This is a genomic window from Novosphingobium sp. IK01 (assembly GCF_033242265.1).
In the GTDB taxonomy this organism is placed as follows: Bacteria; Pseudomonadota; Alphaproteobacteria; order Sphingomonadales; family Sphingomonadaceae; genus Novosphingobium; species Novosphingobium pituita.
The window spans coordinates 1,240,202-1,297,872 of sequence record NZ_BTFW01000001.1 but is presented as its reverse complement, the minus strand read 5'-3'; the positions used below and the strand labels follow the sequence as shown (position 1 = coordinate 1,297,872).

Here is a 57,671-nt window from a genome sequence, read left to right as displayed (position 1 = left end):
TGCTGTGGAACAAGGCCGTCGCCAGCTTTGTCGGTGATCCGATGGCCGGTGGCCTCAAGGCGGTCGAACTGGTCGACACCGTGACGGGCGAGGGCAGCCATATCGAAACCGACGGCGCCTTCGTGGCGATCGGCCATGCCCCGGCCACCAGCCTGTTTGCGGGCAAGCTCGACCTCGACGAGAGCGGCTATCTCGTGGTCCAGCCCGGCACGCCCAAGACGGCGATCCCCGGCGTGTTCGCCTGTGGTGACGTGATGGATCACACCTACCGTCAGGCCGTGACGGCAGCGGGCACCGGCTGCATGGCCGCGCTCGACGCCGAGCGGTTTCTGGCCGAACTGGACTTTGCCGCGCAGCAACTGGCTGACGCCTGAGGATCACGGAGTGGCGGAGGGCTCCGGACTTGATCCGGGGCTCATCCGCAAGTTTTCAGGCGCAGGCCAGCAGCAGCCGCGCGAACAGCCATTCGCGTGCGGCTTCGTCGGCAAAGCTGTGGCTGGCGCTGGCGTGGCCGAGAATGCGCGTGTCGCCCTTGGGCCAATGCGCGCGGAAAAGCTGGGCCGTGCGGTCGCCCTCGGCCAGCAGGACCAGCGCATCGCCCCCGCAAGTCGCCTCGAAGGCGGCAAGGCCTGCCGCGAGGCGGGCGGCCAGCGCCGAAGGCGGCTGGGGCCGGGCGGCCATGCGCAAGCCCAGCGCCAGACCCTTGAGATCGACCGCCCCGCGCGCGAGCCGCAGCCACTGGCGCGGATCGGTCAGGCGCCGCAAGTAATGGCGGCGCAGGGAGGCGGCGGAATGGGCGGGCGTTCCGGCCTGCGGGCCATCTTCTTCGCCAGCATCTTCCCCGGCCTCTTCAAGCGTCCAGGGATTGCCCAGCACGAGCGCGTCGATCCCGCCGATGGCGGCGGCGTGGAGCATCAGTGCGCTCGCCCCGTCGCAATTGCCGAAGGCGACGATGCGTTTTACATGGGGGGCGGCGGCGCGAAACGCGGTGAGCGCGGCGGCGATGTCGGGCCCGAGCGCGCGGAAGCCGGGATTGGTCCCGCAGCTTTCGCCCACCCCGCGCCGGTCGAAGCGGAACACCGGGATGCCCTCGTTGGCCAGACGCGTGGCCAGCCGGGCCTGTCCGCCCCAGCTTCCCGCGCGGATTTCGCCCCCGCCCGAGACGATCAGCAGGCCGGTTGCCCCGCTCGCCGCGCCAAGGTCGAGCGTGCCGAACAGCACGCTGTCCTCGCACACGAAGGGCACGACCATCCGGTTCATGCCGCATCCTCGCGCGCGAGATCGGCGCGGATCGTGGCGACGAGAGCTTGCGCCAGCGCCGGGGCCGGCGCCGGTTCGGCGCGCAGCCAGGGCGCGCTCTGGCCCAGATCGGACAGGCTGAGCACGCGGCGCCCTTCGCCCGCCGGTTCCGCCCCGCAAAGCCCGGCGATCAGCGCCGCGCCACAGCGATAGCCGGCAAGCTCTAGGCCGGTTTCGCGCCCCTGTTCGAGCAGGGCCGCGCTGTCCACGCGGCGTCCGGTGGCGCGCTGGGCAAAAGTGTGGGCGCGCAGCATCGTGCGCAGCAGGGCATGGCCGCTGCACGGTTCGAGTTCCCAGCCCGGCAGCGCGGGCGGGGCGACCAGCGCGCCCCCGCGCAAGGTCAGGACATGGCTGGCGGCAAAGTGCCGGGCAGCGGCTTCCATCGCCGCGCGCCAGGCGTTGAGGCTCTGCGCGGAAAAGTCCTGCACGCTTTCGCCGCAGCCGGGCAGATCGGGCAGCACGCTGTCGATCCCCGCCTGTGCCAGCAGGCGCATGACGCCTGCCAGCATGTGCCGCGTGCGGTTCATCTCGTCGAACAGCGGGGGCACGATCAGCACACAGGGCGTGCTTTTGTGGCGCCGGTGGGCCGGATCGGCGCTGCTCAGGGCCCATTCCCCCTCCGTCGCGGCCCCCGGACAGGGCCAGCGGACGGAGGCGGGGCCTTCAGGCATGGTCCTGCGTGACGCCCAGCTTGCGGGTGACGAAGGCGGTCAGGCTGCCGAAGCTTTCCACCAGATCGCCGTCGATCTCGTCGTCCTCCAGAATGAAGGCGAAGCGATCTTCGAGCGCGGTGAAGAGCCCGGCGACGGCCATCGAATCGAGTTCGGGCAGGGCGCCGAACAGCGCGGTGTCGGGGGTGAAGGCACCCACGCGCTCTGCCGAAAGCCCCAGAACCTGGGCCAGAAGGTCGCGCAGCGCGGATTCGATTGCCGGAATGGAGGCAGGGGGGACTGTATCAGGCATTTGAACGGCCCCTTAATCATCACCGGGGGGCGGGGCAAGCCGGGTGCGGCCAGTGGCGAGCCGTGCAAGGCCGCGTGCCAGATCGGGCCAGTCGCGCCAATGGCGCAGGGGCGCGCGGATCAGGGCGCGGGGATTGTGCGCGCGCAGGCGCCAGCGCGGGCGCACATCGTCCATCCAGTCGGCCTTGTAGGGATCATCGCCCGTGCCGAAATCGACGTGGGCCACGCGGTCGATGTCGATCACATGGCGCATCAGCGCGGCGGTGAGCAGGGTTCCGGGCGATGCGCGGCTGGCCTGCGGGCGGTGGGCCAGCTTGTGGATGAAGGCGGTTTGCGCCTCCACGCTCCAGACTTGCGCGGCGACGGGTTCGCCCTCGATCGTGGCAAGGCCCAGCCGCAGCGCGCCCGCCGCGCTTTCGCCTTGCGCAAAGGCGCGCAGGAAAGCGGGGGAGGCTTCCTGTGGTTTCCAGCTGGCCGCGTAGATTGCCTCGAACGCGGCCCAGTCGGCCTCGTCGAACGTGGTCGTGATGCGGCAGGCGACCTGGCCTTGCCTGCTCTTGCGGCGGACAGTGGCGCGCAGGGCGCCGGGCCTTGTCGCCCACCATGTGGCAAAGTCGCGGCCTTCGAGCGCGAGATGGCGGTTCATGTGGGCCGGTTCGACCATGGCCAGCCAGCCCGCCGCGCGCAGGCCCTGCGCCATCCAGCCCGCCTCGCGCGTGGGGAGCGGGGCGAAATCGAGGGGGGCATCAAGGGTTCTGGCCAGCGCGGCGATCAGCGCGGGCGCGCGGTCGGGCGCATTGGTGAGCGGGCGGGCCCAGAAACTGTACCAGTTGGCACAGGCCGAAAGGCCGTGGGGGCCTTGCAGCAGGGGCAGGGCGAGGATCGCCCCGTCCTCTTCGGCGACCGCGAGAAACGGGCGGGCGGGCGTAAGGCATTCGCGGGCGAGCAGGGTGAGCCAGTCGAGCCGGTCGAACGGCCCTGCCGCCTGGCCGCGCCGCATCAGGGCGCCAAGGCGCGGATGGGCTTGCGCTTCTTCAGGTTCGGCATGATAGACCCGCAACGTCACCGATCCGGTGCCCCATCCTCTTGCTTTGGCCGATGGCCCGGGAATCCCTGTGACCGCTTGCCTTTCTCCGACCGTCAGACCGCTGGACCATCTTGCCTTGTGCGGCAAGCGCGAAGCGGTGGCGCTGGTGCTCAGGGACGGGGTGCTAACCCATGAAGGGTTAAATCGGCGTGTCGGGCAACTGGCCGCTTGGCTGGCTGCCGAAATGCGCGGGCAACCGGGATTGGGCGCGGGTGGCCGGGTGGCAAGCTGGCTGGGCAAGGGGCTGATCGCCTGCCTGATGCCGCTGGCTGCCGTGCGCGCCGGGCTGGTCCATGTGCCGATCAATCCCGTGCTGCGGCGCGGGCAGGTGGCCCATATCCTGTCCGACAGCGGGGCGGGGCTGCTGATCGCCAATGCCGGGCGGCTCGACAGCCTCGAACCGGGCGACCGGGGCGCGGCGGCGTGCCATGACGAGGCGGTGGTGGCGGGCCTGCTCGACGGGTTTGATCCCCTGCCTCCCTCTCCAATGCCTCCCTCGCAGGTGGGCGGGGATGATCTGGCCGCGATCCTCTACACCAGCGGTTCGACCGGCAAGCCCAAGGGGGTCATGCTCAGTCAGGCGAACCTGTGGCTGGGCGCGGTGAGCGTGGCGCACTATCTGGGGCTGGCGCCAGATGATCGCGTGCTCGCGGTCCTGCCGCTGGCCTTCGATTATGGGCAGAACCAGTTGCTCGGCGCGTGGTACGCCGGGGCCAGCGTGGTGCCACTCGATTACCTTTTGCCGCGCGATGTCGTGCGCGCGGTGGCCCGGCACGGGATCACCACGCTGGCGGGCGTGCCGCCGCTCTGGGTGCAATTGCTCGAACAGGACTGGCCCGAGGCGGCGCGCGCGCCCTTGCGGCGGTTGACCAATTCGGGCGGGGCGCTGACCCCGGCGATGGTCCGGGGCCTGCGCGCGCTGGCTCCGCAAGCGCAGGTTTTCGCCATGTATGGGCTGACCGAGGCGTTTCGTTCGACGTTCCTCGACCCGGCCCTGATCGACGCGCACCCCACCTCCATCGGCAAGGCCATTCCCTTTGCCGAAGTCATGGTCGTCAACGACCGGGGCGAGGAAGCGGCCGTCGACGAGGAGGGCGAGCTGGTCCACGCCGGCCCGCTCGTCGCGCAGGGCTATTGGCAGGACGAGGCGCGCACGGCCGAGCGGTTCCGTCCGGCCCCTGCCTTTTCGATGCTGGGCGGGCGGGCCGTGTGGTCGGGCGACCGGGTGCGGCGCGATGGCGCGGGGCTGCTCCATTTCGTCGGGAGGCGCGACGCGATGATCAAGACTTCGGGCCTGCGGGTCAGCCCGCAGGAGATCGAGGACGCGGCGCTGGCGACCGGGCTGGTGGCCGAGGCGGTCGCGCTCGGGCTGCCCGATCCGGCTTTGGGGCAGGCGATCCATCTGGTCTGCCGGGCGGCGGGGGAGCCGGACGAGGCGGCCCTGCGCGCGGCGCTGGCGCGCGAGCTTCCCGGCCCGATGCAGCCGCGCGTGATCCACTGGCGCGCGACGATGCCGCTTTCGCCCAATGGCAAGCTGGACCGTGCGGGGCTCGCGCAGGCCCTCGCGGCTCATGAAGAAAGGGACGTATCGTGAAGCCTTTGGGGCCCATCCCTGCGCCTTATGCTGCGCAGCAAGGCGAACTGATCATCGCCGGACAGCGGGCCGCCGATCTGGCCGAGGCCCATGGCACGCCGCTGTTCGTCTATGACAGCCAGGCCGTGCGGGCGCGGGTGGCGGCCTTGCGCGCGGCGCTGCCCGCGCGGGTGGCGCTTCACTATGCGGTCAAGGCCAATCCGTTCGGGCCGCTCGTGGCGCTGATGGGAGGGCTCGTCGACGGGTTCGACATTGCCTCGGGCGGGGAACTGGCGCTGTTGCAGGCGCAGGGGATCGACCCGGTGCGCGCCGGGTTTGCCGGGCCGGGCAAGCGCGACGCGGAGCTGTCGGCCGCGATTGCCGCCGGGGTCACGCTCCATTGCGAATCCGCGCGCGAGGTTGAACGCGCGCTCGCCCTCGCGCAAGGCCTCGACCGGCGGCCCCGGCTGGCCATTCGCGTCAATCCCGATTTCGACTTGCGCGGATCGGGGATGAAGATGGGCGGGGGCGCGCGGCCCTTTGGCGTGGACGCGGAACGTGCTGCGCCGCTGGCGCGCCAGATTGCCCAATCCGGCGCGGAATGGCGGGGTTTTCATATCTTTGCCGGGAGCCAGGCGCTCGATGCGGCGGCGGTCCATGCCACGCAGGCCGCCACGCTCGATCTGGCCGTGCGTCTGGCGGGCGAGGCCGGGGTGAGCCTGCCCGCGCTCAATCTGGGCGGGGGCTTTGGCATTCCCTATTTTCCCGGTGATGCGCCGCTCGATCTGGCCATGGTGGGGGCGGGGCTGGCCGACCTGCTCGCCGATTGCCCGCCTGTCTTGCGCGAGACGCGCCTTGCGGTCGAACTCGGGCGCTATCTGGTGGGCGAGGCCGGGGTTTACCTGACGCGGATCGTCGAGCGCAAGGAAAGCCGGGGCGAGGTCTTCCTCGTCGTCGATGGTGGCATGCACCACCAACTGGCCGCCAGCGGCAATTTCGGGACGGTCGTGCGCCGCAACTATCCGCTGGCGCTGGCGGGGCAGATGGGCGCGCCGGTGGCTGGAGCGGCGAGCGTGGTGGGGTGCCTGTGTACCCCGCTCGACCGTCTGGCCGACCGGGCCGGGTTGCCCGACGGGCAGGAGGGCGATCTGGTCGCGGTGTTCTGTGCCGGGGCCTATGGCGCGAGCGCCAGTCCCTCGGCCTTCCTTGGCCATGGCCCGGCGGCTGAAATCCTGATTTGAGCATTCGATCTGAAATTCGCCGACGAGGCGAATTTCGGGCCGGTGCCGAACGCTTGGAAACGGGCGTTTGGGACCAGACGTCCCAAACGCCGTTTAACCTTTGCGAAATGGGCCGTCCCGAATTGGGACCTGGGCCCCCAAGCGGCTTGCCGACAAGGGCTGCGGGCAACAAGACTAACCCTATCTTCACCCTTTCTCCCCATAGATTGGGCGCAAGACAGCGGCCCGGCCTGCCCTCGATACGGGGTAATGCTTAGCCAAGATGCCCGGTGATCCCCTTGGGGATGCAGTGCCAAGCAAAGGACTATTGTTGATGTCGTCCCATTCCGGCCTCACGCCTGCCGGTTCCGTTTCCGGCCTTTCCGCGCGGTCTGGCCGCAAGCGGGGCATGGTGGCGCGGGGCATGCTGCTGGCCGGGGTTCTGGCGACAGGCTTGAGCGGCTGCGCGGGCACCGGCCATGCGCCGCAATTGCCGCCTGCCTCGTTCGTGGCGCTTCAGGAAGGGCCGGGCGAGGAATATGTGATCGGCCCGCTCGACGAGCTGACCATCTTCGTGTGGCGCAACCCGGAGCTGGGCGCTTCGGTGCAGGTGCGCCCCGACGGGCGCATCACGACGCCGCTGATCACCGACATGCCCGCCGTGGGCAAGACTCCCTCGATGCTGGCCGAAGACATCAAGCTTCAGCTTTCGCAGTATATTCAGGAACCGATCGTCTCGGTCATCGTCAACAAGTTTGCCGGTACGTTCAGCCAGCAGGTCCGCGTGGTGGGCGCCACCGAAAAGCCCGCCTCGATCCCCTATCGCGCCAACATGACCCTGCTCGACGCGATGATCGCGGTGGGCGGGCTTTCCGAATATGCGGCGGGCAACCGCGCACGGCTGGTGCGTTTCGACAAGACCACCGGCAAGCAGACCGAATATGCCGTCCACATCTCCGATCTCCTGCGCAAGGGCGATACCCGCGCCAACGTCATGCTGATGCCCGGCGACGTGATCATCATTCCCGAGAGCGCGTTCTGAGCGGGCGGGCGAACAGGATGCACGGGCGATGAGCAACATCCTCGATGAACTGCGGATCGCCCTCTATGGCATCTGGCACCGGCGCTGGCTGGCGCTGGGCGTTGCCTGGGTGGTGTGCCTGCTGGGATGGCTGGTCGTGGCCATGGTGCCCAACACCTACGAATCGAAGGCGCGCATCTTCATCCAGATCGACGACGTGCTTTCCGACCAGATCGGCATCGGGGGCGATGCCAAGCGCGACATCGACCGCGTGCGCCAGACGCTGACGAGTTCGGTCAACCTCGAAAAGGTCGTCCGCGCGACCCGTCTGGGCGACAAGGTGACCACCGACAAGCAGATGGAATCGGCGGTTGCGGGCCTGTCGACGCAGATCAAGGTGGTCAGCCAGCAGGACAACCTGTTCGAGATCAGCGCGACCTCGGGGCGCGGTTCCTATACCGATGCGCAGAACGCCAAGCTCGCGCAGGACATCGTGCAAAAGATGATCGACATCTTCCGCGAGGAAAACCTCGCGGGCGGGCGCGGCGAGATGACCGACACGCTGGCCTTCATGGACCAGCAACTGGCCGACCGTCAGAAGGATCTGGAAGCCGCCGAGCAGAAGCGACAGGAGTTCGAGGCCAAGAACGCCGACCTCATGCCCGGCACCGGCTCGCTCGCGGGCAAGCTGGAGGGGGCGCGTTCGGAGCTGCGCGGGGTGGAATCCGATCTTCTGGCCGCGCAGAGCGCGCTGGCCTCGATCAATGGCCAGCTTTCGGGCACGCCGCCCACGATCACCATTCCCGGTGCGCAAGGTGGCGCGCGTGGCGCGCTGGCGCAGGCCCAGGCCGATCTGGCCTCGATGCGCGCGCGCGGGCTGACCGACAACCATCCCGATGTCCAGGCTGCCAAGGCCCAGATCGCCAGCCTCCAGCGTCAGGCTTCGGCCGAAGGCACCCATGCCGGAACGCCCAACCCGGCCTATGCCTCGCTCCAGTCGATCAAGGCCGATCGCGAGGCGAGCCTGGTCGCGCTGCAATCGCGCAAGACCTCGCTTCAGCAGGAAATCGCCCAGTTCACCGGCCAGCAGTACAGCGAACCGGCAGTTGCCGCCGAAGCCTCGCGCATCAACCGCGATTACGACGTGCTCAAGGACCAGTACGACAAGCTCCTGCGCGACCGCGAGCAACTGCGCCTGCGCGGTCAGGTCGAGAGCGAGCACAACTCGGTCAAGTTCGAGGTGATCGATCCGCCGACCACCCCGCGCGGACCTTCCGCGCCCGACCGGCCCCTGATGCTGGTGCTGGTGCTGGTGGTGGGTGTGGCGGCGGGCTGCGGGGTGGCCTTTGCCATGGCCCAGCTGCGGTCGAGCTATGCGACGACCGCCCAGCTGGAACGCGCGACCGGCATGGTCGTTCTGGGTTCGGTCTCGCTCACCCAGACGGCCGCGGCGCGTGCCGGGCAGTGGAAGCAGTTGCGCCTGTTTGGCGGCGGTGTCGCCGGACTGGTGCTGGTGCTGATGGTGCTGATGGCTGTAGAGTTCATCAAACGGCGGATGGTGGCATGAAGGGGGCGGACATGAACGATCACGACGACACGCCGACGCCTTCGGGCCAACCGGGGAAGGAACCGCGCGCCGGCGCAACGGAAAGCGGGCAGGACGGCACCGGACAGGATGGCATCGGGCAGGACGGAAAGGCGCCTGATCGGGTCAGGCGTCCGGCGCGGGCCTCGCTGATCGAGCGGGCCGACGGTTCGTTCGATTTCCGCAGCTATATGCGGGTGGGGTCGGTTCACCCGGTGGCAGCAAAGCCCCCGGTTGCCGTGCCGCCTGCCAGTGCGCCCCCTGTCAGTGCTGCGCCTGCCGATCTTCCGCCTGCCGCCCCTCTGTCGGCCAGCCCGGCGTCTGAACCTGTCCCTGCCAGCGAACCGGTTGCCCCGGCGCCTGATGCCCCGGCCTCACCGGCGCCTGCCTTTGCCGCGCCGGGGGCGCAGGTCTTCGTGCCCGTGCCCGATCAGGCGGCGGCCAATGCGGCGGCGCTCGAAGGCATTCCCTCGCGCCAGCGGTTCCGCACGCCGCCCCGTCCGGTCGACCGGCGCCTGCTGCGCGAACAGTGCCTGATCGATCCCGAAGGGCCGGTGAGCGCGCTGCTTGAGGAATTTCGCATCATCAAGCGCCATCTGCTGCTGACCGCCGCGGATTCGCGGGCCGGGCGCACGGCGCCCCATGGCGAGCGCATCCTGATCTGCTCGGCCCTGCCGGGCGAGGGCAAGACGTTCTGCGCGGTCAACCTCGCGCTGTCGATCGCGGCGGAAAAGGACAACGAGGTTCTGCTTGTCGATGCCGATTTCGCCAAGCCTTCGGTGCTCTCCACGCTCGGCCTGCCGGGCGGGCCGGGGCTGATGGATGCGCTGGCCGATCCCGAAGTGCGGGTGGAAGACTGCATCATCCCGACCGACATTTCGGGTCTGGCCGTGCTGCCTGCGGGCAACCAGACCGGCTCGGACACCGAATACCTCGCTTCGGCCCGCACCCGCGCGATCCTCGACCGGCTGACCGCCCAGGCGCCCAGCCGGATCGTCATCTTCGACAGCCCGCCCGCGCTCGCGGCTTCGCCCGCGTCCGAACTGGCGATGCATGTGGGGCAGGCGGTCATGGTGGTGCGCGCCGATGTGACGGGCGAGGCCGCCTTGCGCGATGCGGTGGGGATGCTCTCGGGCTGCGCGGATATCAAGCTTCTGCTCAATGGCACCCGCTTCTCGCCCACCGGGCGGCGGTTTGGCACGTATTACGGGTATAAAGAGTGATGCGGGCGCCTTCTCTTGTCCTTGGCGGGCTTCTGGCCGGCGTGCTGGCCGGGGCGAGCGCCCATGCCCAGAGCATGCCCTATCAGGCGACCGGCGATGATGCCGTGTCGGGTGATCAGGACGCAGATGCACGGGATAAAGGCGGCCTTCATGGGGGGCACAGCGCCCGTGTCGGTGGCTCGTCTGCGCGCACGACGATCCGCCCCTATATCGAGGCCTCGCAGAACCTGCTGGCCCAGATCACGCCGGGCAACGACGTGCTGACCTATACCACGCTCGCCGCCGGGGTGGACGCGACGCTGGCCGGGCGGCGCACGCAAGGGCAGGTCTCGGTCCGCTACGAACACCGCTTCGTGGAAAAGGGCCGGGTGGGCGATACCAATACCATTTCGGGCATGGCGCGCGTTTCGCACCAGATCGTGCCGCGCACGCTCAGCATCGATGTGGGCGCCCTGGCCGCGCGCACCCGGCTCGAAGCCAATGGCTCGACCTCGCTCAACCCCTATTCGCCCAACGATTCGGTCAGCCAGATCTATTCGGTCTATGCCGCGCCCCAGCTCACCACCCATGTCGGCGACGTAGGGGTCAATGCCTCGTACATGGCCGGTTATTCCAAGCTTGACCAGAAGAACGGCTATCGCCCTGCCGCCGACGGCACGCGGGTCGATGTGTTCGACCATTCGATCATGCAGTCGGCGCAAGTGTCCGCCGGGGTCAAGCCGGGGGTGATCCTGCCCGTAGGCCTGACCGCCAGCGCGGGCTGGGACCGCGAGGACATTTCCAACCTCGACCAGCGCATCGACGACAAGCGCGTGGGCTTGCGCGCGACCCTTCCGGTCAGCCGCACGGTCCAGCTCGTGGGCGACGTGGGCTGGGAGCATATCCGGGTGTCCTCGCGCGATGCCTTGCGCGGGCCCGATGGGGTGACGCCGGTGATCGGCCGCGACGGGCGCTATGTCACGAACAAGAGCGCGCCGCGCCAGATCGCCTACGACAGCGACGGCCTCACCTGGGACGTGGGCGTGATGTGGCGGCCCAGCCGCCGCACCTCGCTTTCGGCCTTTGTCGGGCGGCGCTATGACAGCACGACCTATTTCGGCAGCTTCTCCTATGCGCCCAACACGCGCAGCGCGTTCAGCCTGTCGGTCTACGACGGGATCTCGGGCTTCGGCTCGGGCCTCGACAATGCGTTGCGCGGGGTGCCGACCGACTTCACCGCGATGCCCAATCTGGGCGGCGGGGGCTTTTCGGGCTGTGGCCTGGGCGCGGCGGGCGGGGGGTGCGTCAACGGGGCGCTCTCGTCGGTCAATTCCTCGGTGTTCCGCGCACGCGGCGTCAATGCGACCTATGGCTTTGCCATGGGCCGCCTGCGGCTGGCCGTGGGGGCAGGCTATGCCCATCGCCGGTTCATTGCCGCGCCGGGCACGGTGCTGGGGGTGGCCAATGGCACGGTCGACCAGAACTGGTATGTCGACGCCGGGGTTTCCGCGCCGATTGATCGGGAATCGAGCTTCAGCGTGGCGGTCTTCGACACCTGGTATGATAGCGGGACAAGCACGCTGGGCCGGACCAATGCCTATGGCGGTTATGCCTCGTATTTCCGCCGTTTGGCCGACAGGCTGACGGCAACCGCCTCGGTCGGGATCGACGGGGTCAGCCGCCAGCTGACGGCGGATCAACTTGAAGTGACGGGCCTGCTCGGCTTGCGCTATACGCTGTGACGGTAAAGGAGCGGAACGCCCATGTACGATGATTTCTACCGGCTTTCGGCGCGTCCTTTCCAGCTGACGCCCGACCCCGACTTCTACTTCGAGAGCGCCACCCACAAGAAGGCGCTGTCCTATCTCGGCTATGGCCTGGCCCAGGCCGAAGGCTTCATCGTCATCACCGGCGAGGTGGGGGCGGGCAAGTCGACTTTGGCCGCCCACCTGCTCGCCAGTGTCGATCCCGCGCAACTCACCGCCGCCCAGATCGTGACCAGCCGCCTCGATGGCGAGGAACTGGTCCACATGGCCGCGCGCGCCTTCGGGCTCGATGTCGCGGGTCACGACAAGGCCAGCGCGCTCGCCCGGATCGAGGCCTTTTTGCACGAGGAAGCGCGCGCCGGGCGCCGCTGCCTGCTCGTGGTCGACGAGGCGCAGAACCTTTCGGTCGGCGCTCTGGAAGAACTGCGGATGCTCTCCAACTTCCAGTTGGGCGCGCAGCCGCTGCTCCAGATCCTGCTGCTCGGCCAGCCCGAGTTTCGCACCCTCCTGCAAACCTCGCCCGATCTGGAGCAGTTGCGCCAGCGGGTGATCGCCATGCACCATCTTGCGCCGATGGGGGCCGCCGAAGTGGGCCCTTATGTCGAGCATCGGCTGACCCGCGCCGGGTGGCATGGCACGCCTTCGTTCGAGCCGCGCGTCTATGCCGAACTCGCCCGCGCGAGCGGCGGGGTACCGCGCCGGATCAACCAGATCGTCAGCCGCCTGCTGCTCGCCGGCGCGCTCGAACAGGTCAACCGGATCGATGCGGGGCTCTTGCAGGCCGTGCTCGACGACATGGCGCAGGATGCCCAGCCTCAGGAAGGTGCCCCCGCGGCCAAGGCGCCCGCCCCCCGTGCGGAGGCCCTTGGCCTGACGGTCGACCGCTTCCACGCCGAAGAAGGCCGCGCGCAAGGTCAGCCCGCGCTCGACATGGAGGCTATCGAGGCGTCCTTGCGCAGCCGCGACGAGCAGATCGCCGAATTGCAGCAGGCCGTGATCGAACTGGCCGACATGCGCGCGGCGCAGGCACAGCAAGCCGCCGCCCCGGCACACGATGCGGAAGCACAGGAACAAGCAGCTCAGGCGGCAGAGGCCCGTCGTCAGGCCCTCGAAAGCGCGCTCGACACCGCGACCACGCGGATCGGCCATCTTGAGGGCCGTCTGGCCGAACAGGAACAGGCGATCCGCCACGTCCTGACCATGCTGATCGAATGGTTCGAGAGCGACCGCCCCAAGCGCGCTGCCTGACCGTTCTTTCCGCTCGCCTGCCTGTTGTCCCGCCTGCCGATTGTCTGGCCTGCCTGAGGGGCTTTTGTTGTCATGCCTGTTGTATCGGCCCAACCCGTGCTGAACGGCCTGTCCGTCGATGTCGAGGAGTGGTTTCAGGTCGGCGCTTTCGAGCGCGTGATCGACCGCGCCGACTGGGACGGGCTGGAATCGCGCGTCGAACGCAATGTCGAGGCGATTTTGGCGCTGTTTGACGGGGCAGGGGTCAAGGCCACGTTTTTCACGCTCGGCTGGGTGGCGCAGCGCCACCCGCGCCTGATCGCGCGCATCGCGCAGGCCGGGCACGAGATCGCCAGCCACGGCTGGGACCATGCCCGCGTCTTCACGCTCGATGCCGCGCGCTTTGCCGCCGATCTGGCCCGTGCGCGCGATGCGCTCGAACAGGCCAGCGGCCAGCGCGTGACCGGCTATCGCGCGCCCAGCTTCTCGATCGACGCGCGCACGCCCTGGGCGCACCGCGTGCTGGCGCAGGCAGGCTATGCCTATTCCTCCAGCGTCGCCCCGGTGGTCCACGATCACTATGGCTGGCCTGAGGCGCCGCGCTTTGCCTTTCGCCCCTTGGCCGATGCGCCGCTGGTCGAAATTCCGGTGACGACCGCGCTGCTCGCAGGGCGGCGGCTGGCGGCAGGGGGCGGGGGTTTCTTCCGCCTGCTGCCTTATGCCTTTTCGCGCTGGGCAATTGCGCAAGTCAACGCGCAAGGCCGCCCGGCGGCGTTCTATTTCCACCCGTGGGAGATCGACCCCGACCAGCCGCGCCGCAGCGATGCTCCGTTGCGCTCGCGCCTGCGCCACTATTCGCGGCTGGCGGCGATGGCCCCCAAGCTGGCGCGCGTGGTCCGCGATTTTGCATGGGAGCCGATGGCGGCGGTCGCCGCGCGCGAGGCCGCCCGCCTCGACGCGCAAGCGCAGGTCGCGGCATGAACGCGCCGTTCCGCCTCGAACCGCCGCAAGTGCGCGAGGCCGGGCCTGCCGACAGCGCCGCCTATGCCCGCTTTCTGGCCGGGGAAAGCGGGGCCAGCGTGTTTCACGAGCCCGCCTGGCTCGACGCGATCAGCGCGGCCAGCGGCCATGCCACGCGCCTGCTGCTGGCCGAGCAGGCTGGGGTGATCGTCGCCGCGCTGCCGCTCCATGCGGTGTCCTCGCTGCTGTTCGGGCGCGCGCTCGTCTCGACCGGCTTTGCTGTGGGAGGGGGGATCATCGGCGATCCGGCGGCAGCGCCCGCACTGGCTCAGGCCGCACAGGCCCTCGCATCAGGCTTGCGCAGCCCGACCATCGAACTGCGCGGCGGCATTCTGCCCGAGACCGCTGGCTGGCACATAAAGCGCGACAGCCACGCCGGTTTCGTTCGCCCCTTGGCCGCCGACGACGAGGCCCAGCTTCTGGCCGTCCCGCGCAAGCAGCGCGCCGAACTGCGCAAGGGGCTGGGGCAGGCCCTGACCGTGCGCACCGGCACCAGCGCGCAGGATCAGGACTGGCACTATCGCGTCTACAGCGAATCGGTGCGCAATCTGGGCACCCCGGTCTTTCCCCGCCGCCTGTTCCGCGAAGTGCTCGCCCGCATGGGCGAGAGTGCCGACATCCTGACCGTCCTGCACGAGGGGGAACCCGTCGCCAGCGTGCTCAGTCTCTACCATCGCGGCGCGGTCATGCCCTATTGGGGCGGGGGCGTGCAGGCGGCGCGGGCCTTGCGCGCCAACGACGTGATGTATCACGCGCTGATGAACCATGCACGGCGGCGCGGGGCCGACCGTTTCGATTTCGGGCGCTCCAAGCTCGATTCAGGCGCCTATCACTTCAAGCGCAACTGGGGCTTCACGCCCGAGCCGCTGGCTTATGCCCACTGGACGGCCGATGGCGCGCAGCCGCGCGATGTCGATCCGCGCAGCCCGCGTTATCAGGCCCGCATCCGCGCCTGGCAAAAACTGCCCCTGCCGCTCGCCAACCTGCTCGGGCCGTTCATCGCGCGGGGTCTGGCCTGAGCGTCATGAGCGAAATCCTGTTCCTCGCCCACCGCATCCCGTTCCCGCCCGACCGGGGCGACAAGATCCGCTCGCACCATGTCCTGCGCGCGCTGGCCGCCATGGCGCCGGTCCATGTCGCCTGTCTGGCCGACAATGCCGACGATATGGCCCACGAGGGCGAACTGGCAGCACTGGCCGCCAGCCATTGCCTCGTCCGCCGCCGCGCCTCGCTGGTGGGCGCGGGCCTTGTCGCGCTGGTCACGGGACAACCGCTCAGCCTCACCGCCTTTGCGAGCGGACGTCTGGCGCGCTATGTCCGCAAGGTTCTGGCCGAGCGCCCGATCAGCGCGATCTACGTCTTTTCAGGGCAAATGGCGCGCTATGTGCCTGCGCGCTTTGCCGGGCGGGTGGTGATGGATTTCGTCGATGTCGATTCGGCCAAGTTCGCCCAATATGCGCGCCGCCCGACACCCGCCGCGCCTGCCTACATGCGCGAGGCTTGGCTCCTGCGCCGGTTCGAGGCGCGCGTTGCCCGCCGCGCGACGACGAGCCTGTTCGTGAGCGAGGAGGAAGCCGCGCTGTTCCGCGCCCGGCTGGGCCCGCGCCGCGCCGCGCAGTGCGACGTGCGCGCGATGGGCAACGGCATCGACACCGCCCTGTTCGATCCTGCCGGCGTTGCCCCTGCGCCTGAGATGACAAGCGCCGGGCCGCAGATCGTGTTCACCGGGCAGATGGACTATCCCCCCAATGTCGAGGCGGCGATCCATTTTGCCCGCCATGTCATGCCGCTGGTTCGCGGGCGCTTTCCGGCGGCGCAGTTCAACGTGGTGGGCCGCGCGCCTGCCCGCAGCGTCTGCGCGCTCGATGGCGAAAACGGCGTGCGGGTGACCGGCGCCGTCCCCGATGTGCGCCCGTGGCTGGCCGGGGCCGATCTGGTCGTGGCCCCGCTGGCGCTGGCGCGCGGGGTGCAGAACAAGGTTCTCGAAGCCATGGCGATGGGCCGCCCGGTCCTGCTCAGCCCGCAGGCGGCAACCGGCCTTGCCGGGAGCGACGGCACCCATTTCGCGCTCTCGCCGATTGCCTCGGAAGAACTGGCCGCGCGGGTCGTGCGCCTGCTGTCCGATCCGCGCCGGGGTCAGGCCATGGGCCGCGCGGCCCGCGCGCTGGTGTGCGAACGCTATGGCTGGGACCGGATGCTCGCCCCGCTGCCCCAATTGCTGGGTTTCGGTCTTGCCTGAGGGGGGCTCGCTCTTTCTTCCATCCTCATGGCGCGGCCCGCTTGTACGCCTTGGGCTATGCTGGCTGGCGCTGATCGCCCTGTTCTTTGGCGACTGGCGGGCGATGGCCGGGCAGTGGTGGGACAGTTCGACCTACAACCACATCCTGCTCGTCCCCGCGATCCTCGTCTGGCTGGTGAGCTTGCGGGCAAGGGCGGTGCTGGCGCTGCCGCCGCAAGGCTGGTGGCCGGGCCTCGTGCTGTTTGCCGGGGCCGGGTTCCTGTGGGTTCTGGGCGATTTTGCCGGGGTGGCGCTCGTCACGCAGACGGCGGTGGTGCTGATGTTTCAGGCCAGCCTGCTCGCGCTGCTGGGGCCAAGGGTCGGGGCCGGGCTGCTGTTTCCGCTCGCCTACATGCTGTTCCTCGTGCCCTTCGGCGATGAACTGATCCCCGCGCTCCAGACGGTGACGGCGCGGATCGTCATGGTCCTGCTGCACCTTGCGGGCATTCCCGCCACGCTCGACGGCGTGTTCATCACGGTCCCGGCGGGCTATTTCAAGGTGGCCGAGGCCTGCTCGGGGGTGAAATTCCTGATCGCGATGATCGCCTATGGCGTGCTCGTCTGTCAGGTCTGCTTCCGTTCGTGGCCGCGCCGCGTGGCCTTCATGGCGCTCAGCCTCGTCGTCCCGATCCTCGCCAACGGGGTGCGCGCCTGGGGGACCATCGTGATCGCGGGCTGGCGGGGGATCGCCTTTGCCGCCGGGTTCGATCACATCTTCTATGGCTGGATTTTCTTCGCGGTGGTCATGGTGCTGACCATGCTGGCGGGCTGGCGTTTCTTCGACCGCCCGCGCGAGGAATGCCCGATCGACGCCGGGGCGATTCTGGCCGATGCGCGCCTTGCAGGGCTGGCAAGGCTCAGGATCGATGCGCGCGTGGCGCTCGGCCTCGTCGCGGCTGTGGCGCTGGCCTGTATCGGCTGGGGCGCGGCGGCCAATCGCCTGGCGGCTCCGCTGCCTGCGCGGATCGACCTTCCCACAGTGCCCGGCTGGCACCGCGTGGCCGAGCCGCCACGCTGGCCATGGCAACCGCGCCACAGCGGGGCCGATCATCGCCTGCTGGGCCGTTATGCCGATGGACAGGGCCATGTCGTCGACGTTTCTTTTGCGCTCTATGCCGGGCAGGGCGAAGGGCGCGAGGCGGGTGGTTTTGGCGAAGGCGCCTTGCCGCCTGACAGTGGCTGGGCCTGGGAAATGTCCGCCGCGCCGATTGCCGGGGGCGAGGCCCAGATGATTCAGGCGCCGGGCCCGGTCCATCGCCTGACGGTCACCTGGTATCGTCAGGGGCAGGGCACTGCGGCCTGGCTGGGCAGCAGCAATGCCCGCCTCAAACTGTGGACCATGGCCGACCGCCTCTTGCTGCGCGCACGGCCCACGGCCACCCTGATCGTGTCGTCCGACGCCGACGATCCTGCGCAGGGCGTTGCGGCCTTCGTGGCCGCGCTCGGGCCGCTGGGCCCGTGGATTGATGCTGTTTCTTCGGGCGTAAAGGAGTAAGATCAAGGCCATGTGTGGCATTGCGGGCATTTTCCATACCCAGGGGATGAAACCGGTCGATCCAGCCCGGCTTCAGGCCATGGGCGACGTGATCGCCCATCGCGGACCCGACGGGGAGGGAATCTGGACCGCGCCGGGCGTGGGCCTTGGCCATCGCCGCCTCTCGATCATCGACCTTGCCGGATCGCCCCAGCCGATGGCCAGCACCGATGGCTCGGCCATGCTGGTCTTCAATGGCGAGATCTACAATTACCGCGAGCTTCGCCGTGAATTGCAGGCTCTGGGCGCGCAGTTCCACACCGATGGCGACAGCGAGGTGATCCTTGCCGCGTGGCAGCACTGGGGCCTCGATTGCCTCGCGCGGTTCAACGGCATGTTCGCCTTCGCGCTCTACGACTTGCGCGCGCGCACCCTGCTGCTGGCGCGCGACAGGTTCGGGGTCAAGCCGCTCCACATGGCCACGCTGGCCGATGGCAGCGTGATTTTCGGGTCCGAACTCAAGCAGTTGATGGCCCATCCGATGCTGCGGCGGACGCTCGATCCGCTGGCGGTGGAAGACTATCTGGCCTGGGGCTTCGTCCCCGATCACCGCTCGATTTTTGCAGGCGTGGAGAAGCTGGGCGCGGGTCATTATCGCCTGCTGCGCCACGATGCGCCCCCGCCGTCGCCCGTCCGCTGGTGGCAGGTCTCGTTCGCCGAGCGCGACACGGCGAGCGAGCGCGACCTCGAAGCCCATCTACTCCACCGCCTGCGCAAGGCGGTCACCTCGCGCATGGCTGCCGACGTGCCGCTGGGGGCCTTCCTGTCGGGCGGGGTCGACAGTTCGACCGTCGTGGCCCTGATGGCCGAGGCCAGCGCCGATCCGGTCAAGACTTGTGCGATCGGCTTCGACGTGGCCGGGCTGGACGAAACCGGCTGGGCCGCACAAGTCGCGCGCCGCTATGGCACCGACCACCACGAGCGCATGGTCTCGTCCGACGATTTCCAGCTGATCGATCGCCTCGTTGGCCTGTTCGACGAGCCTTTCGCCGATGCCTCGGCCCTGCCGACCTTGCGGGTGTGCGAACTGGCCCGCGAACATGTGACGGTGGCCCTCTCGGGCGACGGCGCGGACGAGGCCTTTGCCGGCTATCGCCGTCAGGTCTTCCACCACCGCGAGGAACAGGTGCGTGCGCTTGTCCCCCAATCCTTGCGCGGGCCCCTGTTCGGCACGCTCGGGCGCCTCTATCCCAAGGCCGACTGGGCGCCGCGCCCCCTGCGGGCCAAGGCGACGTTCCTCGCGCTCGCGCAGGATGGCGACCTCGGCTATGCGCGCGCCCTCGCAGTCACCGCGCCCGAGGGGCGCGAGCGCCTCTATTCGCCCGATTTTCTGGCACTGCGCGGCGCCTATCGCGCCGAACAGCCCCTGCTCGCCCTGATGCGCGAGGCCCCGGCTCGCAGCGGCCTCGACCGCGCCCAATATGCCGACCTCACGTTCACCTTGCCCGGCGACATCCTGACTAAGGTCGACCGCACGAGCATGGCCGTCAGCCTCGAAGCGCGCGAGCCCCTGCTCGACCATCGCCTGGTCGAATTCGCCACGCGCCTGCCCGAAAGCATGCGCGTCCACGGCGCCACCGGCAAATGGCTGATGAAGCAGACCATGCGCCGCTACTTGCCTGACGACGTGCTGTTCCGCCCCAAGATGGGCTTCGTCACCCCCATCGCCGCCTGGCTGCGCGGCCCACTGGCCCAGCAGGCCCGCGCCGTGGCCAGCGGCGGCACGCTCGCCCGCACGGGCTGGTTCGAGGCAGGCCACATGGTTGCCCTGGCCGAATCCCATATCGCAGGCCGCGCCGACAACAGCCGTATCCTGTGGCAATTGCTGATGCTGGACCGCAGTTTGGCCCGTCTGGACCCATCGCTGGCGGCCTGAAATGGCGGATATCCGGGCTCCCGTTGCACCCAATGGGTAACGGTAAGGTGATCTAAACCATTTTGGACTAAGCCTATGGTGTAATCCACTGTGCGACGGTCCATGCGAACTTTCTTGCGATCCCCGATCGGAATATCGCTGCTGCTAAGCCTCGCGCTTTGGCCTGCCTGGCCATTGGGTTTCGCCGAGGCTATCGCCCACATTTACTGGAATACCGCCTATACCCTGATCAGTCGATCAGCGCCCTCGTCGATTGTGGTGGTGTCGGTTGATGCCGCAGGTGATCTCGATTCAGCGGGCGAAGCCAAAATCCTTGAAAGCATTCGTCGCCAGATGCCCCGGCGTGTATTTGTGGATATGCGGGTTCCATATGGAATCGATCCGCAAGGTGACACCCGCTTGAAGCGGGCTGTCGACAGCTATGGTGATGATATCGGCTTTGTCGTGCGTTCAAGTGAAATGAATACGCACGATTCATCTTCTATAAAAATCCCGACATCGGAAATTTTTGGTTCTCATAAGGTGTATGTTTCGTCGTGGAATGATAATTTCATTCACGCTGTTGTTTCTGCGCCCTATTCTGTAAATTTGGACGGGAAGAAATATAGCACTCTTTCCGTTGCATTGGCCAATATCAAGCCAAAGTCTGATGGAAACTACTATCCAGACTTTTCCGTAGACCCAGAGTCTATACCGACGATTTCCGCAAAATCGTTCCTTGAAGGGAATCTCGGTTCTTCCATCCTGTCTGGCAGGACGGTCATCGTTACCTCGTCCAATGGCGTCACGCCGATGCGTTATTTCGGGCACAGGATCAGTCCGCCTGTCGCGCATGATATCGCTGGTGCTGAGGCGCTGTCTCGCGGGTTGAACATCAATCTGACATTTATACCGCTTCTGCTTTTGGCGGTTCTTGTGACCGCTTTTGCACAAGGCATGAATTCCAGGTTGCGAAGGGTTTTTTTATACCTGTTAATTTTTGCAGTTGTTGTTTTTACGCCTGTAGAAGTAAGGTTTCTGGGCATTGTACTTCCGCCTGAAGAAGCTATCATTTATCTTATGAGTTATGGCTCTATCAGGCTGTGGCGTCGCAGAACGCGGCGCATTCAGCAGACGAGTCTGTCCGGGCTTCCCAACTTCGTTGCCTTTTCTTCCGGGAAGATGTCAGGTGGGTACGATGTGATTGTCGCGGTGGTGGCTCGCTATGAAGAAATTCTGGCGACGCTGCCCAGGGAGCTTCACGAGGAGTGTGCCAAGCAGATTGCACGCCGTTTGTCTGTCGGGTCGGGCGCGACTCAGATATATCATGGTGACGGTGGGCATTTTGGCTGGTGTGAAGAGGCCCGGCCAATCGATGTCCAATTGAGCCACCTGGAAGGGCTGCGGGCGTTGTTCTCTGCGCCTTTGCAAGTTGGTGGGCATACTTTCGACACCAACATCCACTTCGGCCTCGACCGTAACGAAGGCATTGATCCGCTTACGCGTGTCAACTCGGCGCTGGCCAGCGCCAATGATGCCCTGAGCAGTGGGCGTGCTGTGGAGGTCTTCGAGGCGCATCGTCTGGCTGAGGCGCCCTGGGAGCTCTCGCTTCATGCGCGTATCGATGAAGGGCTGCGCAATGGCGATATCTGGCTGGCCTATCAACCGCAGTGGGATTTCCATGGAGAGCGGATTTCAGGGGCCGAAGCGCTCATTCGCTGGAATCATCCGACACGTGGCTTCATCCCGCCAGATCAGTTCATCCTTCAGGCCGAGCGGGCCGGACGCATCGATGCGCTGACGTACTGGGTGCTGGAAGAGGCAATTACGGCAGCGCAGGCCGTGAATGCCTTGGGGCCTCGTTTCCAGATGAGCATCAACCTGTCAGCCCAGATGGTTGGAAAATCCGATCTGGTTGGCAACTTCCGTGAAATTGTCACGCGCCGCGGGATCGATCCATGCTTGTTGACCATTGAAATCACGGAAACATCCAGTCTGGTTGATCGTGCTGAGGCGGTGCATAATCTGAGCTTGTTGCGAGAGTTGGGTTTCCGGCTCTCGATCGATGATTTTGGAACGGGAGAGGCAAGCTTGGCCTACCTGGCTGATCTTCCTAGCGATGAGCTCAAGATCGACCGCCGTTTTGTTTCGCGTCTCCTGACAAGCGAGCGTGATCGTGCAATTGTCAGTAGCACGATAAGTTTGGCCCATGCCTTAGGGCAGAGGGTTGTGGCAGAAGGGATCGAGGATCAGGCGACATTCCGCCTTTTGGCGTCCTTGGGGTGTGATCAGGCCCAGGGGTACTACCTGAGTAAGCCACAGCCATTTGACGTGATGTTTCTCGATTACCAGGCGCGGCTCGACTCCTGGAGCAGGGTCGTCTGACGCCTGAAGAAGCAACCGGCTTTGAGCGCTGCTTCGGTTAATCACATGGCGTTCGCGGGCGGTTTCTTCTGCGGGGCTGGGTGACTGCAAAATTCACTGGCCCAGATCAAAAAATCGATATTTTACACTAAGTTGACTGTCTGATTTTGGGACGGTCAGTCGTGCTGGCGCGCGCTGAAGGCGTTGTTTACGACTTGTTAACCATCATCCTAAATGGTAACCATGAGGCCTCAACCGTGGATGGAGGTTCTCATGCTGCGTTTTCTGTTCGGCTACTGATAGCCAAAAGACGCTTCCTGCGAAATAGACTTAACAAAAGTTTACGTTTGCTTGTGTAATGCGTCTATAAAGAAACGAAAGCCCGCGATGTTTATCGCGGGCTTTTTGTTTGTGTGTTCTGCTGGATGACTTTGACTGGTGGTCAGTCTTCGCCGTGGCCTTTTGCCAGATAGTCCTGACTTTGCATTTCCATCAGGCGACTGATGGTTCTGTCGAACTCGAAACGGCCGTCGCCTGATTCGTAAAGGTTAACGGGATCGGCGTCGGCGGTGGCGATCAGCTTGACCTTGTGTTCGTAGAGGGCGTCGATCAGCGTCACGAAGCGGGCGGCCTCGTTGCGCTGGTCCGGGCCCAGGCGCGGGATGCCCACGAGGATGACCGTGTGGTAGGCGCGGGCGATGGCCAGATAGTCGGGGGCGCCACGGGCCTGTGCGCAGAGCTTCTTGAAGCTGAACACGCCCACGCCCTTGAGGCTCTTGGGAACATGGAGCATGCGACCGCCGCCCACGTCGAGTTCGGCGCTGGGGACGTTGGCGCTGTCTTCGGGGGCGAAGTCGGTCAGGCGGAAGAAGGCTTCGCGCACCGCCTCGGTGGCCGCCGGGCCATTGGGAACATGCCAGGTGTTCACGCCCTGAAGGCGTGAGAGCCGGTAATCGACCGGCCCGTTGAGCGCCAGCACGTCGAGGCGTTCCTCGACCAGGGCGATGAACGGCAGGAAATGCTCGCGGTTGAGGCCGTTCTTGTACAGCTCTGACGGAGCGCGGTTGCTGGTGGTGACCACGATCAACCCGTGCTCGACGATCAGCGCGGTGAACAGGCGGCTCATGATCATCGCGTCGGCGCTGTTGTTGACGACCATTTCATCGAAGCACAGCACGCGGCATTCCGCCGCGATCGAGGCGGCCACGGGCAGGATGGGGTCGCCGCTCTCGCTCTTGCGCGCTTCGCGCAGGCGGGCGTGGACGTCGAGCATGAAGGCGTGGAAGTGGGCGCGCCGCTTGGGCACCGAGGTCAGGTTGTCGTGGAACAGGTCCATCAGCATCGACTTGCCACGCCCGACGCCACCCCACATGTAGAGCCCGCGCGGGGGCGGGGGGGCCTTGGCGCCGAGCAGGCGTCCAAACAGGCCGGGAGCCGGGGGCGGGCTTTCGAGTTCCTGCTGCAACCGGTCGAGCCGGGCGGCGGCGGCGGCCTGTTCGGGGTCGGGGCGCAGCTGGCCCGAGGCGACCAGTTGCGCATAGCGTTCGGTGATGCGGGTCATGATGGATAAGGGCCTGATACAAGCAAAACGCCGACCGGGGTGGCCCGGCCGGCGTTTGGGATGACGCAAGAAAGGCGGCGCGGGCGCGTCAGATGGCGCGTTCGGCCTGCATCTTCTTAATTTCCGCGATCGCGCGTGCGGGCGAGAGGCCCTTGGGGCACACGTTGGCGCAGTTCATGATGGTGTGGCAGCGATAGAGGCGGAAGGGATCTTCCAGCTCGTCGAGGCGCTCGCCGGTCATTTCGTCGCGGCTGTCGGCCAGCCAGCGATAGGCCTGGAGCAGGATCGCCGGGCCCAGGAACTTGTCCGAATTCCACCAGTAGCTCGGGCACGAGGTCGAGCAGCAGGCGCACAGGATGCACTCGTAGAGGCCGTCGAGCTTTTCACGCTGCTCGGGGCTCTGGAGGCGTTCCTTGCCCGAGGGGGTGGGCGAAACGGTTTGCAGCCAGGGGCGGATCGACGCGTACTGCGCATAGAAGTGGGTGAAATCGGGGACGAGGTCCTTGATCACTTCCATGTGCGGGAGCGGGGTGATGCGGATGTCGCCCTTGAGATCCTCGATGGCCGTCGTGCAGGCCAGGCCGTTGCGGCCGTTGAGGTTCATCGCGCACGAACCGCAGATGCCCTCGCGGCACGAGCGGCGGAAGGTGAGCGAGGGGTCCTGCTCGCCCTTCATCTTGATCAGCGCGTCGAGCACCATCGGGCCGCACTGGTCGAGGTCGATCTCGAACGTGTCGTAGCGGGGGTTTTCACCGCTGTCCGGATCATAGCGATAGACCTTGAACTTCTTGATCCGTCCCTGGGTCGCGGCCGCGTGATGACGGCCCTTGCCGGTGATCGTGGAGTTCTTCGGGAGTGAGAAAGTCGCCATAAAACCGGATCCTGTTCCACTTGGCTGCCGATGGGCAACGCCCAAGCCGGCTTCACGAGTCGTCCTTAGCGCAAACGCAGCATGGGGCAAGGGGGGAGTGGCACCGATATTCAGTGTCTTGGCATCAAAATTAAACTATTGCGTATCAATCGCAATATTGGATGTGGAAGACTTTGCCGATCCCGCCGATGTGGAAGTAACCGGCGATTTGTCCGCTGGACAGCGCTATGGGGGATAATATGTTGAAGTGAAATGATCTCGGGGGCCTTTGTGCGGGTATTTGGTGGGGTTTCGGCCCGGATTTCGATGAAGTCGGTGCTGGTGGCGGGGGTGGCCCTTCTTGGCGTCTCCGGGATGGGGACTGTGGCCATGGCGGCCGATGGGGCCAGCGCGGCGGTCACTCCCGCTCCCACTCCCGCTCCCGCTCCCGCTCCCGCTCCCGCTCCCGCTCCCGCTCCCGCTCCCGCTCCCGCTCCCGCTCCCACTCCCAGTCCCGGTGTTGCCAATGCGGATGTGGCGCTGCCGACCGATGCCAAGGCGTTCGCGGCCCTGCCGTTCGTGGCGCAGGCGGCGATTTCGCCTGACGGGCAAAGGATCGGTGGGCTCATGGCCGTGGGCGGGCGGCAGGTGATCGGTATCCGCAACCTGTTCGATGGCAAGGAAAAGCCTTTTACGGTCGGCGTGCCCGAATCGACCCAGGCGAACTGGGTGCAGTGGGTCGGCAACGATTTCCTCCTCGTCCACCTGTCGGCACTGTTGCCATTCGGGGAGGCTGACAAGGCCTATGTCTCGCGCCTGATCGCGGTGAACCGGAAGACCGGCAAGATCGTGCGGATCTTGTGGAACAGTGGCGGGCAGAATGCGGCGCGCGTGCTCTGGGTGGCGCCTGACGGATCGCCGCAGATCCTCGTTTCGGCGCAGAACTCGATCTACATGGGGCAGGATTTCTACCCCACGGTCTGGCGTGTCAATCTGGCCGGGGGCAACGACAAGATCGTGCAGATGCCCCGCATGGGCATGATGTACTGGCAGGCCGACAGTGCCGGAATCGTGCGTTCGGCCAACGGCTATGCGCAGGAGGGGCGCCTCCAGCGCTTCTTGTACCGTGGCCCGCAGGCGGGCGCATCCTTGCGCGAGATCGACCGCGCCAGCACCCGCGCGCACGAGAGCCTGTTCGACCCGGAAGTCTTCGTTCCGGGCACCGATCATGCCCTGGTTATCCGGGAAGGGGAGGATGGCCGTACGGGTCTTTACGAGGTCGACATGCTGACCATGAAGTCGGTGCGCACGGTCTACGAAGCCCCCGAGGGGATCGGGATCAAGCGCACGATCCAGTCCGATGATGGCAACACCGTGCTTGGCGTCGTGTTGTCGAAGGGCCCCGATGGCCAGGCCGATGCAGTCCACTGGCTCGATCCCGTCCTGGCCGAGGTTCAGGGTGATCTCGAAAAGGCGGTGGCGGGAACGGGCAAGCGGGTTCGCATTTCCAGCCTGAGCGCCGATCGCAATGCCATGCTGGTCACCATCGATCGCCCCGATTCGCCCGGTGCGATCTACTATTACAACGCCCGTGGCACATCGATGCAGCGGATTGCGGTGATGAACGATGCGCTGCGCCAGCGGCCGCAGAATCCGGTCAGTCTCGTGCACTACAAGGCGCGTGACGGGCTGGAGATCGAGGCTGTGCTGACATTGCCCAGCGCGCGGCTTGTCGGGGGCAAGGTGCCCGCGCCCTTGCCGGTGGTGGTCATGCCTCATGGTGGTCCCTGGGCGCATGACACGGCGGACTGGGACTATATGGCCCAATATGTCGCGGCGCGCGGCTATGTGGTGATCCAGCCCAATTTCCGCGGATCGACCGGCTATGGCGAGGCATTCATGCGCAAGGGCGAGGGGCAGATGGGGCTGGCCATGCAGGATGACCTGACCGACGCGCTGCACTGGGCCGTGGCGCAAAAGCTGGCCGATCCGGCACGCGCCTGCATCGTGGGGGCGTCCTATGGCGGCTATGCGGCGATGTGGGGGCTGGCCAAGGACCCCGATCTCTATCGCTGCGGTATTTCCATTTCCGGCGTGGCGAGCCTGCGCCGCGAGGTCAATGATTTCGGCAACGAGTTGTTCAGGGGCAAATTCACCGATGACTGGAAGGCGATGACGCCCGATTTCGCGGCGGTGTCCCCGCTCAATGCGGTGGCGCGGATCAAGGCGCCGCTCCTGCTGATCCATGGCCGCGAAGACATCACGGTTGACGTCTCCCAATCGGATTCGATGGCCAGCCGGATGCGCGGGGCGGGCAAGACGGTGGAGTATGTCAGCCTGCCCAAGGCCGACCACTATTTCACCCGCGAGGCCGACCGCGAGGCGATGCTCAATGCCATCGGCGGCTTTCTGGCGAAGTACAACCCGTAACCATCCGGCCCACGTCTCTTGGAGCCCGACCCGCAGGACTTTTGGGTCGGGCTCTTACGGGAGTAGCGCCAGGCACACGGTGATCGTGACCAGCGAGAGCAGGGTCGTGATCAGGATCGTGCGCGCGGTAATCGTAGCCTCGCGGCCATGGTATTCGGCGACCATGAACGGGCCGGTGCCGGTGGGCAGCGTGGCCAGCAGCACGGCGGCGCGGGTGGTTTCGGGCGCGAGGTGAAAGATCCGGGTCGCCAGAACCCAGGTCAGCAGGGGCTGGGCGATCAGCTTGGCGAGGCACAGCACCGCCACGCTGGCGCCTTCGCCCCGGCCAGCCGGGCGCCGCTCGGCCAGAAACGCGCCCAGACCCACCAGCGCGCAGGGCGAGGCGGCCCCGCCCAGCAGCTTGAGGAAATGATCGGCGCTGTCGGGCAGAGGAATGCCCGTCGCCAGCCAGACCGCGCCCAGCACCGGGGCCACCAGCAGCGGGTTGCGGGCCAGCGCCCGGCCCACTTTGGCCGCCATGTGGAGCGGATGGGCTTCCTGTTGCAGGCCCACCTCGATCAGGATCAGGCCCAGCGCGAAGAGCAGGCAGACCGTCAGGATGCTGGCGATCAGCGGCGCGGTGAGCCCGGCCGGGCCAAGCGCCGAAAGCGCGAGGGGGAAGCCGATATAGGCGGTGTTGGCATAGGCGGCGTTGAGCCCGTCGATCGCCGCATCGGCCAGATGGCGCGAGCGGCGCACGCGCAGCGCGACAGTGATGGCAAACACGGAAAAAGCGCCGATCCCGAAAGCGCCGATGAAGCCGGGTTGCCAGATTTCCTGCCAGCGGACTTTGGCGACGATCTGGAACAGCAGCGCGGGCAGGGCCAGATTGACGACGAAACGGTTGAGTTCGCCGCTGGTAGCCGGCCCGAAAATACCTTTGCGCCGGGCCCCCCAGCCCACCAGAATCAGCGCGAAGATTGGAACGGTAATGGCAAGAATCGACAGCATGTCCCCGCATAGACAGACCTGTCGGCGCATTCCAACGCGCAATGGTGCTTTTCATGCGCTCTCATACGTATGGACGAGAACGCTGGCAGGAGAAGGGGGCGGGAGCCCCGAAAGACACGAACCCCGCCGCATCGGGTGATGCGACGGGGTCCGGGGTTGGCGATGAAGCCGGGGATCAGGCGCCGAAAGTGCGCTGCCACCAGCCGCGACGGGGCGCGGAGCCATCGTCGGCATTGTCGTCTTCAGGGCCGTTTTCTGCGGCGCTCTCCGAAGGAGCGGCTTCGGCGGGTGCGGTTTGGGCGGGGGCCGCAGGGGCTTCGCTCACCGCCGGTTCGCCAGCCGGAGCTTCCACAGCCGGTTCGGCGACCTTCTTCTTGCGCACGCGCTTGGGCTTGGCCGGAGCGGCTTCGGCCTCGGCAGCCGGAGCTTCCTCAACCGGTTCGGCAACCTTCTTCTTGCGCACGCGCTTGGGCTTGGCCGGAGCGGCTTCGGCCTCGGCAGCCGGAGCTTCCTCAACCGGTTCGGCGACCTTCTTCTTGCGCACGCGCTTGGGCTTGGCCGGAGCGGCTTCGGCCTCGACAGCCGGGGCTTCGGGCGCGGCTGCGAGGGCGACCTCCGCCGGGGCCGCGCTGGCGACAGCGGCTTCCGGCTCGGGAGCCGGAGCAACCGGGGCCTGTTCGGCGACCGGCTCGGCCACGACATTGGCAGGGGCGGAGGCAGGGGCCTCAGTCGCTTCGTTCACGCCAGCCGGGGCCTCCTCGTCAGCCGTGTCATCGGCCTGAGCCTCGCCCGCCTGAGCCTCGCCCGCATCGTCGCGCTGGCCGCCACGACGGCGACGGCTGCGGCGGCGGCGCTTGCGCGGACCGCGATCCGCTTCCTCGCCTTCGCCAGCCTCGATGTCGCTGTCAGCAGCTTCGGCGCCTTCGGCATCGGTGCTTTCGGCATCATCGAGGGCAGCGTCATCGCCTGCTTCGTCGGCGAATGCTTCGGCGGCGTCCTCGCCGTCGTCTTCGCCAGCCTCACCGGCGGCAAGGCCATCTTCGCGACGGTCGCGGTTACGGCCCCGACGACGCTTGCGGCGCTTGCGACGGCCATTGCCTTCGCCCGCCTGCTCGCCGCCGTTCTGGCCTTCGCCCGACTCGCGGCGCTCTTCGAGAGCCTCTTCCTCGTCCTCGTCGTAGGTGTCCTCGACGATGTCGTCTTCCTCGGGCTCCATGATGGGCTCGAAGCGGGGGATGAACTCGGGCTTGGGTCCGCGCGAGGCGACGCGCATCTTGGCGCCCTCGTTCTCACCCTCGGGGATGACCTCGACGCTCACGCCATAGCGCATTTCGATCTCGGCGAGATCGGCGCGCTTGGTGTTGAGAACGTAGATCGCCGCTTCCTGGCTGGCGTAGAGCGAGATGATGCAGCCCTTGCCCTTGGCCGCTTCGTCCTCGATCATGCGCAGGGCCGAGAGCCCGGCCGAGGAGGCCGTGCGCACGAGGCCCGAGCCGTCGCAGTGCGGGCAGGCGCGGGTCGTCGCTTCCAGAACGCCGGTGCGCAGGCGCTGGCGGCTCATCTCCATCAGGCCGAAGCCCGAGATGCGGCCGACCTGGATGCGCGCGCGGTCGTCCTTGAGGGCGTCCTTCATCGCCTTCTCGACCTTGCGGATGTTCGAGCCATATTCCATGTCGATGAAGTCGATCACGACGAGGCCGGCCATGTCGCGCAGGCGCAACTGGCGGGCGATTTCGCGCGCGGCTTCAAGATTGGTGGCAACGGCCGTCTGCTCGATGCCGTGCTCCTTGGTGGAGCGGCCCGAGTTGATGTCGATCGAGACGAGCGCCTCGGTCGGGTTGATCACCAGATAGCCGCCCGAACGCAGCTGGACGACCGGATCGTACATCGCCGAGAGCTGGTCTTCGGCGCCATAGCGCTGGAAGAGCGGCACCGGGTCGGCATACTGCTTCACCCGCTTGGCGTGGCTGGGCATCAGGAGCTTCATGAAGTCCTTGGCCGCGCGGTAGCCCGCTTCGCCCTCGACCACCACTTCCTCGATGTCGCGGTTGTAGATGTCGCGGATGGCGCGCTTGACCAGATCGCTGTCCGAATGGATCAGCGCCGGGGCCGAGGAATGGAGCGTCTGTTCGCGGATCTCGTCCCACAGGCGGGCGAGATAGTCGAAATCGCGCTTGATTTCGGGCTTGGTGCGCTGGAGACCGGCGGTGCGCACGATGCAGCTCATCGAGCGGGGCAGTTCCAGCTCGGAAATGATCTGCTTCAGGCGCTTGCGGTCCGAGGCCGAGCTGATCTTGCGGCTGATGCCGCCGCCATGGCTCGAATTGGGCATGAGCACGCAGTAGCGGCCCGCCAGGCTCAGGTACGTGGTGAGCGCCGCGCCCTTGTTGCCGCGTTCTTCCTTGACGACCTGCACCAGCAGAACCTGACGGCGCTGGATCACGTCCTGGATTTTGTAGCGACGGCGCAGGGCCATGCGCTTGGCGCGCAGTTCTTCGGCTTCCTTGCTCTGGCCACGGCCCTGACGACGCGGACGGCGGCCACGGCGGCCCCCTTCGGCGCCGGTCTCATCGGCCCCGGCCCCGTCTGCACCGCCTTCGTCGGTCGTGTCTTCGGAATCGTGGTCGAAGCCGTTTTCGACGACACCGCCCTCGATCGTGGCGACCTGATCCTTCTCGGACGTGTCGACTTCGGTCAGGCCCTGCCCGTTTTCGAAGCCGTTTTCGTCGTCGTCGTAGCCGCCATCGTCGTAGCCGCCTTCGAACTCGCCATCCTCGTCCTCATCGCCGTATTCGGCGGCGCGCAGGGCGGCTTCTTCCTCGGCGTGGGCGGCGTCTTCGGCCAGCAGCGCCTCGCGGTCTTCCTTGGGGATCTGGTAGTAGTCGGGGTGGATTTCGCTGAAGGCCAGGAAGCCATGGCGATTGCCACCGAAATCGACAAAGGCCGCCTGGAGCGAAGGCTCTACGCGGGTGACCTTGGCGAGGTAGATGTTACCCTTGATCTGCTTGTGATCGGCAGATTCAAAGTCGAATTCTTCAATACGGTTGCCCTTGAGCACAGCCACCCGGGTTTCTTCCTGGTGGCGCGCATCGATCAGCATGCGCGTGGTCATTCAATTCTCTCCAGCCGCGCGGCCTCGGGGCAGAGCCCGGGTTCATGGCGCGGTTTCTTGTGGTGAAGCAACGGCCAGGCGTCCGGCTAGGGCCGGGCCAGTGGCGCGTCGCAAATGTGGGGGTGCCGGATCGGAGCGCGGGCATGCTGGCTTGCGCCATGGGCCCGATGTGCTCACCGCCCGGCGGCGGTTGGTGTGCGTCTGCGGTGGTGAAGCGGCGCGACTGGCGCTCGACAGAATGGATTGCGCCGTTCCCCATCGGGGTGACCGTCCAACGCCGAAGGGCCCCGAAAGGGCTCCCTGGCTGGAACGGTAAACGGCTCTTCATCACGGCATCAACCTCGAACGCGGGCGGGGCGGCGTATCTGCCTTGTCCCTTCCTGCCCGCCTGGATCAGGCCCGGCCTGTCTGTTCCCCAGCCAATGGCGCGTGGGCCTTGGGCGATGCTGCCAGGCGCGACTTGACATGAAATGCCAAGGCCCGATCCGCACCCCGGACTGAAGCCGGGAAACCCGGACTATAATCCGAGGGAATCGAGCGTGCGCGGCGGCGACGCGGCGTGGGACAGACGGCAGCCGAACTGCTCCTGTAGATGGGGTGCTAGCATCCCAATTGCAAAGCGGCAATTAAAACCGTGTCATGAAAACATCCGCACTTGCCAGGAAGGTTGAAATGGCGCCGTTTTGGACTGGACCGTGCGTGGGAGCGCGCGGCATAGGCGGCAACACGATGGTTAAGCAGCGGGTCGTCATCATTGGTCTGTTCGTGGTGCCGCTGCTGGTCGCGGCGCTCTGGGCGCGGCTGTTTCTGGGGGTGGGGGCGCCGGAAGGCTGGCGTTCGGACGGGCATGTCCTGCGCATCGTGCTGCCCGACGGAACGCGCGCGATCGACCTGCCGCGGATCGAGGGGCCGGCTGACGCGAGCCGTCCGCTGGTAGTGATCGACGCTGGGCACGGAGGCCATGATCCGGGCGCGAGCGGGGCTGGCACCTTGCGCGAGAAGCAGTTGACGCTGGCCCTTGCGCTGGCCTTGCGCGATGCGCTGCTGGCCGACGGGCGGGTGCGTGTGGCGCTCACCCGCGAGCGGGACCGCTTCCTCGCGCTCGAAGAGCGTTCGGGCATCGCGCGGCGGCTCCATGCCGACCTGTTCATCTCGATCCATGCCGATTCCGCTTCGGCGGCGGACGCGGGCGGGGCGACCGTCTATACCCTGTCGGATCGCGGGTCCGATGCGCTCAGCGATGCGCTGGCCCGGCGTGAAAACCGCGCCGACAGCGTCAACGGGGTGGCGCTGGCCGGGCGTTCGGATGCGGTGTCCTCGATTCTGGTCGACCTGTCGCGGCGGGAAATGCGCAGTCGGTCGATCCGTCTGGCCGAGCTGATCCTGCGTGAGGGCGGGGCCGGGGGTGAGGGAGGGGGGGCCTTGCATTTTCACCGCGATCCCCGGCGCGAGGCGGCTTTTGTCGTGCTCAAGTCGCTCGACCTGCCCTCGGTGCTGGTCGAGGCGGGCTATGTCTCCAACGCCGGCGATGTCCGGTCGATGACTGACAAGGCCTGGCGCGCGCGTTTTGCCACGACGTTGGCCCATGCCATCGAGATCTTTCTGGCCGAGCCGGACACCGGATTGCCGGCGGGGTGATAGCCGGCAGAGCAAGGGGGGCGGGCCGGCCTCTCCGGGAAGGGCCATGTAGGCACTGGTGCGGCGCCAAGCCGCCGTGCTAGAGCGCGCGACGATGGCCGAAGACTTGCCCCCGATCGATGTTCGCCGCGATGCGCCCAACCGTGATGATCCGAACCGCGATGATCCCGGCCGCGATGATCCGGGTGGTGTTGGTGAACACTTGCGGTTCCGCCGTGGCGGGCTGTGGAGCCGCTTGCGCGGTCGCGTGACCGGCTCGCGCTGGTTGCGCCGTCTGCTCTGGCTGGTTCTGGTACTGGTGGTGGCGCGCGGGTTGCTGTGGGTGACGGTCGAGCGGACGCTGCCTTCGGCGGACACGCTGCTGACCTATCAGCCGCCGCTGCCCACGATGGTGCGCGGGGCCGATGGACAGATCGTGTCGAGCTATGCGCGCGAACGCCGTGTGCAACTGCGCTTCGTCGATTTTCCGCCCCAGTTGATCAACGCGTTCCTTTCGGCTGAAGACAAGACCTTCTGGACCCATGGCGGGGTGGACCTGACCGGTCTTGCCGGGGCGGTGGTCGATTATGTGACCAAGTATGGCTCGGGCGAACGCGCGCGGGGTGGCTCGACCATTACCCAGCAGGTGGCCAAGAACATCCTGATCGGCAACGAATATTCGGTCACGCGCAAGCTCAAGGAAATGCTGCTCGCGCGGCGTATCGAATCCGTGCTGACCAAGCAGCAGATCCTCGAACTCTATCTCAACGAAATTCCGCTCGGGCGGCAGAGCTTCGGCGTCCAGGCTGCCGCGCGCGCCTATTTCGACAAGGATGTCGGCGATCTTTCGCTCCACGAGGCCGCTTTCCTCGCGATCCTGCCCAAGGCGCCTGAAAATTACAGCCGCGCCCGCTATGCCGACAAGGCGCTGGCCCGTCGCAACTGGGTGCTCGACCAGATGCAGAAGAATGGCTGGGCCAGCGCGGGCGATGTCGCCCAGGCCAAGGCCCAGCCGCTCGGCCTCGTCGCGCGGCGCTCGGAAAACTACACGGCGGATGCGGGCTATTTCCTTGAGGAAGTGCGCCGCCAGTTGATCGACCGCTTTGGCGAGCAGGCCAAGGATGGCCCCAACAGCGTCTATGCCGGGGGGCTGTGGGTGCGTACCTCGCTCGACCAGCAGTTGCAGACCGCCGCGCAGGATGCCTTGCGCGCCGGGCTCCTGCGCTATGGCGCGGGACGGCCCTGGCACGGGCCGATCGCCCATATCGACATGAGTAGTCAGGACGATGACGGGCAGGTGAACTGGCAGTCGCAACTGATCGGCAGCAACCTGTCGATCCGCTATCTCGACTGGCGCGTGGCCGTGCTCGTCTCGCGGCGCGGGACGACCGGGCAGATCGGTTTTGCCGATGGCAAGACCGGCACCCTCTATGGCCTGCCCGCCGCGATGAAGACCGGCGACGTGATCACCGTGGCCCCTGCGGGCGGCGATACCTATGCCTTGCGCGTGGTGCCCGAGGTTTCGGGCGGGATGGTCGTCGAAGATCCGCAGAGCAGCCGCGTGCTGGCCATGCAGGGCGGGTTCGACGCCCGTCTCGGCTCGTTCAACCGCGCCACCCAGGCCGAGCGCCAGCCCGGCTCGACGATCAAGCCGTTCGTCTATGCCACCGCCCTCGACAACGGGATGACCCCGGCCTCGATGATCGTCGATGGCACGTTCTGCGTCTATCAGGGCGCCGCGCTGGGCCAGAAGTGCTTCCGCAACTTCGGCAACGAGGGCGCTTCGGGCAATCACACGATGCGCTGGGGCCTCGAACAGTCGCGCAACCTGATGACCGTGCGCGTGGCCAACGACACCGGCATGGACAAAGTCGTGCGCACGATCAAGTCGGTCGGGATCGGCGATTATCAGCCCTATCTCTCGATGGCGCTGGGCGCGGGCGACACGACGGTGATCCGCATGGTCAATGCCTATGCGGCGCTTGCCAACCATGGCCGCCAGCGCGAGCCGAGCCTGATCGACTATGTCCAGGACCGCAACGGCAAGGTGATCTGGCGCGCCGACAACCGCGCCTGCACCGGGTGTTCGATGCCGCAGTGGGATGGCCAGCCGATGCCGCGCCTGCGCCCTGCCGGACGTCAGGCGCTCGATGCGCGCACGGCCTATCAGGTCGTCCACATGCTCGAAGGCGTGGTCGTGCGCGGCACGGCCGAAACGCTCCACGATCTGGGGCTGCCGCTGTTCGGCAAGACCGGCACGACCTCGGGCCCGACGAACGTGTGGTTCGTGGGCGGCTCGCCCGAAATCATTGCCGGGGTCTACATGGGCTACGACCAGCCGCGCAGCCTGGGCGGCTATGCGCAGGGCGGGCGGCTTGCCGCACCCGTGTTCAAGCAGTTCGTGCTGTCCACCCGCGCGCGCTGGGCCGACGTTCCGTTCACCGCGCCGCCGGGCGTCAGCATGGTCAAGATCGACCGTGTCTCGGGCAAGCGCGTGTTCGGCGGCACGCCGCAGGACGATGAAAAGAAGGCCGCGATCATCTGGGAGGCCTTCAAGCCCGATACCGAACCCCGGCGCACCGTGCAGCCCACCGAGATCACCGCCCGCGCCGCCGTGCTCGACGCCTTGCGCAAGGCGCGTGCCGCGCGGGGCCCCGTGGCACCGCCGCAGGGCGGGGGCGAGGAGAACTTCGTCGAGGATCAGGGCGGCATCTACTGATCCGTTGCGGGCGGGGCCACTTTACAAACCGCTGCGCTTCGCTAAGCGACCCGTTTGATTGTGTGGACCCGCCTCTGTGCGTGCCCGCTGTTTTATATGGAGAGTGACCGTCATGCGTGCCGAAGGGCAGGCCCATATCGACCGCATCGAGGCCGCGCTGGCGCTGGTGCGCAAGTTCCTCGACTGGGACCGCGCGGTGCGCCGTCTTCACGAACTGGACGCGCGCGTCGAAGATCCCAAGCTGTGGGACGATCCCAGGAACGCCGAGGCCGTGATGCGCGAGCGTCGCCGTCTTGAGGCCTCGATCGGCACCGTCAGGCAGATCGGCCAGGAAATGGCCGACGCCATCGAATTCGTCGAACTGGGCGAGATGGAAGACGACGAGGCGACCATCGCCGAAGGTCTGGCGACGCTTTCCGCGCTGGCCGACCGCGCCGATGCCGACAAGGTTCAGGCCCTGCTCGCCGGCGAGGCCGACGCCAACAACGCCTATCTCGAAGTTCACGCGGGCGCGGGCGGCACGGAAAGCCAGGACTGGGCCGAAATGCTCCAGCGCATGTACACGCGCTGGGCCGAACGCCACGGCTACAAGGTCGATCTGGTCGACTATCACGCGGGCGAAGCGGCGGGCATCAAGAGTTGCACCCTGCTGATCAAGGGCGAGAACGCCTATGGCTATGCCAAGACCGAGAGCGGTGTCCACCGCCTGGTCCGCATCAGCCCCTATGACAGCTCGGCGCGTCGCCACACCTCGTTCTCGTCGGTCTGGGTCTATCCCGAAATCGACGACAACATCGAGGTCGAGATCAACCCGGCCGACCTCAAGATCGACACCTATCGCGCCTCGGGCGCGGGCGGGCAGCACGTCAACACGACGGACTCGGCCGTTCGCATCACCCACGTGCCGACCGGGATCATCGTGGCCAGCCAGAACGACCGCAGCCAGCACAAGAACCGCGCCACCGCGATGAACATGCTGAAGGCACGGATCTACGAGGCCGAACTCGCCAAGCGCGAAGCGGCGGCCTCGGGCGAATATGCCGCCAAGACCGAAATCGGCTGGGGCCACCAGATCCGCTCCTACGTTCTTCAGCCTTACCAGCAGGTCAAGGACTTGCGGACCGGGGTGGTCAGCACCAACCCGACCGACGTGCTGGACGGGGCGCTCGACGCGTTCATGGCTGCGGCGCTCTCGCAGCGGGTGACCGGCGAGAAGGTGGCCGTGGAAGACGACGATTGATGGCCATGCCGGAGGCGGGGTTCACGGGTGTCGGATTGGGGAACGTTTTTCCCGATTCGGGAAACAGGACCCCTCTCGGGCGTTTTGAGACAGGGATCGGGCAAAAGCACGAGACCGGTCTTTCGCTTGCGACCGTTTGGCCGTAAGTCCATGCATTCGGGTTATCACGTCCGGCCGGAAGGCCAGGTCGCGGCGATCGCGGAGGGAACGATCCGCTCGCGGCCAGGTCCGGTCGGCAAAGGTCACGCGCTCATGCGCGTCGAAGGATTGTTATGTCTGCGTTCAAGGGGTTGAAGCCGATCCTCTATGGTGGCCGGGAAGTCTGGCCACTGGTGGAAGGTGGCAAGGGGGTATCTGCCACCAATCACATGAGTTCGGGCGCCTGGGCAGCGGCCGGAGGCATCGGGACAGTCAGTGCGGTCAATGCCGACAGCTACGACGCCGAAGGCAAGATCGTGCCGCAGGTCTATAATGCGCTCACCCGCCAGCAGCGCCACGATGAACTGATCCGCTATGCCATCGACGGCGCCGTCGAGCAGGTGCGCCGCGCCTATGACATGGCCAGCGGCAAGGGCGCGATCAACATCAACGTGCTGTGGGAAATGGGCGGCGCGCAGGCGGTGCTCGAAGGCGTGCTGGAAAAGACCCGTGGCCTCGTCAGCGGGGTCACCTGCGGGGCGGGCATGCCCTACAAGCTCTCGGAAATCGCTGCACGCTTCAACGTCAGCTACCTGCCGATCGTCTCTTCGGGCCGTGCGTTCCGCGCGCTGTGGAAGCGCGCCTATCACAAGGTCGCGCACCTGATGGCCGCCGTGGTCTACGAAGATCCGTGGCTGGCCGGTGGGCACAACGGCCTGTCGAATGCGGAAAATCCGCGCCAGCCCGAAGATCCCTATCCCCGCGTCAAGGCCCTGCGCGACACGATGCGCGCCGAAGGCGTGAGCGATGACGTGCCGATCGTGATGGCGGGCGGGGTGTGGTTCCTGCGCGAATGGAACGACTGGATCGACAACCCCGAACTGGGCGCGATCGCCTTCCAGTTCGGCACGCGTCCGCTGCTCACCGCCGAAAGCCCCATTCCGCAGGCGTGGAAAGACCATCTGCGCACGCTCGAACCGGGCGACGTGCTGCTCCACCGCTTCTCGCCGACGGGCTTCTATTCCTCGGCGGTGCGCAATCCGTTCCTGCGCGCGCTCGAAGCGCGTTCGGAGCGCCAGATTCCCTATTCGCGGGTCGAGGCGGGCGAACATACCGTCCAGCTCGATGTCGGGGTCAAGGGCAAGAACTTCTGGGTCACGCCGACCGATCTGGCCCATGCGCGCGAATGGTTCGGCGCGGGCTTTACCCAGGCCCTGCGCACGCCCGACGACACCGTCGTCTTCGTGACGCCTGCCGAGCGCGAGGAAATCCGCAAGGATCAGGCCGATTGCATGGGCTGCCTGTCGCACTGCGGGTTCTCGTCGTGGAAGGACCACGACGACTACACCACCGGGCGTCTGGCCGATCCGCGCAGCTTCTGCATCCAGAAGACCTTGCAGGACATCGCCCATGGTGGCGACATCAACCAGAACCTGATGTTTGCGGGCCACGCGGCCTATCGCTTCAAACAGGATCCGTTCTATTCCAACAACTTCACGCCCACTGTGAAGCAATTGGTCGATCGTATCCTGACCGGCGACTGAGCGCCCGCTGCATCGGCCTCCATGATACGAAAAACCCGAGGGAAACCTCGGGTTTTTTGTTTTTCAGCAATGAGTTCGGCGGGTTTTCTCAACCCGCTTTGAAGACGCTTTCGCCATGGCTGCCTTCGTCCAGCCCGGCCATCTCGGCCTCGCGCGTGACGCGCATGGGCAGGGCCATCGAAACCATCAACGCGGCAATCGCGGTGGCAATCGCACTCCACGCGGCCACGGCTCCGAGGGCGACGACTTGCCCGACCACCTGATGGGCCAGATCCATGCCCTGCGCATAGCCGGTGCCGCCCAGCCGGGGCGAGAGCGCCAGCGCGGCCAGAACGGTGCCCGCAGCCCCGGCAAGGCCGTGACGGGCAAAGACATCGAGGCTGTCGTCGATATGCAGGCTCTGGCGCACCACGGCAGCCCCGCCGCGCACCAGCGGCGCGGCGATCAGGCCCAGCAGGATTGCGCTGCCCACGCCGACATAGCCCGCGACCGGCGCGATCATGGCCAGCCCTGCCACGGCGCCCTGGGCAAAGCCCGTGGCGCTCGGCCGATGATGCCCGTTCAGCCGCTCCAGCAGCAGCCAGACGAGCGCCGCAGCAGCGGCGCAGATATGGGTGTTGATCAGCGCCATGGCCGCATCGTCGCCCGCCGAGAGCGCCGATCCGCCCGCAAGCGCCAGACTGCCCGCCCAGGCCAGCCCCGCGCCCGCAACGGTCAGCACGGGGCTGCCGGGGGCAGGTGAGGGCACGGGGGCGGCCCCCGTGGCGGCAAACCGCTCGCGCCGCCCCATCAGCAGCGCCACGACCAGCGCCGAGACCCCGGAGGTCACATGGACGACAAGGCCACCGGCATAGTCGACCGTGCCCAGCCGCGTGGCCAGCCAGCCGCCGCCCCAGACCCAGTGGGCCACCGGGGCATAGACGATCAGGCTCCACAGCCCGCAAAAGCCCACGACCCAGCCAAACCGCGCGCGTTCGACCCATGCGCCGACCATCAGCGCGGGCGGAAGCAGCGCAAAGACCATCTCGAACAGGGCATAGGCGCTCTCGGGAACGAGCGTGCCGTCACGTACATTGCCCAGATCGATCAGCATCCAGGCATTGCCGCTGCCCAGCCAGCCCGAGGTGACCGAGCCAAAGGCCAGTGTATAGCCGACCACGACCCACAGCAGCGACACGAGCGCCACCGCAGCCCCGGTCTGGGCGAAGACCGAAACCATGCTGGCCGCGCGCACGCGCCCGGCATGAAACAGCGCCAGCCCCGGCAGGACCAGCAGCAGGGCCAGCAGCGAGGCGGCCAGCATCCATGCGGTATCGCCACTGTCGGCTGCATCGGCGAGCGCATCTTGCGCGCTCTGGGCCTGGGCCAGCGTGGGTATCAGCGCGGGAATGGCCAGCGCGCCAAGCGCCAGCAGGCGGCGCAAACGGGCCAATGAAGGGGGCATCGGGCTGGAATCGATCATCATGGCACCCCTAGCGCCCAGACTTTGACAAATTCGAAATGCCAGAATGAATTGGGGAGGATCCGTCTGGCGCTGCCCGGCGTGGACTGGTTTTCCGTATCGGGCAGCGATCAGGCCCAGCCTTCGATCACCTGATCGGGCGGGCGGTGGCCGTCGGCCCAGAAGCGGATATTGGCGATCACCTTGTCGCCCGAGGCCAGCCGTCCCTCGAATGTGGCGCTGCCCATGTGGGGCAGCAGGACGACATTGGGCAGGCGCTTGAGGCGCGGATCGGCTTCGGGTTCATGGGCGAAGACATCGAGCCCCGCCCCGCCGATGGCGCCGGCCTCCAGCGCGGCGATCAGCGCCGATTCCTCGATCAGTTCGCCGCGCGAGGTGTTCACGACATAGGCTTCGCGCTTCATCATCGCGATGCGCCGGGCGTCGATCAGGTGATGCGTCCCGGCATTGAGCGGACAGTGCAGGGAGAGAATGTCGGCCTCTTGCACGAGGCGGTCGAGGTCGGGCTCGTAGCGCACGCCCAGATGGTCTTCGAGCGCCTGGGGCAGGCGATGGCGGTTGTGATAGACGACCGCGAGGCCGAAAGCGCGCGCGCGCAGCGCCACGGCCTGGCCGATTCGGCCCATGCCCACGATGCCCAGAACCTTGCCCGCGATGCGGTGGCCGAGCAGCGTGGACGGCGACCATCCATCCCACGTCCCCTCGCGGATCTCGCGCTCGCCATCGGTCAGGCGGCGCGGGACCGAGATAATCAGGGCCATCGTCATGTCGGCGGTGTCTTCGGTGAAGACGCCCGGCGTGTTGGTGACGATGATCTTGCGCGCGCGCGCGGCGGCCAGATCGATATGCTCGATCCCCGCGCCGAAATTGGCGATCAGGCCCAGATTGGGGCCAGCCTTGGCGATCACGTCGGCGTCGATCCGGTCGGTGACCGTGGGGACAAGGACATGGGCTTCACGCACGGCCTCGATCAGGGCGTCGTGCGACATCGGGCGATCCTCGGCATTGAGGGTCACCTCGAACAACTCGGCCATCCGGCGCTGTGTTTCGGGCAAAAGGCGACGCGTGACGACCACGCGCGGTTTGCCGTCTACGCGGCGGGCGAGGCGCAAGTCTTGCGGGCGAGCGTGCTGTGGCATCCTTGCACCAGCTATGCCGATGGCCATGGGGGCGGTCAAGCCGGACAAAGGGCCATCATAGCTGTTGATCGCGCCTCGCAGCGGGGCACAGGCGGTTGCCCTCGTCCCGCAATGCTGTATCGCAAGTTGGCTCGCGCCTCATCGCGGCGCGGTGGAGACAGTGACCCGTGCCGAATTTGCGTTCCTCGTTCCGCCTTGCCCCGTTCCGCCTTGCGCTTGCCCTGGCTGTCTGCGCCGGGGGTTCGGGCCTCGCCATCCAGCCTGCCCGGCTGCATGCCGCAGAGGATGGCGCCGCGCCCTACTGGGCCTCGCTGGCCAAGGACCAGACCAACATGCGCGTGGGGCCGGGCCGCGAATACCGGATCAACTGGACCTATGTGCGCAAGGGGCTGCCGGTGAAGGTTTTGCGCGTGATGGGGGGCTGGCGTCTTGTCGAAGACCCGGCCGGGGCTCGCGGATGGATGCTGGCCCAGTTCCTCAGCCGCGCGCGCAGCGGGCTGGTCAAGGGCGAGGTGGCCCCGATGCGGGCGAACCGCGACGGCAGTGGCCCCGTGCTCTGGCGGGTGGCGCCCGGCGTGCAGGGGGTTCTGGGCGATTGCCGCGATGGCTGGTGCGCGTTCGATGTGACCGGGCGCAAGGGCTTCGTCGCGCAGGACGCGATCTGGGGCGCGGGAACGCCCTGAGCGCGGCGCATTGCCGGACAAGAAAAAGGGCGCCATCCCATGAGGATGGCGCCCTTTTCTGTCAGGTGTTGCGAGAAGCTGATCAGGCCAGTTCGATCGCCAGCGCGGTGGCTTCGCCGCCGCCGATGCACAGGCTGGCCACGCCCTTGGTCTTGCCATGGCGCTTGAGCGCGCCGATCAGCGTGGTGATGATGCGCGCGCCCGAAGCGCCGATCGGGTGGCCGAGCGCGGTGGCGCCGCCATGGACGTTCACCTTGTCATGCGGGATGCCCAGATCGTGCATCGCGAACATGGCGACACAGGCAAAGGCCTCGTTCACCTCGAACAGGTCGACGTCGTCGATGGTCCAGCCCGCCTTGTTCAGCACCTTCTGGATCGCGCCGACCGGAGCGGTGGTGAAATCCTTGGGTTCGTGGGCATGGGCGGCCAGCGCGACGACCTTGGCCACCGGGGTCAGGCCCTTGGCGTCGGCCACGCTCTGGCGGGTAAGCACGAGGGCGGCTGCGCCGTCCGAGATCGACGAGGACGTTGCCGCCGTGATCGTGCCATCCTTGGCGAAGGCGGGCTTGAGCGCGGGGATCTTGTCGGGGCGGCCCTTGCCGGGGGCTTCGTCGGTGTCGACGGTCACTTCGCCGGCGCGCGTCTTGATCGTGACGGGCGCGATTTCACCGACAAAGGCGCCTTCGGTGACGGCGGCCTTGGCACGGCGCAGCGACTCGATGGCGTAGTCGTCCTGGCCTTCGCGGGTCAGTTGATAGGCATCGGCGGTTTCCTGGGCGAACGTGCCCATCGCGCGGCCAGCCTCGTAGGCGTCTTCGAGGCCGTCGAGGAACATGTGATCATAGGCCGTGTCGTGGCCGATGCGGGCGCCCGAGCGATGCTTCTTGAGAAGGTAGGGCGCGTTGGTCATCGATTCCATGCCACCGGCGATGGCAAGGTCGATGCTGCCAGCCGCCAGCGCCTCGGAAGCCATGATCACCGTCTGCATGCCCGAGCCGCAGACCTTGTTGACGGTCGTCGCCTCGACCGACTTGGGCAGGCCGGCCTTGATCGCTGCCTGGCGTGCGGGCGCCTGGCCGAGCCCTGCGGGCAGCACGCAGCCCATGTAGATGCGCTCGACTTGCGCGCCATCGACGCCCGCGCGCTCCACGGCGGCCTTGACCGCAGTGGCGCCCAGTTCGGTGGCGGTCACGTCGGCCAGAGCGCCTTGCATGCTGCCCATGGGGGTACGGGCATAGCTCAGGATCACGATGGGGTCTGCGATGGAAAACTGCGCCATATGTATCAGGTCCTTCCAGTGCCGGAGTTTCGCCGCGGGGGGCGGACGAAATGGTAGCTTGTGTTTGTTGCGCCCGATGTAAGCTCAGAGCGGGACGAATGCAATTCGGCATCAGGTCGTAGGGTGCACCGGATGCGACCGGACCGCGAGAAAATTTTTGAACGAAATCATCGTTCCGAAACATCGGGCATCGTTTTGTAATGTCGTTTCGGGGGCGCTTCGGGGGGAAGGCCGGGGCGAAAGGGGGGGCGGTTTGGGAGAGGAATGGGGTTGGCTTTCCGTGACAATCTGCTCCGTTCTGGGGGCAATTGTCGGCTCGTTCATCGGCACGCTCGTCCAGCGCCTGCCACAGGGGCGTGACATCGTGCGTGCGCCTTCGGCCTGCGACCATTGCGGGCGTCGTCTCCATGGGCTGGAACTGGTCCCGGTTCTGGCCTGGCTCGCCTTGCGAGGGCGTTGCCGGACATGCGGGGGCGCTCTCGACCGCTGGCAGCTTGTATCGGAAATCGTTGGGGCAGGGGTCGGGGCGGGAGCGGCCCTGATGCCATTGCCGGAGCGGCTTCCGGCAATGGCGCTGGGGTGGCAGTTGCTGGCGCTCGGGCTGCTCGATGCGCGCTGTTTCTGGTTGCCGCGCGGGCTCACGCTGGCTTTGGGGGCGAGCGGGCTGGCCTTGTCGGCGTGGTTCGAATTCGGGCCAAAATCCGGTCTGGCATCCGGTTTTGCATCGGGCTTCGCATTCGGTTCGCGCGGCGAGTCTCTTTTGACCGGATCGGTTTTTGCCGGATCGGCCCTTGGATGCGTTGCGGGCTATGCCTTGCTGGCCGTTCCGGCGTGGGCCTATCAAAAATGCCGCGGGCGCGAAGGGTTGGGGGGCGGTGATCCGTTTCTGCTCGGGGCGATCGGGGCCTGGGCGGGAGTCGCCGGCGTGGTCGTGATCATGCTCGCCGCGAGCCTTCTGGGGCTGCTTCTTGCTATCATTTGGGCCCTTTCGGGGCGCCGGGTCGAGGCATCAACAATTTTACCGCTAGGGTCTTTGATGGCCGTGGCGGCCTGGCCGACCTGCCTTGGCCTGGCCATGCTGCAACTGCGAGCATGGTGAATCGGTTAAATCCAGACAAATCAATGCGACGCATGGTGGAGTCGTTGTTTGCCATCGTGGGACCGGTCGTTGTGCGGTGCAAAATAAACCGATTGTAATCGGCTCTGCAAACCGGGCTGCACGATTTTGCCAGCGTCGGTATTGTCACGGTCTGGCTGAAAAATGGAGCGGTCAAGCCCTTTTATTGCACCGCATCCCACTTGCGCATGGGGCATGGGGGGACTAGTGCCCCGTCCCAAGTGCAAAAAAAAGCGAGTCAGCCCCTTGGTCGAACTCATCCAATATCTGCCGATCCTGATCTTCCTCGGGATTGCCCTCGCACTTTCGACGGCCTTCGTCTTCCTGCCCATCGGTGCTGCCCGCCTGACGGGCACTTACAAGCCCTATGCTGACAAACTGGCCGAGTATGAGTGCGGTTTCCCCGCGTTTGAAGATCCGCGCAGTCAGTTCGACGTGCGGTTCTATCTCGTCGCGATCCTGTTCATCATCTTCGACCTGGAAGCAGCGTTCCTGTTTCCCTGGGCGGTGAGCCTCAAGCAGACCGGTTGGGCCGGCTGGACGACCATGATGGTCTTCCTGGCTGAACTGGTTCTTGGCTTCATCTATGCCTGGAAGAAGGGCGCTCTGGATTGGGAATGAGCACCATGGCTACCTCACCTGTTCTGCCGCCCGCAGCCAGCTCGCCCCTCGTGGCGCCTGACCAGGGCTTTTTCGACAGCCTCAACGCCGAAGTCTCGGACAAGGGCTTTCTCGTCACTTCCACCGAGGAACTGTTCCAGTGGGCCCGTACCGGCTCGCTGTGGTGGATGACCTTCGGTCTGGCGTGCTGCGCGGTGGAGATGATCCACGTGAACATGCCGCGCTACGACATGGAGCGCTTCGGTGTCGCGCCGCGCGCCTCGCCGCGCCAGTCGGACGTGATGATCGTGGCCGGCACGCTGTGCAACAAGATGGCCCCGGCGCTGCGCAAGGTCTACGACCAGATGTCGGACCCCAAGTACGTCATCTCGATGGGCTCGTGCGCCAATGGCGGCGGGTACTATCACTACAGCTATTCGGTGGTGCGCGGTTGCGACCGTATCGTGCCGGTGGACATCTACGTTCCCGGCTGCCCGCCGACCGCCGAGGCACTGCTCTATGGCGTGATGCAGTTGCAGCGGAAGATCCGCCGCGTCGGCACGCTCGAGCGTTAAGGGGGTAGGGCACATGGCAGTTCTGCATTCCGCACCGCGCTATGCCCCCTTCGACGGGGTCAAGGATGCGCTGGTCGCCGCTCTGGGCGATCTGGTCATCGAGGCGACCGAGCAGCACGGCGAGATCGTCCTGCTGGTCGTGCGCGACCGGGTCGAGGACGCGCTGCGCAAGCTGCGCGACGAGCATGAATACCAGCAGTTGATGGAAATCGCCGGGGCCGACTATCCCCAGCGCCTCGACCGCTTCGAGGTGGTCTATTGCCTCCTCTCGCTCACGAAGAACCATCGCCTGATCGTCAAGGTCCGCACCGACGAGACGACCCCGGTTCCCACCGCCACGACGCTGTGGCCGGTTGCCGGGTGGCTCGAACGTGAAGTCTACGACATGTACGGCGTCCTCTTCGAAGGCAACACCGACCTGCGTCGCATCCTGACCGACTATGGTTTCCAGGGCCATCCTTTCCGCAAGGATTTCCCGCTGACCGGCTATGTCGAGCTGCGCTACTCGCAGGAAGACCAGCGCGTGGTCTACGAACCCGTGCGTCTGCCCCAGGATTTGCGCCAGTTCGATTTCATGAGCCCGTGGGAAGGCGCCGATTACGTGCTCCCCGGCGATGAAAAGGCCGCAGAAGGAGGCGCGAAGTGAGCCTGTCGCTCGAACAGTCGCCCACCACCGGCGATGAAGTCATCACCAACTACACGATCAACTTCGGTCCGCAGCACCCGGCAGCGCACGGCGTGCTGCGCATGGTCATGGAGCTCGACGGGGAAATCATCGAGCGTATCGATCCCCATGTCGGCCTGCTCCACCGCGGCACCGAAAAGCTGATCGAGCACAAGACCTATCTTCAGGCGCTGCCCTATTTCGACCGCCTGGACTATTGCTCGCCGCTGGGCATGGAGCACTCCTACGTGCTCGCGGTCGAAAAGCTGCTCAATGTCGAGGTGCCGCTGCGCGCCCAGTACCTGCGCGTGCTGTTCGCCGAGCTGACCCGCATCTGCAACCACATGCTCAACATCGGTTCTCACGTCATGGACGTGGGCGCGATGACCCCGAACCTGTGGCTGTTCGAAATCCGCGAGGACTGCCTCACCTTCTTCGAGCGCGCTTCGGGCGCCCGCATGCACTCGGCCTGGTTCCGTCCCGGCGGCGTGCATCAGGACGTGCCGCTCAAGCTACTGACCGACATCGGCGACTGGCTCGACACGCGCCTGCCGCAGCTGTTCGAGGACGCGATGAGCCTCGTTGTCGACAACCGCATCTTCAAGCAGCGCAATGTCGACATCGCGCTGGTCAGCAAGGAAGACGCGGTGGCCTGGGGCTTCTCGGGTCCGATGATCCGCGGCTCGGGCATCCCGTGGGATCTGCGCAAGGCGCAGCCCTACGATGTCTATGACCGCATGGAATTCGACATTCCGGTGGGCACGCGCGGCGACTGCTACGACCGCATGATGGTCCGCGTCGAGGAAGTGCGCCAGTCGGCCCGGATCATGAAGCAGTGCCTCGCGCAGATGCCCGAAGGCCCGATCATGACCGCCGATCGCAAGGTCGGCCCGCCCAAGCGCGGCGAGATGAAGAGCTCGATGGAAAGCCTGATCCATCACTTCAAGCTCTACACCGAAGGGTTCCACGTTCCCGCCGGCGAAGTCTATGTCGCCACCGAGAGCCCGAAGGGCGAATTCGGCGTCTATCTGGTCTCGGATGGCTCCAACAAGCCTTACCGCTGCAAGATCCGCCCGACCGCCTTCTCGCACCTCCAGGCCATGGACTTCATGTCCCGCGGCCACATGCTGCCCGACGCGACTGCCATTCTGGGCGCGATCGACGTGGTGTTCGGGGAGTGCGACCGGTGAAGGGGGCCCAGATCGAACAGGTTTCGATCCTCGCCTGCGTCACCGGCCTCGCGCTCTGCGCAGCTTGGTTCGCGTGCCTGGCATTGACCGGTCATGCGCCGGAAAGCCTGGCTATGTTGATCAGCGCGGTCGGCGGCTTCGAACTCTATCATTTCGGTCAGGGCCTGTGGACGGCTCTGGCCCGTCGTCGTGCAGGAGGGCGCTGAGATGGCTGCTCTGACCCCAATCGCTCAGGCCATGATCGCGGCCTACAATGCCCAGGATGCCGACACTTACGTCAGCCACATGACCGACGATGCCTGTGAAGCGGGCTATCGCGGCGCGGTTGTGCGCGAAGGCAAGGAAGGCACCCGCGAGGGCCTCAAGAAGATGTTTGTCGAGTTTCCCGAGAACCGCGCGGAAGTGATCGGTTCCAACGAACTTGGCAACTATGTCGTGTTTCACGAGCGCGTCTGGCGCTCTGCCGCTGCCGAGCCGTTCGACGTCATTGCCGTCTACAGCTTCGAAGGCGACAAGTGCGCGCGCGTGGAGTTCATTCGCTAATGGCCGACCGTCACCCCGAACCCGATAGCCCCGAACTGCGTGCGCGCTGGGGCGCTTTCGCCTGGACCGAGGCCAATGCGGCCAAGGCCCGCGAGATCATCGCGCGCTACCCTGCCGGACGCCAGCGTTCGGCGGTCATGCCGCTGCTCGATCTGGCCCAGCGCCAGGTTGGTGCTGAAGAGAACACGCAAGGCTGGCTGCCGCTGCCGGTGATGGAATACGTCGCCGCCCAGCTCGACATGCCGATCATCCGCGTGCTCGAAGTGGCCACCTTCTACACGATGTACAACATCGCGCCGGTCGGTCGTTTCCACGTGCAGGTCTGCGGCACCACGCCGTGCATGCTGCGCGGCTCCGACGACATTCTTGCCGCCTGCAAGAAGAAGGGCATGAAGAAGGGCCACACCACTGCGGACGGCCTCTTCACGCTGACCGAAGTGGAATGCATGGGCAATTGCTCGTCGGCGCCGATGGTGCAGATCAACGACGACAACTACGAAGACCTCACCGCCGAGCGCGTCGAATTCATCCTCGACGAACTCGCCGCCGGTCGCCAGCCCAAGGCTGGTACCCAGGAACCGGGCCGCCACACGGTCGAGCCGGTCGGTGGTGCCACCTCGCTCACCGCGATGGTTACCGAAAACCACGATTACCGAGGGGAGTGGTAAGCCATGGCCCTGGCCGACAAGGATCGCATCTTTACCAACCTCTACGGCTTCCAGCCGTGGAACCTGTCCGCCGCGCGCATGCGGGGCGACTGGGACAACACCAAGGACCTGATCGCCCGCGGACGCGACGCGATCATCCAGGAAATGAAGGACTCCGGGCTTCGCGGCCGTGGCGGTGCGGGCTTCCCCACCGGCATGAAGTGGTCGTTCATGCCCAAGGAATCCAAGGACGGTCGTCCCAGCTTCCTGGTCATCAACGCCGACGAATCCGAACCGGGTTCGTGCAAGGACCGCGAGATCATCCGCCACGATCCGCACAAGCTGATCGAAGGCGCGCTGGTCGCCGGTTTCGCGATGGGCGCCCGCGCGGCCTATATCTACATTCGCGGTGAATATATCCGCGAAGCAGAAACGCTGTTCGCCGCCGTTGCCGAAGCCTACGACGCGGGTCTGCTGGGCAAGAACGCGGCTGGCTCGGGCTACGATTTCGACGTCTTCGTCCATCGCGGCGCGGGCGCCTACATCTGCGGTGAAGAAACCGCGATGATCGAATCGATCGAAGGCAAGAAGGGCCAGCCCCGCCTCAAGCCGCCGTTCCCGGCTGGCGCAGGTCTCTATGGCTGCCCGACGACCGTCAACAACGTCGAATCGATTGCGGTGGCCCCCACGATCCTGCGCCGTGGCGCCTCGTGGTTCGCCAGCTTTGGCCGCGAGAACAACCGCGGCACCAAGCTCTTCCAGATCAGCGGGCATGTCGACAAGCCCTGCGTGGTCGAGGAAGAGATGTCGATCCCGTTCCGCGAGCTGATCGAACGCCACTGCGGTGGCATTCGTGGTGGCTGGGACAACCTGCTCGCGGTCATTCCGGGCGGGTCGTCGGTGCCGCTGGTGCCCGCCGAACAGATCATGGACGCCCCGATGGACTTCGACGGGCTGCGTGCACTGGGCTCGGGCCTGGGCACGGCGGCGGTGATCGTCATGGACAAGTCCACCGACATCGTGCGCGCCATCAGCCGTCTTTCGTACTTCTACAAGCACGAGAGCTGCGGCCAGTGCACGCCCTGCCGCGAAGGCACCGGCTGGATGTGGCGCGTCATGGAACGCCTGCGCACCGGCGATGCCGAAGTTGAAGAGATCGACATGCTCTTCAACGTGACCAAGCAGGTCGAAGGCCACACCATCTGCGCTCTGGGTGACGCGGCCGCCTGGCCGATCCAGGGCCTGATCCGCCACTTCCGCCCCGAAATCGAACGTCGCATCGCTTCGCGCGCCGACGTTCGGGAGGCTGCCGAATAATGCCCAAGGTCAAAGTCGACGGCGTTGAACTCGAAGTCCCGGCAGGCGCCACCGTCCTGCAGGCCTGCGAGCTAGCCGGCAAGGAAATCCCCCGTTTCTGCTATCACGAGCGACTGAGCATCGCCGGCAACTGCCGCATGTGCCTCGTCGAAGTGAAGCCCGGACCGCCCAAGCCCCAGGCTTCGTGCGCGCTTCCGGCCTCCGAAGGCCAGGAAATCCGCACCGACAGCGAAATGGTCAAGAAGGCGCGGGAAGGGGTGATGGAGTTTCTCCTCATCAACCACCCGCTCGACTGCCCGATCTGCGATCAGGGCGGCGAATGCGATCTTCAGGACCAGTCGGTGGCCTATGGCCGCGGCGGCTCGCGCTATCACGAGCACAAGCGCGCGGTGACTGAAAAGTACATGGGCCCGCTCATCAAGACCACGATGACGCGCTGCATCCACTGCACCCGTTGCGTGCGCTTCTCGGAAGAGATCGCGGGCGTCGACGAAATCGGCGCGCTCTATCGCGGCGAGACGATGCAGATCAGCACGTACCTCGAAAAGGCCGCCCGCCACGAGCTTTCGGCCAATGTGATCGACCTCTGCCCGGTCGGCGCGCTGACGAGCAAGCCCTATGCCTTCGAAGCCCGTCCGTGGGAGCTCAAGAAGACGCTCTCGATCGACGTGTCGGACGCGCTGGGCTCGAACATCCGCCTCGACAGCCGCGGTCGCGAGGTTCTGCGCATCCTGCCGCGCATGAACGACGATGTGAACGAGGAATGGCTGTCGGACCGTGCCCGCTTCATGGTCGATGGCCTGACCCGCCGCCGCCTCGACAAGCCCTGGCTGCGTCGTGACGGCAAGCTGGTCGCGGCGAGCTGGGCCGAGGCCCTTGCCGCTGTCGGTTCGATCAATCCGGGCGCTTCGGTGGCCGTGGTCGCGGGCGATCTCGTCGATTGCGAAACGATGTTCGCGGCCAAGGCTCTGGCCGGCGCACTCGGCTCGACCCTGCTCGAAGGTCGCCAGACCGGCATGGCCTATGCCACGTCGAACCTCGCTGCCGTCGCATTCAACTCGACGCTGGCCGGGATCGAGAACGCTGACGCGATCCTGATCGTGGGCAGCCAGATCCGCGACGAAGCCCCGCTCCTCAACGTTCGCCTGCGCAAGGCGGCCAAGCGTGGGGCCAAGGTCTTCATCATCGGTCCGGCCTGGGAAACGACGTTCCCCGCCACGTTCATCGGTGAAGACGCCGAAACGCTGTTCAACCTGCCTGCCGATCTCGTCGATGCCTTCGGCGCGGCGGCGAAGCCCGCCATCATCATCGGTGGCGCAGGTCTGGCCAAGGGCGCGCTCGAAGCGGGCCTCGGCTTTGCCGAACGCTTCAACCTCGTGCGCGAGGGCTGGAACGGCTTCAACGTCGTCCACATGGCCGCTTCGCGCATGGGCGGGCTCATGCTCGGCTATGCCCAGCCCGGCGGTCTTGCCGATCTGGTTGCGGCCAAGCCCAAGATGGTGATCTCGCTCGGCGCAGACGAAGTCGACTGGACCAAGTTTGCCGGCAGCATGATCGTTCATATCGGCCATCACGGTGACAAGGCGGCCCATGCTGCCGACGTGATCCTTCCCGCCGCTGCTTTCAGCGAAAAGGATGGCACTTACGTCAACACCGAAGGTCGCGTGCAGTTTGCCGAAAAGGCCGTCTTTGCTCCGGGCGAAGCCCGCGAGGACTGGACGATCCTGCGCGCGCTGGCCGATGCCCTGGGCGTTCGCGTCGGCTTTGACGACTTCGACGGGCTGCGCGCGGCGATGATCGCGCAAGTGCCGGCGCTCGGTGTCGAAGGTCTGGCCGATTATGGCGCGCTGCCCGCAGCGCCCGCCACGGCCGATTGCCGCGGCACCATCGCCTATCCGATTGCGGACCGTTACCTGACCAACGCCATCGGCCGGGCCAGCCCGACCCTGCAGCGCTGTTCGGCCGAGCTGGTCCACGGTGAACTTCACGCGGAGGCCGCGGAATGACTGCGTTCTTTCAGGGTCTCGGGCTGCCTTTCGGGGTGGCCTGGACCGTCTCGACGATCTGCGGAATCCTGCTGATCGCGCTGCCGGTGATGATTTCGGTGGCGATGGTGATCTACGTCGACCGCAAGGTCTGGGCCTCGATGGCCCTGCGCCGTGGTCCCAACGTCGTGGGCCCGTTCGGCCTGCTTCAGTCGTTTGCCGACGGCCTCAAGGTCTTCCTTCAGGAAACCATCATTCCGACGGCTGCGAACAAGGGCCTGTTCCTGATCGCGCCGATCATCACCTTTACCGTCGCGCTGATGGCCTGGGCGGTGATCCCGTTCAACTCGGGTGCGATCCTGGCCAACATCAACGTCGGCCTCCTCTATATCCTCGCGATTTCCTCGCTGGGCATCTACGGCATCGTGATCGCGGGCTGGTCTTCGAACTCGAAGTACCCGTTCTTCTCGGCGATGCGCGCCTCGGCGCAGATGATCAGCTATGAAGTCTCGATCGGCTTCATTCTGGTCTGCGTGGTGCTCTGGGCGAATTCGTTCAACCTCAACACCATCGTCCAGACCCAGAAGGGCTTCGGTCTCGGTTTCATCAACGGTTTCTGGTGCAGCCCGCTGCTGTTCCCGATCTGGGTGATGTTCCTGATTTCGAGCATGGCCGAAACCCAGCGCGCGCCCTTCGACCTTACCGAAGCGGAAAGCGAACTCGTTGCCGGTTACCAGACGGAATATTCGTCGATGGCCTTCGCCCTGTTCTGGCTGGGTGAATATGGCAACGTGCTCCTGATGTGCGCGCTCAACGCCACGCTGTTCTGGGGCGGTTATCTGCCGCCGTTCGAACTGGCTGTTCTCTACCTGATCCCTGGTTGGATCTGGCTGATCCTCAAGATCGCCTTTGGCTTCTTTGTCTTCAGCTGGGTCAAGGCAACGGTTCCCCGTTACCGCTATGACCAGCTGATGCGCCTGGGCTGGAAGGTTTTCCTGCCTGTCTCGCTGCTGTTCGTGTTCCTCGTCAGCGGCTACCTCATGGCTACCGGACACTTCGCATGACTGTCGGACAGCTCGTCAAGAGCTTTACCCTCTGGGAGTTCGTCAAAGCGCACTGGCTGACCCTGAAGTACTTCTTCAGGCCCAAGGCGACCGTGAACTACCCGTTCGAGAAGAACCCGATCTCGCCGCGCTTCCGTGGTGAACACGCCCTGCGCCGTTATCCCAACGGCGAGGAACGCTGCATCGCGTGCAAGTTGTGCGAAGCGGTCTGTCCGGCGCAGGCGATCACCATCGAAGCCCAGCCGCGTGAGGACGGTTCGCGCCGTACCACGCGCTACGACATCGACATGACCAAGTGCATCTTCTGCGGCTTTTGCCAGGAAGCCTGCCCGGTCGATGCCATCGTTGAAGGGCCCAACTTCGAATATGCGACCGAAACGCACGAAGAACTGCTCTACGACAAGGCCAAGCTTCTGGCGAACGGCGACAAGTGGGAGCGTGCAATTGCCGCTAACCTTGAAGCCGATGCACCGTACCGGTAAGGGGCGCGCGTCATGATCCAGGCATTTGCCTTCTATCTCTTTGCCACGCTTACGATTCTTTCGGGCGCGGTAACCATCTTGTCCCGCAACCCGGTCCATTCGGTGCTCTGGCTGATCCTGGCGTTCTTCAACGCTGCCGGCCTGATGATCCTGATCGGGGCCGAATTCATCGCCATGCTGCTGGTGATCGTCTACGTCGGTGCCGTCGCGGTGCTGTTCCTCTTCGTGGTCATGATGCTCAACATCGACTTCGCGGAACTGCGCAGCGGGTTCATCAAGAACTTCCCGCTCGGCATCGCGCTGGCGCTGGTGTTCCTTGCTGAACTGGTGATGGGCGTTGGCGCTTTCAAGGCGGGCGGTCTCGTGCTCGGCACGCCTGATCCGGCCACCGCGCCGATCGCGGGCCTGTCCAACACGGCGGCCATCGGGGCGCTGCTCTACTCGCGCTATCTCTTCCTGTTCGAAGCAGCCGGTATCGTGCTGCTGGTGGCCATGATCGGTGCCATCGTGCTGACCCATCGCCAGCGTGGCGACGTGCGCAGCCAGAACATCTCGCGCCAGGTCGCGCGTCGTCCGGAAGAGGCAACCGTCAACCTCAAGCCGGAAGTCGGGAAGGGGGTAACTCTCTGATGATCGGCATCCAACACTATGTCATCGTCAGCGCGATTCTGTTCACGCTGGGCGTCCTGGGGATTTTCCTCAATCGCAAGAACGTCATCATCCTGTTGATGTCGATCGAATTGATCCTGCTGTCGGTAAACCTCAACCTGGTCGCCTTCAGTGTCTTCCTTCACGATCTGGTCGGCCAGATCTTCGCGATGTTCGTGCTCACAGTGGCAGCGGGCGAAGCGGCGATCGGGCTTGCCATCCTTGTCATCTACTTCCGTGGCCGCGGCACGATTGCCGTCGACGACGTCAACCGGATGAAGGGCTGAACCCATGTCGTCCATCAACGTCATCGTCTTCCTGCCGCTTCTGGCAGCAATCGTTGCCGGGCTCGGCAACAAGAAACTCGGTGCCCTTCCGGCACGGGTGATCACCACGACCTCGCTGCTCGTCTCGTGCGGGCTGTCCTGGCCGATCTTCCTCTCTTTCCTGGGCGGCCATGTGCAAGCGACGGTCGTGCCGGTGCTCCACTGGATCCACTCGGGCGATCTCGATTTCTCGTGGGCCCTGCGTGTTGATACGCTGACCGCGATCATGCTCGTCGTGATCACCAGCGTTTCCACGCTCGTGCACCTCTATTCGTGGGGGTACATGAGCGAGGAGCCCGATCAGCCGCGCTTCTTCGCCTATCTCTCGCTGTTCACCTTCGCCATGCTCATGCTGGTGACGGCGGACAACCTGGTGCAGATGTTCTTCGGCTGGGAAGGCGTGGGTCTGGCTTCGTACCTGCTCATCGGCTTCTGGTTCCGCAAGCCGAGCGCCACGGCCGCCGCGATGAAGGCCTTCGTGGTCAACCGCGTGGGCGACCTTGGCTTCATGATGGGCATGTTCGGGATCTATCTAGTGTTCCACACCGTCTCGATCCCGCAGATCCTCCACGATGCGCCTGCGGTGCTGAACGGCTCGACCATCGGTTTCCTGGGCTATCGCCTCGATACCGCGACCGTGCTGTGCCTGCTGCTGTTCGTCGGCGCCATGGGCAAGTCGGCGCAGCTGGGCCTTCACACCTGGCTGCCTGACGCGATGGAAGGTCCGACCCCGGTGTCGGCGCTGATCCACGCGGCCACGATGGTCACCGCCGGTGTCTTCATGGTCTGCCGCCTTTCGCCGCTGTTCGAACTGAGTCCGACGGCCACCGGTTTCGTGACCTTCATCGGCGCGATGACCTGCTTCTTTGCCGCCACGATCGGCACGACGCAGACCGACATCAAGCGCGTGATCGCCTATTCGACCTGCTCGCAGCTGGGCTACATGTTCTTTGCGGCTGGCGTTGGCGCTTATGGCGCGGCCATGTTCCACCTCTTCACGCACGCCTTCTTCAAGGCCCTGCTGTTCCTCGGCGCCGGCTCGGTCATCCATGCCATGCACCACGAACAGGACATGCGCTATTACGGTGGCCTGCGGAAGAAGATCCCGCTGACCTACTGGGCGATGATGGCGGGTACGCTGGCCATCACCGGCGTTGGTCTGGTCGATGTCTTCGGCTTCGCCGGCTTCTACTCGAAGGACGCGATCCTCGAAAGCGCCTGGGCCAAGGGCACTGACCTCGGGCACTTCGCCTTCTACATGGGCGTCTTTGCCGCGCTGCTCACGAGCTTCTACTCGTGGCGCCTGGTCTACCTGACCTTCTTCGGCAAGCCGCGCTGGGAACTCTCCGAGCACATCCAGCATGCGGTCCACGACGCACACGGTCACGGGGACCATGGCCACGGTCATGCTCACCATGGTCACGACCATCATGGTCATGACGCGCACAGCGACGGCACGGCGGGGTATCACCCGCACGAAAGCCCGCTGGTCATGCTCCTGCCGCTCATTCTTCTCTCGTTCGGTGCGGTCTTTGCAGGCTTCCTGTTCACCCATGCCTTCGTTTCGGAAGGGACCGGTGAATTCTGGAAGGGCGCGCTGGTCTACAGCGAGGAACTGATCCACGCCGCGCACCATGTGCCGACTTGGGTGAAGTGGGCTCCGTTTGGGGTCATGGTCACCGGCTTCCTGATCGCGACGTATGCTTATGTGGTGAATCCGGCATTCCCGGCGGCCTTCGTCGAGCAGTTCGGCTTCCTGCATCGCTTCCTGCTCAACAAGTGGTACTTCGACGAACTCTATGACTTCATCTTCGTGCGCCCCGCGCTCTGGCTCGGTCGCGTGTTCTGGAAGGTGGGTGACATCGGGATCATCGACCGCTTTGGCCCGAACGGCGCTGCCTGGCTGGTGGCGCAGGGCAGCCGCGGGGCTGTGAAGCTCCAGTCCGGATACCTCTACAGCTATGCGCTGGTCATGCTCGTCGGTCTCGTCGGCGCGATCAGCTGGGTGATTGCACAATGACCGGATTTCCGATCCTTTCGCTCATGATGCTGGTGCCGCTTGTCGGCGCCGGCCTGGCTCTCAAGGCCAGTCGGGAGGCCGCGCGCCTGATCGCACTGGTGACAACCCTCGTCGATCTGGCACTGGGCCTCGTGCTCTGGGTCAATTTCGACACCGGCGGGGCGCAGTGGCAGTTCCAGGAACATGCCGCTCTCTTCGCGGGCTTCTCCTGGAAGCTGGGCATCGACGGCATCGCCCTGCTGCTGATCGCGCTGACCGTGTTCCTCATGCCGATCTGTATCGGTGCGAGCTGGAACTCGATCGAGAAGCGCGCGGGTGAATACTACGCCGCCTTCCTCGCGATGGAGACGCTGATGATCGGCGTCTTCACCGCCCAGGACATCTTCCTCTTCTACATCATGTTCGAAGCCGGCCTGATCCCGATGTACCTGATCATCGGTATCTGGGGTGGCGCGGATCGTATCTACGCCAGCTACAAGTTCTTCCTCTACACGCTGCTCGGCTCGGTTCTGATGCTGATCGCGATGTTCTGGATGGTGAACGCCGCTGGCACCAGCGACATCCCGACCCTGATGGTCACCAGCTTCCCGGTTCAGGCGCAGACTTGGCTGTGGCTGGCCTTCTTCGCCAGCTTCGCGGTCAAGATGCCGATGTGGCCGGTCCACACCTGGCTGCCCGATGCCCACGTTCAGGCTCCCACCGGCGGTTCGGTGATCCTGGCGGGCGTCATGCTCAAGATGGGTGGCTACGGCTTCATCCGCTTCTCGCTGCCGATGTTCCCCGAAGCTTCGGCACAGTTCGCGCCGATGATCTGGGGCCTGTCGATGGCCGCCGTCGTGATCACCTCGCTGATCGCGCTGGTCCAGAGCGACATGAAGAAGCTGATCGCCTATTCGTCGGTCGCCCACATGGCGATCGTCACGATCGGCCTGTTCTCGTTCAACCGTCAGGGCCTCGAAGGCTCGATGCTGGTCATGCTCAGCCATGGTCTGGTCTCGGGCGCGCTGTTCCTGGGCGTGGGCGTCATCTACGACCGCCTGCACACCCGCGAAATCAGCCGCTATGGTGGCCTGGCCATCAACATGCCCTACTACGCGCTGTTCATGATGCTCTTCACGATGGCCGCGATCGGCCTTCCGGGCACCAGCGGCTTCGTGGGTGAATTCCTCTCGCTGATGGGCGTTTACGCCGAAAGCAGCTGGGTGGCGCTGGTCTGCGGCACCGGGATCATCCTGGGCGCAGCCTACATGCTCTATCTCTACCGCCGCGTGATCTTCGGCGACCAGAAGAATGCCGATGCGGCCGCCATGGCCGACCTTGATTGCCGCGAATGGGCAATGATGGTTCCGATCGCGGCTCTGGTCCTGTGGATGGGTGTCTATCCCGAGACGTTCGTTGCGCCCATGCGCAAGGACATCGCCACGCTCGAAACGCGCCTGGCTTCGGCCAAGCCCAAGGGCGACGCGCAACTGCAACTGGGAACGGCCAAGCCTGTTGAAGGCGAAGCTGCTGCCCAAGCCGCGCACGGGGAGGCGCACTGATGGAACTCCTTCGTTCTTTGCAGATCACCATGGCCGAGGAAGTGCTGAGCATTTCCGGTCTGGTCCTGCTGCTCGTGGCCGCCTGGGGTGGTGACAAGGCCTCGCGCCTGATCTCGATCCTGTCAGTGGCCGTGCTGGCCGCCTGCGCGCTGATCGCCGCGCCCGCCCTGTGCGGGTCGGCCAGCGGTGCGGATG

General features: G+C 65.9%; 48 protein-coding genes (2 of these 48 running past the window's edge). 37 read left to right on the top strand and 11 right to left on the bottom strand.

Features of this window, described 5'->3' with window-relative positions:
- Positions 1 to 374 carry the final stretch of a thioredoxin-disulfide reductase gene (trxB, locus tag SBI20_RS06090; protein ID WP_317974216.1) on the top strand. 598 nt of this gene lie to the left of the window's left edge, so 374 of the gene's 972 nt are visible here — the last part of the coding sequence; the start codon falls outside the window, past its left edge; the stop codon is at positions 372 to 374.
- 55 nt (positions 375 to 429) lie between these two features.
- Here trxB and SBI20_RS06085 read toward each other — a convergent pair whose 3' ends face one another.
- From SBI20_RS06085 to SBI20_RS06070, 4 genes are all read right to left on the bottom strand, one after another.
- Positions 430 to 1,260: a hydrolase 1, exosortase A system-associated gene (locus SBI20_RS06085; RefSeq protein WP_317974215.1), complete on the bottom strand. Its 831-nt coding sequence runs from the start codon at positions 1,258 to 1,260 to the stop codon at positions 430 to 432.
- Positions 1,257 to 1,856, bottom strand: coding sequence for an alpha/beta hydrolase family protein (locus SBI20_RS06080; RefSeq protein WP_317974214.1), 600 nt, complete (start codon positions 1,854 to 1,856; stop codon positions 1,257 to 1,259). Before SBI20_RS06080 ends, SBI20_RS06085 begins: the two co-directional genes overlap by 4 nt.
- A 106-nt stretch (positions 1,857 to 1,962) precedes the next feature.
- On the bottom strand, positions 1,963 to 2,262 hold the full coding sequence (locus SBI20_RS06075) for an acyl carrier protein (RefSeq protein WP_317974213.1): 300 nt from the start codon (positions 2,260 to 2,262) through the stop codon (positions 1,963 to 1,965).
- Between the two features lie 12 nt (positions 2,263 to 2,274).
- Positions 2,275 to 3,321, bottom strand: coding sequence for a GNAT family N-acetyltransferase (locus SBI20_RS06070; RefSeq protein ID WP_411911498.1), 1,047 nt, complete (start codon positions 3,319 to 3,321; stop codon positions 2,275 to 2,277).
- A 55-nt stretch (positions 3,322 to 3,376) separates the two neighbouring features.
- Between SBI20_RS06070 and SBI20_RS06065 the strand changes: the two genes are divergently transcribed.
- The 13 genes from SBI20_RS06065 to SBI20_RS06005 all read left to right on the top strand — a co-directional run bounded on the left by SBI20_RS06065 (position 3,377) and on the right by SBI20_RS06005 (position 22,014).
- Complete coding sequence (locus tag SBI20_RS06065; protein ID WP_317974211.1) at positions 3,377 to 4,942, top strand: acyl-CoA ligase (AMP-forming), exosortase A system-associated; 1,566 nt, start codon at positions 3,377 to 3,379, stop codon at positions 4,940 to 4,942.
- The gene (locus SBI20_RS06060) at positions 4,939 to 6,162 is read left to right on the top strand and encodes a pyridoxal-dependent decarboxylase, exosortase A system-associated (protein WP_317974210.1); all 1,224 of its coding nucleotides are present in this window, start codon (positions 4,939 to 4,941) and stop codon (positions 6,160 to 6,162) included. Before SBI20_RS06065 ends, SBI20_RS06060 begins: the two co-directional genes overlap by 4 nt.
- Before the next feature lie 388 nt (positions 6,163 to 6,550).
- Positions 6,551 to 7,183 carry an XrtA/PEP-CTERM system exopolysaccharide export protein gene (locus SBI20_RS06055; RefSeq protein WP_411911543.1) on the top strand — a complete coding sequence of 211 codons (633 nt, stop codon included), beginning with the start codon at positions 6,551 to 6,553 and terminating at the stop codon, positions 7,181 to 7,183.
- Positions 7,184 to 7,211: 28 nt separating this feature from the next.
- Positions 7,212 to 8,729, top strand: a complete 1,518-nt coding sequence (locus SBI20_RS06050) for an XrtA system polysaccharide chain length determinant (RefSeq protein ID WP_317974209.1) — start codon at positions 7,212 to 7,214, stop codon at positions 8,727 to 8,729.
- Positions 8,730 to 8,740: 11 nt separating this feature from the next.
- A complete protein-coding gene (locus tag SBI20_RS06045; protein WP_317974208.1) occupies positions 8,741 to 9,970 on the top strand; it encodes an AAA family ATPase in 1,230 nt (409 codons plus the stop codon).
- On the top strand, positions 9,970 to 11,691 hold the full coding sequence (locus SBI20_RS06040; protein WP_317974207.1) for a preprotein translocase subunit YajC: 1,722 nt from the start codon (positions 9,970 to 9,972) through the stop codon (positions 11,689 to 11,691). Before SBI20_RS06045 ends, SBI20_RS06040 begins: the two co-directional genes overlap by 1 nt.
- A 21-nt stretch (positions 11,692 to 11,712) precedes the next feature.
- Positions 11,713 to 12,963: an XrtA/PEP-CTERM system-associated ATPase gene (locus SBI20_RS06035; protein WP_317974206.1), complete on the top strand. Its 1,251-nt coding sequence runs from the start codon at positions 11,713 to 11,715 to the stop codon at positions 12,961 to 12,963.
- A gap of 72 nt (positions 12,964 to 13,035) precedes the next feature.
- Positions 13,036 to 13,923, top strand: a complete 888-nt coding sequence (locus SBI20_RS06030) for an XrtA system polysaccharide deacetylase (protein ID WP_317974205.1) — start codon at positions 13,036 to 13,038, stop codon at positions 13,921 to 13,923.
- A complete protein-coding gene (locus tag SBI20_RS06025) occupies positions 13,920 to 14,981 on the top strand; it encodes a FemAB family XrtA/PEP-CTERM system-associated protein (protein ID WP_317974204.1) in 1,062 nt (353 codons plus the stop codon). Before SBI20_RS06030 ends, SBI20_RS06025 begins: the two co-directional genes overlap by 4 nt.
- A 5-nt stretch (positions 14,982 to 14,986) precedes the next feature.
- Positions 14,987 to 16,201 (top strand): TIGR03087 family PEP-CTERM/XrtA system glycosyltransferase, encoded by a 1,215-nt coding sequence (locus tag SBI20_RS06020; RefSeq protein ID WP_317974203.1) that lies wholly within the window; start codon positions 14,987 to 14,989, stop codon positions 16,199 to 16,201.
- Entirely contained in the window at positions 16,194 to 17,735 is a 1,542-nt protein-coding gene (gene xrtA / locus SBI20_RS06015) for an exosortase A (protein ID WP_317974202.1), read from the top strand. The genes SBI20_RS06020 and xrtA overlap by 8 nt, the downstream gene beginning before the upstream one ends.
- Positions 17,736 to 17,745: 10 nt before the next feature.
- Positions 17,746 to 19,650 (top strand): XrtA/PEP-CTERM system amidotransferase, encoded by a 1,905-nt coding sequence (locus SBI20_RS06010; protein ID WP_317974201.1) that lies wholly within the window; start codon positions 17,746 to 17,748, stop codon positions 19,648 to 19,650.
- Positions 19,651 to 19,764: 114 nt separating this feature from the next.
- Entirely contained in the window at positions 19,765 to 22,014 is a 2,250-nt protein-coding gene (locus SBI20_RS06005) for an EAL domain-containing protein (protein ID WP_317974200.1), read from the top strand.
- A 421-nt stretch (positions 22,015 to 22,435) separates the two neighbouring features.
- On the opposite strand, the gene zapE is transcribed toward SBI20_RS06005, so the two are convergent.
- Together zapE and SBI20_RS05995 are read right to left on the bottom strand one after the other, a co-directional pair.
- Complete coding sequence (zapE, locus tag SBI20_RS06000) at positions 22,436 to 23,554, bottom strand: cell division protein ZapE (RefSeq protein WP_317974199.1); 1,119 nt, start codon at positions 23,552 to 23,554, stop codon at positions 22,436 to 22,438.
- Positions 23,555 to 23,642: 88 nt separating this feature from the next.
- Positions 23,643 to 24,425 carry a succinate dehydrogenase iron-sulfur subunit gene (locus SBI20_RS05995; RefSeq protein WP_317974198.1) on the bottom strand — a complete coding sequence of 261 codons (783 nt, stop codon included), beginning with the start codon at positions 24,423 to 24,425 and terminating at the stop codon, positions 23,643 to 23,645.
- A gap of 306 nt (positions 24,426 to 24,731) precedes the next feature.
- Between SBI20_RS05995 and SBI20_RS05990 the strand changes: the two genes are divergently transcribed.
- On the top strand, positions 24,732 to 26,834 hold the full coding sequence (locus tag SBI20_RS05990; protein WP_317974197.1) for an alpha/beta hydrolase family protein: 2,103 nt from the start codon (positions 24,732 to 24,734) through the stop codon (positions 26,832 to 26,834).
- Between the two features lie 54 nt (positions 26,835 to 26,888).
- Here the strand turns inward: SBI20_RS05990 and SBI20_RS05985 are convergent, their stop codons facing one another.
- Together SBI20_RS05985 and SBI20_RS05980 are read right to left on the bottom strand one after the other, a co-directional pair.
- Complete coding sequence (locus SBI20_RS05985; RefSeq protein ID WP_317974196.1) at positions 26,889 to 27,824, bottom strand: AEC family transporter; 936 nt, start codon at positions 27,822 to 27,824, stop codon at positions 26,889 to 26,891.
- Positions 27,825 to 27,999: 175 nt separating this feature from the next.
- A complete protein-coding gene (locus SBI20_RS05980) occupies positions 28,000 to 30,936 on the bottom strand; it encodes an Rne/Rng family ribonuclease (protein WP_317974195.1) in 2,937 nt (978 codons plus the stop codon).
- Positions 30,937 to 31,665: 729 nt separating this feature from the next.
- Here SBI20_RS05980 and SBI20_RS05975 point away from each other — a divergent pair.
- From SBI20_RS05975 to SBI20_RS05960, 4 genes are all read left to right on the top strand, one after another.
- Positions 31,666 to 32,574: an N-acetylmuramoyl-L-alanine amidase family protein gene (locus SBI20_RS05975; RefSeq protein WP_317974194.1), complete on the top strand. Its 909-nt coding sequence runs from the start codon at positions 31,666 to 31,668 to the stop codon at positions 32,572 to 32,574.
- Positions 32,575 to 32,668: 94 nt separating this feature from the next.
- Positions 32,669 to 35,272: a penicillin-binding protein 1A gene (locus SBI20_RS05970; RefSeq protein ID WP_411911542.1), complete on the top strand. Its 2,604-nt coding sequence runs from the start codon at positions 32,669 to 32,671 to the stop codon at positions 35,270 to 35,272.
- Positions 35,273 to 35,384: 112 nt separating this feature from the next.
- Positions 35,385 to 36,512, top strand: a complete 1,128-nt coding sequence (gene prfB, locus SBI20_RS05965) for a peptide chain release factor 2 (protein WP_317974192.1) — start codon at positions 35,385 to 35,387, stop codon at positions 36,510 to 36,512.
- Positions 36,513 to 36,784: 272 nt separating this feature from the next.
- Positions 36,785 to 38,194 (top strand): NAD(P)H-dependent flavin oxidoreductase, encoded by a 1,410-nt coding sequence (locus SBI20_RS05960; protein WP_317974191.1) that lies wholly within the window; start codon positions 36,785 to 36,787, stop codon positions 38,192 to 38,194.
- Between the two features lie 88 nt (positions 38,195 to 38,282).
- Here the strand turns inward: SBI20_RS05960 and SBI20_RS05955 are convergent, their stop codons facing one another.
- Together SBI20_RS05955 and SBI20_RS05950 are read right to left on the bottom strand one after the other, a co-directional pair.
- Positions 38,283 to 39,659: an ammonium transporter gene (locus SBI20_RS05955; RefSeq protein WP_317974190.1), complete on the bottom strand. Its 1,377-nt coding sequence runs from the start codon at positions 39,657 to 39,659 to the stop codon at positions 38,283 to 38,285.
- A gap of 107 nt (positions 39,660 to 39,766) precedes the next feature.
- Positions 39,767 to 40,795 (bottom strand): 2-hydroxyacid dehydrogenase, encoded by a 1,029-nt coding sequence (locus SBI20_RS05950; RefSeq protein ID WP_317974189.1) that lies wholly within the window; start codon positions 40,793 to 40,795, stop codon positions 39,767 to 39,769.
- A 167-nt stretch (positions 40,796 to 40,962) separates the two neighbouring features.
- Here SBI20_RS05950 and SBI20_RS05945 point away from each other — a divergent pair, with 167 nt between their 5' ends.
- Positions 40,963 to 41,478: an SH3 domain-containing protein gene (locus SBI20_RS05945; RefSeq protein WP_317974188.1), complete on the top strand. Its 516-nt coding sequence runs from the start codon at positions 40,963 to 40,965 to the stop codon at positions 41,476 to 41,478.
- Between the two features lie 82 nt (positions 41,479 to 41,560).
- Here SBI20_RS05945 and SBI20_RS05940 read toward each other — a convergent pair whose 3' ends face one another.
- Complete coding sequence (locus tag SBI20_RS05940) at positions 41,561 to 42,757, bottom strand: acetyl-CoA C-acyltransferase (RefSeq protein WP_317974187.1); 1,197 nt, start codon at positions 42,755 to 42,757, stop codon at positions 41,561 to 41,563.
- A 280-nt stretch (positions 42,758 to 43,037) separates the two neighbouring features.
- Here SBI20_RS05940 and SBI20_RS05935 point away from each other — a divergent pair, with 280 nt between their 5' ends.
- The 17 genes from SBI20_RS05935 to nuoN form a co-directional block, all read left to right on the top strand.
- Positions 43,038 to 43,856: a prepilin peptidase gene (locus tag SBI20_RS05935; RefSeq protein ID WP_317974186.1), complete on the top strand. Its 819-nt coding sequence runs from the start codon at positions 43,038 to 43,040 to the stop codon at positions 43,854 to 43,856.
- Between the two features lie 264 nt (positions 43,857 to 44,120).
- Positions 44,121 to 44,495, top strand: coding sequence for an NADH-quinone oxidoreductase subunit A (gene ndhC / locus SBI20_RS05930; protein WP_317974185.1), 375 nt, complete (start codon positions 44,121 to 44,123; stop codon positions 44,493 to 44,495).
- A complete protein-coding gene (locus SBI20_RS05925; protein WP_317974184.1) occupies positions 44,492 to 45,049 on the top strand; it encodes a NuoB/complex I 20 kDa subunit family protein in 558 nt (185 codons plus the stop codon). The genes ndhC and SBI20_RS05925 overlap by 4 nt, the downstream gene beginning before the upstream one ends.
- A gap of 13 nt (positions 45,050 to 45,062) precedes the next feature.
- Positions 45,063 to 45,695: an NADH-quinone oxidoreductase subunit C gene (locus tag SBI20_RS05920; RefSeq protein ID WP_317974183.1), complete on the top strand. Its 633-nt coding sequence runs from the start codon at positions 45,063 to 45,065 to the stop codon at positions 45,693 to 45,695.
- Complete coding sequence (locus tag SBI20_RS05915) at positions 45,692 to 46,903, top strand: NADH-quinone oxidoreductase subunit D (protein WP_317974182.1); 1,212 nt, start codon at positions 45,692 to 45,694, stop codon at positions 46,901 to 46,903. Before SBI20_RS05920 ends, SBI20_RS05915 begins: the two co-directional genes overlap by 4 nt.
- Positions 46,900 to 47,109: a hypothetical protein gene (locus SBI20_RS05910; RefSeq protein WP_317974181.1), complete on the top strand. Its 210-nt coding sequence runs from the start codon at positions 46,900 to 46,902 to the stop codon at positions 47,107 to 47,109. Before SBI20_RS05915 ends, SBI20_RS05910 begins: the two co-directional genes overlap by 4 nt.
- A 1-nt stretch (position 47,110) precedes the next feature.
- The gene (locus SBI20_RS05905; RefSeq protein ID WP_317974180.1) at positions 47,111 to 47,446 is read left to right on the top strand and encodes a nuclear transport factor 2 family protein; all 336 of its coding nucleotides are present in this window, start codon (positions 47,111 to 47,113) and stop codon (positions 47,444 to 47,446) included.
- A complete protein-coding gene (locus SBI20_RS05900) occupies positions 47,446 to 48,114 on the top strand; it encodes a complex I 24 kDa subunit family protein (protein WP_317974179.1) in 669 nt (222 codons plus the stop codon). Before SBI20_RS05905 ends, SBI20_RS05900 begins: the two co-directional genes overlap by 1 nt.
- A gap of 3 nt (positions 48,115 to 48,117) precedes the next feature.
- Complete coding sequence (gene nuoF / locus SBI20_RS05895) at positions 48,118 to 49,410, top strand: NADH-quinone oxidoreductase subunit NuoF (protein WP_317974178.1); 1,293 nt, start codon at positions 48,118 to 48,120, stop codon at positions 49,408 to 49,410.
- Positions 49,410 to 51,416 (top strand): NADH-quinone oxidoreductase subunit NuoG, encoded by a 2,007-nt coding sequence (gene nuoG, locus SBI20_RS05890; RefSeq protein ID WP_317974177.1) that lies wholly within the window; start codon positions 49,410 to 49,412, stop codon positions 51,414 to 51,416. The genes nuoF and nuoG overlap by 1 nt, the downstream gene beginning before the upstream one ends.
- Positions 51,413 to 52,459 carry an NADH-quinone oxidoreductase subunit NuoH gene (nuoH, locus tag SBI20_RS05885; RefSeq protein ID WP_317974176.1) on the top strand — a complete coding sequence of 349 codons (1,047 nt, stop codon included), beginning with the start codon at positions 51,413 to 51,415 and terminating at the stop codon, positions 52,457 to 52,459. The genes nuoG and nuoH overlap by 4 nt, the downstream gene beginning before the upstream one ends.
- A complete protein-coding gene (nuoI, locus tag SBI20_RS05880; RefSeq protein ID WP_317974175.1) occupies positions 52,456 to 52,941 on the top strand; it encodes an NADH-quinone oxidoreductase subunit NuoI in 486 nt (161 codons plus the stop codon). The genes nuoH and nuoI overlap by 4 nt, the downstream gene beginning before the upstream one ends.
- 12 nt (positions 52,942 to 52,953) lie before the next feature.
- On the top strand, positions 52,954 to 53,571 hold the full coding sequence (locus tag SBI20_RS05875) for an NADH-quinone oxidoreductase subunit J (protein ID WP_317974174.1): 618 nt from the start codon (positions 52,954 to 52,956) through the stop codon (positions 53,569 to 53,571).
- On the top strand, positions 53,571 to 53,876 hold the full coding sequence (nuoK, locus tag SBI20_RS05870; protein ID WP_317974173.1) for an NADH-quinone oxidoreductase subunit NuoK: 306 nt from the start codon (positions 53,571 to 53,573) through the stop codon (positions 53,874 to 53,876). Before SBI20_RS05875 ends, nuoK begins: the two co-directional genes overlap by 1 nt.
- 4 nt (positions 53,877 to 53,880) lie before the next feature.
- Positions 53,881 to 55,935: an NADH-quinone oxidoreductase subunit L gene (gene nuoL, locus SBI20_RS05865; protein ID WP_317974172.1), complete on the top strand. Its 2,055-nt coding sequence runs from the start codon at positions 53,881 to 53,883 to the stop codon at positions 55,933 to 55,935.
- Complete coding sequence (locus SBI20_RS05860; protein WP_317974171.1) at positions 55,932 to 57,476, top strand: NADH-quinone oxidoreductase subunit M; 1,545 nt, start codon at positions 55,932 to 55,934, stop codon at positions 57,474 to 57,476. Before nuoL ends, SBI20_RS05860 begins: the two co-directional genes overlap by 4 nt.
- Positions 57,476 to 57,671: the 5' end (the start) of an NADH-quinone oxidoreductase subunit NuoN gene (nuoN, locus tag SBI20_RS05855; protein ID WP_317974170.1), read on the top strand. It continues 1,271 nt past the right edge of the window; the window shows 196 of its 1,467 coding nt (coding positions 1-196); its start codon is at positions 57,476 to 57,478; its stop codon lies beyond the right edge, outside the window. Before SBI20_RS05860 ends, nuoN begins: the two co-directional genes overlap by 1 nt.

Excerpts from the sequence above, each read along its gene's own strand:
- SBI20_RS06035 (WP_317974206.1), top strand. The coding sequence starts at position 11,713 with ATGTACGATGATTTCTACCGGCTTTCGGCGCGTCCTTTCCAGCTGACG.
- nuoL (WP_317974172.1), top strand. The coding sequence starts at position 53,881 with ATGTCGTCCATCAACGTCATCGTCTTCCTGCCGCTTCTGGCAGCAATC.
- nuoI (WP_317974175.1), top strand. The coding sequence starts at position 52,456 with ATGACTGTCGGACAGCTCGTCAAGAGCTTTACCCTCTGGGAGTTCGTC.
- SBI20_RS06030 (WP_317974205.1), top strand. The coding sequence starts at position 13,036 with ATGCCTGTTGTATCGGCCCAACCCGTGCTGAACGGCCTGTCCGTCGAT.
- nuoG (WP_317974177.1), top strand. The coding sequence starts at position 49,410 with ATGCCCAAGGTCAAAGTCGACGGCGTTGAACTCGAAGTCCCGGCAGGC.
- SBI20_RS06040 (WP_317974207.1), top strand. The coding sequence starts at position 9,970 with ATGCGGGCGCCTTCTCTTGTCCTTGGCGGGCTTCTGGCCGGCGTGCTG.
- SBI20_RS05975 (WP_317974194.1), top strand. The coding sequence starts at position 31,666 with ATGGTTAAGCAGCGGGTCGTCATCATTGGTCTGTTCGTGGTGCCGCTG.
- SBI20_RS05955 (WP_317974190.1), bottom strand. The coding sequence starts at position 39,659 with ATGATGATCGATTCCAGCCCGATGCCCCCTTCATTGGCCCGTTTGCGC.
- SBI20_RS05960 (WP_317974191.1), top strand. The coding sequence starts at position 36,785 with ATGTCTGCGTTCAAGGGGTTGAAGCCGATCCTCTATGGTGGCCGGGAA.
- SBI20_RS05970 (WP_411911542.1), top strand. The coding sequence starts at position 32,669 with ATGGCCGAAGACTTGCCCCCGATCGATGTTCGCCGCGATGCGCCCAAC.
- zapE (WP_317974199.1), bottom strand. The coding sequence starts at position 23,554 with ATGACCCGCATCACCGAACGCTATGCGCAACTGGTCGCCTCGGGCCAG.
- SBI20_RS05900 (WP_317974179.1), top strand. The coding sequence starts at position 47,446 with ATGGCCGACCGTCACCCCGAACCCGATAGCCCCGAACTGCGTGCGCGC.
- SBI20_RS06020 (WP_317974203.1), top strand. The coding sequence starts at position 14,987 with ATGAGCGAAATCCTGTTCCTCGCCCACCGCATCCCGTTCCCGCCCGAC.
- SBI20_RS05875 (WP_317974174.1), top strand. The coding sequence starts at position 52,954 with ATGATCCAGGCATTTGCCTTCTATCTCTTTGCCACGCTTACGATTCTT.
- SBI20_RS05990 (WP_317974197.1), top strand. The coding sequence starts at position 24,732 with ATGAAGTCGGTGCTGGTGGCGGGGGTGGCCCTTCTTGGCGTCTCCGGG.
- SBI20_RS05905 (WP_317974180.1), top strand. The coding sequence starts at position 47,111 with ATGGCTGCTCTGACCCCAATCGCTCAGGCCATGATCGCGGCCTACAAT.
- SBI20_RS05950 (WP_317974189.1), bottom strand. The coding sequence starts at position 40,795 with ATGCCACAGCACGCTCGCCCGCAAGACTTGCGCCTCGCCCGCCGCGTA.
- SBI20_RS06055 (WP_411911543.1), top strand. The coding sequence starts at position 6,551 with ATGGTGGCGCGGGGCATGCTGCTGGCCGGGGTTCTGGCGACAGGCTTG.
- SBI20_RS05940 (WP_317974187.1), bottom strand. The coding sequence starts at position 42,757 with ATGGCGCAGTTTTCCATCGCAGACCCCATCGTGATCCTGAGCTATGCC.
- nuoH (WP_317974176.1), top strand. The coding sequence starts at position 51,413 with ATGACTGCGTTCTTTCAGGGTCTCGGGCTGCCTTTCGGGGTGGCCTGG.
- SBI20_RS05920 (WP_317974183.1), top strand. The coding sequence starts at position 45,063 with ATGGCAGTTCTGCATTCCGCACCGCGCTATGCCCCCTTCGACGGGGTC.
- SBI20_RS06075 (WP_317974213.1), bottom strand. The coding sequence starts at position 2,262 with ATGCCTGATACAGTCCCCCCTGCCTCCATTCCGGCAATCGAATCCGCG.
- SBI20_RS06010 (WP_317974201.1), top strand. The coding sequence starts at position 17,746 with ATGTGTGGCATTGCGGGCATTTTCCATACCCAGGGGATGAAACCGGTC.
- nuoK (WP_317974173.1), top strand. The coding sequence starts at position 53,571 with ATGATCGGCATCCAACACTATGTCATCGTCAGCGCGATTCTGTTCACG.
- SBI20_RS05860 (WP_317974171.1), top strand. The coding sequence starts at position 55,932 with ATGACCGGATTTCCGATCCTTTCGCTCATGATGCTGGTGCCGCTTGTC.
- prfB (WP_317974192.1), top strand. The coding sequence starts at position 35,385 with ATGCGTGCCGAAGGGCAGGCCCATATCGACCGCATCGAGGCCGCGCTG.
- SBI20_RS06085 (WP_317974215.1), bottom strand. The coding sequence starts at position 1,260 with ATGAACCGGATGGTCGTGCCCTTCGTGTGCGAGGACAGCGTGCTGTTC.
- SBI20_RS06025 (WP_317974204.1), top strand. The coding sequence starts at position 13,920 with ATGAACGCGCCGTTCCGCCTCGAACCGCCGCAAGTGCGCGAGGCCGGG.
- nuoF (WP_317974178.1), top strand. The coding sequence starts at position 48,118 with ATGGCCCTGGCCGACAAGGATCGCATCTTTACCAACCTCTACGGCTTC.
- SBI20_RS06050 (WP_317974209.1), top strand. The coding sequence starts at position 7,212 with ATGAGCAACATCCTCGATGAACTGCGGATCGCCCTCTATGGCATCTGG.
- SBI20_RS05985 (WP_317974196.1), bottom strand. The coding sequence starts at position 27,824 with ATGCTGTCGATTCTTGCCATTACCGTTCCAATCTTCGCGCTGATTCTG.
- SBI20_RS06045 (WP_317974208.1), top strand. The coding sequence starts at position 8,741 with ATGAACGATCACGACGACACGCCGACGCCTTCGGGCCAACCGGGGAAG.
- SBI20_RS05925 (WP_317974184.1), top strand. The coding sequence starts at position 44,492 with ATGAGCACCATGGCTACCTCACCTGTTCTGCCGCCCGCAGCCAGCTCG.
- SBI20_RS05980 (WP_317974195.1), bottom strand. The coding sequence starts at position 30,936 with ATGACCACGCGCATGCTGATCGATGCGCGCCACCAGGAAGAAACCCGG.
- SBI20_RS05995 (WP_317974198.1), bottom strand. The coding sequence starts at position 24,425 with ATGGCGACTTTCTCACTCCCGAAGAACTCCACGATCACCGGCAAGGGC.